At 67.3% G+C, this 53707-nt stretch carries 60 protein-coding genes and 2 pseudogenes; 34 read left to right on the forward strand and 28 right to left on the reverse strand.

Annotation, left to right across the window (positions count from 1 at the left end; translation table 11 throughout):
• Nucleotides 1-126: 126 nt before the first annotated feature.
• The 13 genes from M9978_RS20605 to flgB all read right to left on the reverse strand — a co-directional run bounded on the left by M9978_RS20605 (nt 127) and on the right by flgB (nt 10875).
• The gene (locus M9978_RS20605; protein ID WP_254296600.1) at nt 127-1029 is read right to left on the reverse strand and encodes a flagellar motor protein MotB; all 903 of its coding nucleotides are present in this window, start codon (nt 1027-1029) and stop codon (nt 127-129) included.
• Nucleotides 1030-1893 carry a flagellar motor stator protein MotA gene (gene motA / locus M9978_RS20610; RefSeq protein ID WP_254296602.1) on the reverse strand — a complete coding sequence of 288 codons (864 nt, stop codon included), beginning with the start codon at nt 1891-1893 and terminating at the stop codon, nt 1030-1032.
• A 230-nt stretch (nt 1894-2123) separates the two neighbouring features.
• Entirely contained in the window at nt 2124-3032 is a 909-nt protein-coding gene (locus tag M9978_RS20615; protein WP_254296605.1) for a flagellin N-terminal helical domain-containing protein, read from the reverse strand.
• A 5-nt stretch (nt 3033-3037) separates the two neighbouring features.
• On the reverse strand, nt 3038-4372 hold the full coding sequence (gene flgK, locus M9978_RS20620) for a flagellar hook-associated protein FlgK (RefSeq protein WP_254296607.1): 1335 nt from the start codon (nt 4370-4372) through the stop codon (nt 3038-3040).
• On the reverse strand, nt 4369-4722 hold the full coding sequence (locus M9978_RS20625) for a rod-binding protein (RefSeq protein ID WP_254296609.1): 354 nt from the start codon (nt 4720-4722) through the stop codon (nt 4369-4371). The genes flgK and M9978_RS20625 overlap by 4 nt, the downstream gene beginning before the upstream one ends.
• Nucleotides 4719-5813, reverse strand: coding sequence for a flagellar basal body P-ring protein FlgI (locus M9978_RS20630; RefSeq protein ID WP_254296611.1), 1095 nt, complete (start codon nt 5811-5813; stop codon nt 4719-4721). The genes M9978_RS20625 and M9978_RS20630 overlap by 4 nt, the downstream gene beginning before the upstream one ends.
• 12 nt (nt 5814-5825) lie before the next feature.
• Complete coding sequence (locus M9978_RS20635; protein WP_254296613.1) at nt 5826-6515, reverse strand: flagellar basal body L-ring protein FlgH; 690 nt, start codon at nt 6513-6515, stop codon at nt 5826-5828.
• Nucleotides 6516-6525: 10 nt separating this feature from the next.
• Entirely contained in the window at nt 6526-7314 is a 789-nt protein-coding gene (gene flgG, locus M9978_RS20640; protein ID WP_254296615.1) for a flagellar basal-body rod protein FlgG, read from the reverse strand.
• Between the two features lie 24 nt (nt 7315-7338).
• Nucleotides 7339-8082, reverse strand: a complete 744-nt coding sequence (gene flgF, locus M9978_RS20645; protein ID WP_254296618.1) for a flagellar basal-body rod protein FlgF — start codon at nt 8080-8082, stop codon at nt 7339-7341.
• A gap of 23 nt (nt 8083-8105) precedes the next feature.
• Complete coding sequence (locus tag M9978_RS20650; RefSeq protein ID WP_254296621.1) at nt 8106-9395, reverse strand: flagellar hook protein FlgE; 1290 nt, start codon at nt 9393-9395, stop codon at nt 8106-8108.
• Nucleotides 9396-9416: 21 nt separating this feature from the next.
• The gene (locus tag M9978_RS20655; RefSeq protein WP_254296624.1) at nt 9417-10106 is read right to left on the reverse strand and encodes a flagellar hook assembly protein FlgD; all 690 of its coding nucleotides are present in this window, start codon (nt 10104-10106) and stop codon (nt 9417-9419) included.
• The gene (flgC, locus tag M9978_RS20660) at nt 10106-10519 is read right to left on the reverse strand and encodes a flagellar basal body rod protein FlgC (RefSeq protein ID WP_254296627.1); all 414 of its coding nucleotides are present in this window, start codon (nt 10517-10519) and stop codon (nt 10106-10108) included. The genes M9978_RS20655 and flgC overlap by 1 nt, the downstream gene beginning before the upstream one ends.
• Nucleotides 10520-10521: 2 nt before the next feature.
• The gene (gene flgB / locus M9978_RS20665; RefSeq protein ID WP_254296630.1) at nt 10522-10875 is read right to left on the reverse strand and encodes a flagellar basal body rod protein FlgB; all 354 of its coding nucleotides are present in this window, start codon (nt 10873-10875) and stop codon (nt 10522-10524) included.
• Nucleotides 10876-11109: 234 nt separating this feature from the next.
• On the opposite strand from flgB, the gene M9978_RS20670 reads away from it, so the two are divergent.
• From M9978_RS20670 to M9978_RS20710, 9 genes are all read left to right on the forward strand, one after another.
• Entirely contained in the window at nt 11110-11796 is a 687-nt protein-coding gene (locus tag M9978_RS20670) for a motility protein A (protein ID WP_254296632.1), read from the forward strand.
• Nucleotides 11793-12299 carry a flagellar motor protein MotB gene (locus M9978_RS20675; RefSeq protein ID WP_254296634.1) on the forward strand — a complete coding sequence of 169 codons (507 nt, stop codon included), beginning with the start codon at nt 11793-11795 and terminating at the stop codon, nt 12297-12299. The genes M9978_RS20670 and M9978_RS20675 overlap by 4 nt, the downstream gene beginning before the upstream one ends.
• Before the next feature lie 13 nt (nt 12300-12312).
• Nucleotides 12313-12834 (forward strand): flagella basal body P-ring formation protein FlgA, encoded by a 522-nt coding sequence (locus M9978_RS20680; protein ID WP_254296636.1) that lies wholly within the window; start codon nt 12313-12315, stop codon nt 12832-12834.
• A gap of 66 nt (nt 12835-12900) precedes the next feature.
• Nucleotides 12901-13185, forward strand: coding sequence for a flagellar biosynthesis anti-sigma factor FlgM (flgM, locus tag M9978_RS20685; protein WP_254296638.1), 285 nt, complete (start codon nt 12901-12903; stop codon nt 13183-13185).
• Nucleotides 13172-13492, forward strand: coding sequence for a flagellar protein FlgN (locus M9978_RS20690; RefSeq protein ID WP_254296640.1), 321 nt, complete (start codon nt 13172-13174; stop codon nt 13490-13492). The genes flgM and M9978_RS20690 overlap by 14 nt, the downstream gene beginning before the upstream one ends.
• Nucleotides 13493-13666: 174 nt before the next feature.
• The gene (locus M9978_RS20695) at nt 13667-14545 is read left to right on the forward strand and encodes a lytic transglycosylase domain-containing protein (RefSeq protein WP_254296642.1); all 879 of its coding nucleotides are present in this window, start codon (nt 13667-13669) and stop codon (nt 14543-14545) included.
• Between the two features lie 20 nt (nt 14546-14565).
• Nucleotides 14566-16644, forward strand: coding sequence for a flagellar biosynthesis protein FlhA (gene flhA, locus M9978_RS20700; protein WP_254296645.1), 2079 nt, complete (start codon nt 14566-14568; stop codon nt 16642-16644).
• Nucleotides 16641-17384 carry a sigma-70 family RNA polymerase sigma factor gene (locus tag M9978_RS20705; protein ID WP_254296649.1) on the forward strand — a complete coding sequence of 248 codons (744 nt, stop codon included), beginning with the start codon at nt 16641-16643 and terminating at the stop codon, nt 17382-17384. Before flhA ends, M9978_RS20705 begins: the two co-directional genes overlap by 4 nt.
• Before the next feature lie 56 nt (nt 17385-17440).
• Nucleotides 17441-17794 carry a YbaN family protein gene (locus M9978_RS20710; RefSeq protein ID WP_254296657.1) on the forward strand — a complete coding sequence of 118 codons (354 nt, stop codon included), beginning with the start codon at nt 17441-17443 and terminating at the stop codon, nt 17792-17794.
• A 4-nt stretch (nt 17795-17798) separates the two neighbouring features.
• Here M9978_RS20710 and M9978_RS20715 read toward each other — a convergent pair whose 3' ends face one another.
• The 3 genes and pseudogenes from M9978_RS20715 to M9978_RS20725 form a co-directional block, all read right to left on the reverse strand.
• Nucleotides 17799-18995, reverse strand: a complete 1197-nt coding sequence (locus M9978_RS20715) for an alpha/beta hydrolase (protein WP_254296663.1) — start codon at nt 18993-18995, stop codon at nt 17799-17801.
• Nucleotides 18996-19234: 239 nt separating this feature from the next.
• A pseudogene (locus M9978_RS20720) lies at nt 19235-19489 on the reverse strand (flagellin); the annotation flags it as partial.
• Nucleotides 19490-20464: 975 nt separating this feature from the next.
• Nucleotides 20465-20950: pseudogene (locus tag M9978_RS20725) on the reverse strand (flagellin N-terminal helical domain-containing protein); the annotation flags it as partial.
• Between the two features lie 111 nt (nt 20951-21061).
• On the opposite strand from M9978_RS20725, the gene M9978_RS20730 reads away from it, so the two are divergent.
• Genes M9978_RS20730 through M9978_RS20815 form a run of 18 tightly spaced genes read left to right on the forward strand, consistent with a single transcriptional unit; the run spans nt 21062 to nt 36362 of the window.
• On the forward strand, nt 21062-22321 hold the full coding sequence (locus tag M9978_RS20730; RefSeq protein ID WP_254296665.1) for a sigma-54 interaction domain-containing protein: 1260 nt from the start codon (nt 21062-21064) through the stop codon (nt 22319-22321).
• Nucleotides 22318-22677 (forward strand): flagellar hook-basal body complex protein FliE, encoded by a 360-nt coding sequence (gene fliE, locus M9978_RS20735; protein ID WP_254296668.1) that lies wholly within the window; start codon nt 22318-22320, stop codon nt 22675-22677. The genes M9978_RS20730 and fliE overlap by 4 nt, the downstream gene beginning before the upstream one ends.
• A gap of 2 nt (nt 22678-22679) precedes the next feature.
• Nucleotides 22680-24335, forward strand: a complete 1656-nt coding sequence (fliF, locus tag M9978_RS20740) for a flagellar basal-body MS-ring/collar protein FliF (RefSeq protein ID WP_254296670.1) — start codon at nt 22680-22682, stop codon at nt 24333-24335.
• A 1-nt stretch (nt 24336) separates the two neighbouring features.
• A complete protein-coding gene (gene fliG, locus M9978_RS20745; RefSeq protein WP_254296672.1) occupies nt 24337-25347 on the forward strand; it encodes a flagellar motor switch protein FliG in 1011 nt (336 codons plus the stop codon).
• Nucleotides 25340-26050 carry a FliH/SctL family protein gene (locus M9978_RS20750; RefSeq protein ID WP_254296675.1) on the forward strand — a complete coding sequence of 237 codons (711 nt, stop codon included), beginning with the start codon at nt 25340-25342 and terminating at the stop codon, nt 26048-26050. Before fliG ends, M9978_RS20750 begins: the two co-directional genes overlap by 8 nt.
• Before the next feature lie 8 nt (nt 26051-26058).
• Nucleotides 26059-27387 (forward strand): FliI/YscN family ATPase, encoded by a 1329-nt coding sequence (locus M9978_RS20755; RefSeq protein ID WP_254296677.1) that lies wholly within the window; start codon nt 26059-26061, stop codon nt 27385-27387.
• A complete protein-coding gene (locus tag M9978_RS20760) occupies nt 27380-27805 on the forward strand; it encodes a hypothetical protein (RefSeq protein WP_254296680.1) in 426 nt (141 codons plus the stop codon). The genes M9978_RS20755 and M9978_RS20760 overlap by 8 nt, the downstream gene beginning before the upstream one ends.
• 48 nt (nt 27806-27853) lie before the next feature.
• On the forward strand, nt 27854-29335 hold the full coding sequence (locus M9978_RS20765; protein WP_254296682.1) for a flagellar hook-length control protein FliK: 1482 nt from the start codon (nt 27854-27856) through the stop codon (nt 29333-29335).
• Nucleotides 29336-29367: 32 nt separating this feature from the next.
• Nucleotides 29368-29976, forward strand: coding sequence for a flagellar basal body-associated FliL family protein (locus M9978_RS20770; protein ID WP_254296684.1), 609 nt, complete (start codon nt 29368-29370; stop codon nt 29974-29976).
• 24 nt (nt 29977-30000) lie between these two features.
• Nucleotides 30001-30930 carry a FliM/FliN family flagellar motor switch protein gene (locus M9978_RS20775; RefSeq protein ID WP_254296687.1) on the forward strand — a complete coding sequence of 310 codons (930 nt, stop codon included), beginning with the start codon at nt 30001-30003 and terminating at the stop codon, nt 30928-30930.
• On the forward strand, nt 30927-31217 hold the full coding sequence (gene fliN / locus M9978_RS20780; protein ID WP_254296691.1) for a flagellar motor switch protein FliN: 291 nt from the start codon (nt 30927-30929) through the stop codon (nt 31215-31217). The genes M9978_RS20775 and fliN overlap by 4 nt, the downstream gene beginning before the upstream one ends.
• 12 nt (nt 31218-31229) lie before the next feature.
• A complete protein-coding gene (locus tag M9978_RS20785) occupies nt 31230-31481 on the forward strand; it encodes a flagellar biosynthetic protein FliO (RefSeq protein ID WP_436977210.1) in 252 nt (83 codons plus the stop codon).
• The gene (gene fliP / locus M9978_RS20790) at nt 31478-32296 is read left to right on the forward strand and encodes a flagellar type III secretion system pore protein FliP (RefSeq protein WP_302054143.1); all 819 of its coding nucleotides are present in this window, start codon (nt 31478-31480) and stop codon (nt 32294-32296) included. Before M9978_RS20785 ends, fliP begins: the two co-directional genes overlap by 4 nt.
• A 4-nt stretch (nt 32297-32300) precedes the next feature.
• The gene (fliQ, locus tag M9978_RS20795) at nt 32301-32570 is read left to right on the forward strand and encodes a flagellar biosynthesis protein FliQ (protein WP_254296694.1); all 270 of its coding nucleotides are present in this window, start codon (nt 32301-32303) and stop codon (nt 32568-32570) included.
• A 3-nt stretch (nt 32571-32573) separates the two neighbouring features.
• Nucleotides 32574-33347: a flagellar biosynthetic protein FliR gene (fliR, locus tag M9978_RS20800; protein ID WP_254296696.1), complete on the forward strand. Its 774-nt coding sequence runs from the start codon at nt 32574-32576 to the stop codon at nt 33345-33347.
• Nucleotides 33347-34489 (forward strand): EscU/YscU/HrcU family type III secretion system export apparatus switch protein, encoded by a 1143-nt coding sequence (locus M9978_RS20805; protein WP_254296698.1) that lies wholly within the window; start codon nt 33347-33349, stop codon nt 34487-34489. Before fliR ends, M9978_RS20805 begins: the two co-directional genes overlap by 1 nt.
• Nucleotides 34490-34522: 33 nt before the next feature.
• A complete protein-coding gene (fliD, locus tag M9978_RS20810) occupies nt 34523-35959 on the forward strand; it encodes a flagellar filament capping protein FliD (protein ID WP_254296700.1) in 1437 nt (478 codons plus the stop codon).
• Nucleotides 35960-35963: 4 nt separating this feature from the next.
• Complete coding sequence (locus M9978_RS20815) at nt 35964-36362, forward strand: flagellar export chaperone FliS (protein ID WP_254296701.1); 399 nt, start codon at nt 35964-35966, stop codon at nt 36360-36362.
• On the opposite strand, the gene M9978_RS20820 is transcribed toward M9978_RS20815, so the two are convergent.
• The gene (locus M9978_RS20820) at nt 36359-37429 is read right to left on the reverse strand and encodes a CaiB/BaiF CoA transferase family protein (RefSeq protein WP_254296704.1); all 1071 of its coding nucleotides are present in this window, start codon (nt 37427-37429) and stop codon (nt 36359-36361) included. The two genes, M9978_RS20815 and M9978_RS20820, sit on opposite strands and share 4 nt — an antisense overlap.
• A gap of 121 nt (nt 37430-37550) precedes the next feature.
• On the opposite strand from M9978_RS20820, the gene M9978_RS20825 reads away from it, so the two are divergent.
• Nucleotides 37551-38147, forward strand: coding sequence for a response regulator (locus tag M9978_RS20825; protein WP_254296706.1), 597 nt, complete (start codon nt 37551-37553; stop codon nt 38145-38147).
• Here M9978_RS20825 and M9978_RS20830 read toward each other — a convergent pair.
• The 5 genes from M9978_RS20830 to argH are packed head-to-tail and all read right to left on the reverse strand — an operon-like array spanning nt 38125 to nt 42708.
• Nucleotides 38125-39075, reverse strand: a complete 951-nt coding sequence (locus tag M9978_RS20830) for a zinc transporter ZntB (RefSeq protein WP_254296710.1) — start codon at nt 39073-39075, stop codon at nt 38125-38127. The two genes, M9978_RS20825 and M9978_RS20830, sit on opposite strands and share 23 nt — an antisense overlap.
• A complete protein-coding gene (locus tag M9978_RS20835; RefSeq protein WP_254296714.1) occupies nt 39072-39827 on the reverse strand; it encodes a precorrin-2 dehydrogenase/sirohydrochlorin ferrochelatase family protein in 756 nt (251 codons plus the stop codon). The genes M9978_RS20830 and M9978_RS20835 overlap by 4 nt, the downstream gene beginning before the upstream one ends.
• Entirely contained in the window at nt 39824-41083 is a 1260-nt protein-coding gene (gene lysA / locus M9978_RS20840) for a diaminopimelate decarboxylase (RefSeq protein ID WP_254296716.1), read from the reverse strand. The genes M9978_RS20835 and lysA overlap by 4 nt, the downstream gene beginning before the upstream one ends.
• Before the next feature lie 17 nt (nt 41084-41100).
• On the reverse strand, nt 41101-41334 hold the full coding sequence (locus tag M9978_RS20845) for a lipoprotein (RefSeq protein ID WP_254296719.1): 234 nt from the start codon (nt 41332-41334) through the stop codon (nt 41101-41103).
• Nucleotides 41335-41337: 3 nt separating this feature from the next.
• Nucleotides 41338-42708 carry an argininosuccinate lyase gene (gene argH, locus M9978_RS20850; protein WP_254296723.1) on the reverse strand — a complete coding sequence of 457 codons (1371 nt, stop codon included), beginning with the start codon at nt 42706-42708 and terminating at the stop codon, nt 41338-41340.
• A gap of 118 nt (nt 42709-42826) precedes the next feature.
• Here argH and M9978_RS20855 point away from each other — a divergent pair, with 118 nt between their 5' ends.
• Nucleotides 42827-43318, forward strand: coding sequence for a TlpA family protein disulfide reductase (locus M9978_RS20855; RefSeq protein WP_254296725.1), 492 nt, complete (start codon nt 42827-42829; stop codon nt 43316-43318).
• Complete coding sequence (locus M9978_RS20860) at nt 43318-44244, forward strand: hypothetical protein (protein WP_254296728.1); 927 nt, start codon at nt 43318-43320, stop codon at nt 44242-44244. Before M9978_RS20855 ends, M9978_RS20860 begins: the two co-directional genes overlap by 1 nt.
• Here the strand turns inward: M9978_RS20860 and M9978_RS20865 are convergent.
• From M9978_RS20865 to M9978_RS20880, 4 genes are all read right to left on the reverse strand, one after another.
• On the reverse strand, nt 44237-45493 hold the full coding sequence (locus tag M9978_RS20865) for a tetratricopeptide repeat protein (protein WP_254296730.1): 1257 nt from the start codon (nt 45491-45493) through the stop codon (nt 44237-44239). The two genes, M9978_RS20860 and M9978_RS20865, sit on opposite strands and share 8 nt — an antisense overlap.
• 63 nt (nt 45494-45556) lie before the next feature.
• Complete coding sequence (locus M9978_RS20870) at nt 45557-46870, reverse strand: dihydrolipoamide acetyltransferase family protein (RefSeq protein WP_254296733.1); 1314 nt, start codon at nt 46868-46870, stop codon at nt 45557-45559.
• A 6-nt stretch (nt 46871-46876) separates the two neighbouring features.
• Nucleotides 46877-47881, reverse strand: coding sequence for an alpha-ketoacid dehydrogenase subunit beta (locus tag M9978_RS20875; protein WP_254296747.1), 1005 nt, complete (start codon nt 47879-47881; stop codon nt 46877-46879).
• A gap of 56 nt (nt 47882-47937) precedes the next feature.
• On the reverse strand, nt 47938-49224 hold the full coding sequence (locus M9978_RS20880; RefSeq protein ID WP_254296735.1) for a 3-methyl-2-oxobutanoate dehydrogenase (2-methylpropanoyl-transferring) subunit alpha: 1287 nt from the start codon (nt 49222-49224) through the stop codon (nt 47938-47940).
• A gap of 239 nt (nt 49225-49463) precedes the next feature.
• On the opposite strand from M9978_RS20880, the gene M9978_RS20885 reads away from it, so the two are divergent.
• The gene (locus M9978_RS20885) at nt 49464-50399 is read left to right on the forward strand and encodes a ribose-phosphate pyrophosphokinase (protein WP_254296737.1); all 936 of its coding nucleotides are present in this window, start codon (nt 49464-49466) and stop codon (nt 50397-50399) included.
• Here M9978_RS20885 and M9978_RS20890 read toward each other — a convergent pair.
• Both M9978_RS20890 and M9978_RS20895 read right to left on the reverse strand, forming a co-directional pair.
• Nucleotides 50396-51142, reverse strand: coding sequence for a sulfite exporter TauE/SafE family protein (locus M9978_RS20890; protein WP_254296749.1), 747 nt, complete (start codon nt 51140-51142; stop codon nt 50396-50398). The genes M9978_RS20885 and M9978_RS20890 overlap by 4 nt on opposite strands.
• Nucleotides 51139-51684 (reverse strand): sterol desaturase family protein, encoded by a 546-nt coding sequence (locus M9978_RS20895; RefSeq protein ID WP_254296739.1) that lies wholly within the window; start codon nt 51682-51684, stop codon nt 51139-51141. The genes M9978_RS20890 and M9978_RS20895 overlap by 4 nt, the downstream gene beginning before the upstream one ends.
• Between M9978_RS20895 and M9978_RS20900 the strand changes: the two genes are divergently transcribed.
• The 3 genes from M9978_RS20900 to M9978_RS20910 form a co-directional block, all read left to right on the forward strand.
• Nucleotides 51683-51988: a hypothetical protein gene (locus M9978_RS20900; RefSeq protein WP_254296741.1), complete on the forward strand. Its 306-nt coding sequence runs from the start codon at nt 51683-51685 to the stop codon at nt 51986-51988. The genes M9978_RS20895 and M9978_RS20900 overlap by 2 nt on opposite strands.
• 129 nt (nt 51989-52117) lie before the next feature.
• Nucleotides 52118-53317, forward strand: coding sequence for an ADP-forming succinate--CoA ligase subunit beta (gene sucC, locus M9978_RS20905; RefSeq protein WP_254296743.1), 1200 nt, complete (start codon nt 52118-52120; stop codon nt 53315-53317).
• A gap of 185 nt (nt 53318-53502) precedes the next feature.
• A partial coding sequence (locus M9978_RS20910) for an electron transfer flavoprotein subunit beta/FixA family protein (RefSeq protein ID WP_436977211.1) occupies nt 53503-53707 on the forward strand: 205 nt, incomplete at its 3' end.

The following is a 53707-nucleotide window of genomic DNA, read 5'->3' on the forward strand; positions in this document are numbered from 1 at the left end:
TGAGTCGCTCACGCGACTGGCGGTGCCGGCCCGCTCCCCCACCCCGCCACCCACTTCCGGGTATCTTTGATGGGTGGCGGGGTGGGGGAGCGGGCCGGCACCGCCCTTCAGCGCAGCTGAAGCAAACTATCGATCCAGCTTGCTCTTGCGGTACAGCAGCGTGATCGCCACGCGGCGGTTGCGCGGATCGGCGGGGTTGTTGACGATCAGTGGTTCGCGATCGGCGACGCCCTCGATCCGCTCGAAGCGCGATTCCGGCACGCCGGCACCGACCAGCCGGCGGCGCGTCTCTTCCGACCGCGCGCTCGACAGCATCCAGTTGTTCATGTTGGTCGGGTCGCCATAGCGCAGGCTGTCGGTGTGGCCGCGCACCATGATCGGGTTTTCCGAATCCGCGATCGACTGCGCAACCAGCGCCACCAGCTTCGCCGCATCGGGGACGAAGTTGGTCGTGCCGACCGCGAACATCGAATAGTCGGCGTCGTCCATCAGGTCGATCCGCATGCCCTCGCGCGTCGGCACGAAGCGCACCTGCTTGCCGAGCTTGGTGAGGCCGGGATTGGAGCGGATCTTCCCTTCGATCTCGGCCTTCATCTTGGCGAAGCCCTTGCGGTCCTCGACCGCCATTTCCTTGTTCTTGAGGCTGCCGATCTGGCCGGTGCCGACATTGTCGCCGCCGGTCGCACCCGCCGGAATGGTCATCGACCGCGTGCCGGTCTGCTTGGCCATGGTCGGGTAATTGTCCTTGCCCTGCAGCGCGTCGCCGCCGAGCAGGCCGTTCGAGCCGGCGCTGTTCTGCTTGAACTCGATCAGCGTGGGCGCGAAATAGTCGGCGAGCGCCTTGCGCTGCTTCTCGTTGGTCGCGCCGAGCAGCCACATCAGCAGGAAGAACGCCATCATCGCGGTCACGAAGTCGGCATAGGCCACCTTCCACGCACCGCCATGATGCCCCCCGCCGCCTTCGACGTAGATCTTCTTGACGATGATCTTGGGCGGCTGCTTCGCCGCATGTGGCGCCCGCGCCGTCATTTACCTACCGCGCAGGCCGTCGAACACTTCCGCGAAGCCGGGCTGGTTGTGGTGGGCGATGCCGGAGCGCGCCGCTTCGATCACCAGCGGCTGCGGGTGGCCGTGGAGCGAGGCGATGATGATCTGCTTGACGGTGTGATAGATCGCCGCATCGGCATCGATGATCTGCTTGAGACGGCCCGCGAGCGGACCGACGATGCCATAAGCGAGCAGCACGCCGAGGAAGGTGCCGACCAGCGCCGAGCCGATCATGCCGCCCAAGATCGCCGGCGGCTTGTCGATCGAGCCCATCGTCTTGACCACGCCGAGCACCGCCGCAACGATGCCGAGCGCAGGCAGCGCGTCGCCCAGCCCCTGCAGCGCGTGCTGCGGTTCCTCGACCTCGTGGTGATGCGTCTTGATCGCGTTGTCCATCACGTCCTCGACCGCGTGCACGTCGAGCGTGCCCGACGAGACGACCACCAGCCGCAGCGTGTCGCAGATCAGGTTCATCAGCGTGTGATCGGCGAGCAGCCGCGGATATTCGGCGAAGATCGCGGAGGATTTGGGGTCCTCGACATGCGGTTCGAGCGCGATCGGGCCATCGACGCGCAGCATCTTCATCAGCTTGCTGACGAGGAAGATGACGTCGAGATAGTCCTGCTTCTTGTATTTCGGGCCCTTGAGCACCTTCATGAAGCCGCTGCCGAGCGCCTTGAGCTCGCGCGCGCTATTGCCGATGATAAGTGCGCCGACCGCGGCGCCGCCGATGATCAGCATCTCGTGCGGGAGCGCGTGCATCACCGGGCCGAGCGCGCCGCCAGTGAAGGCGAAGCCGCCGAACACCATGGCGATCAGGACAACGAAACCGATTGCTACAAACATGACGTCGCTCGCTACCCCCCGGCGCTGGCGTTACCGTTAATTAGAAACGACCGCGCGAGCCGGACCTTGAGAGGAAAAGCGCTAGCATATGGTTAACGAGGGATTGTTTTGGCGACCGCTTGGTTGCGGCACCGGCCCGCTCCCCCACCCGGCCACCCAACGGCATCGTATTTTATGGGTGGCCGGGTGGGGGAGCGGGCCGGTGCCGCGCGCGCAAAGCGCGCCAATATCTAACGCAGATAATCGAACAGCGACATCGAGGTGAGCTTGGTGAAGCTCGCCTGAGTCGCCTGCAGGATGGTCAACGTCTTCTGCAGCTGGGCGATCGCCTCGCTGGTGTCGACATCCTCGATCCCCGAGCGGGTGGTTTCGCGCGCCACGTCGGCATCGATCAGCCGCTCGGCTTCGAGATCCATGCGGAACGCGCGCGCGCCGACCGAGGCGCGGGTCGTGTTGACCTGATCGAGCGCGGCATCGAGATCGTCCATCGCGGTCTCGATTCCGCCGTCTTCGGCGCCCGGCTGGAGCGCGGCGGCGAAGGCGGTGAGGATCGCGAACATGTCGGTCGCGCCGTTGGTGCCGGCGATCCCGCCGAACGCGCGCGCGCCGGTTTCGGTCGCGGTGATGCTGACGCCGTCGGCGACCGGGATCGGCGCGGCCTCGCCGGTGCCGACATAGGCGATCGAGCCAACGGCCTGCCGCGCATAAGCCACATCACCCGACGCGCCGCCGAACAGCGGATAGCCCCGCGAATCCTTTGCGTTCACCACGCCGAGAAGGTCGGCGATGATCGCCTCGACATCCTTGAGGATCGCGGCGCGGCCCTCGGCCGACACGGTGTCGCTGTTTGCCTGGATCGCGAACGCCTTGGCGCGCTGAAGCTGCGTCTCGACCGCGTCGAGTGCGCCCTCGGTATCGGCGAGCAGCGATTGCGCGGTCTTGATGTTGGCGTCGTAGGCGCCGTCGTCCGACGCGGCACGCTTGAGCCCGGCGAGCTGCTGCCACCCGCTCGCGCTGTCCGACGGCGCGAGGATCTTCGATCCGGTCGCGATCTGAGTCTGCAACGTGTCGGCCCGCTTGTTGAGGCTGGCCATCAACAGCGTCGGGCGCTCGAAGCTCTGGGCGGTGGTCACACGCATCGTCGTCACCGGATGTTGAACAGCGTCTCGAGCGTCTCGCGCGCCACCTGAATGACGCGGCTCGACGCCTGATAGGCTTGCTGGAAGCGGATCAGGTCGACCGCTTCTTCGTCGATATTGACGCCGCTCTCCGAATCGCGCGCCGCGATGGCGTTCGAACGGATCGTCGACTGAACCTCGGAGATCGCGCGGCGGCCGGCGAGTGCGCTGGCGTTACCGGTGGTCAGCGCGACCAGCCCGCTCTCATACGCACCGTCCTTGCGCAGCGTCGCGAGCGCGGTGAGGTTGCTGTTGTCGCGCGCGCCGGCACCGACCGCCGCGGCGGCGATGCCGCGCGGGTCGTTGAGCACCAGCTTGACGCTCGCGGCGCTGTCGCCCGAGAACATCGCCGCGCCGGCATTGCCGTCGAGGTCCGCGCCGCCCGCCTGGACGGCGTTGACGCCCTGCACGAACGCGGTCGCGATCGAATCGAGCTGGTCGCGCGCGTCGGCGATGCGCGCCGCACCTTCGGCCATGCCGGCGAGCGCACCGCCCGACGGCACCAGCGCCTGTGTGCCTTCGATGCCATAGACCGCGAATGACACGGCCCCGTCCGGCCCGCGCGCATAAGTCGCGACCGCCGCCTGATCGGCATGAACCAGCAGCGGGCCGCCCGCGCCGGCTTTGACGCTGGCGCGCCCGGCGGCGTCGAACTGCACGGACAGGTCGGTCAGCGCGCTCATCGATTCGAGCAACCGGTCGCGTTCGTCGAGCAAGGCGGCCTGGCCGCTGGTGCCCTGCGCGACGCGGCCGAGCGCGGCATTGACCTTGGCCAGCCCGGCGGACAGCGTGTTGAGCTGCCCGGTCGCGGCATCGGTCGAAGCGTCGAGATCGGCGAGCGCTCCGTCGAGCGCGGTGCCGGTCGCAGCGAAACTGTTGGCAAGGCTCGCGGCGGCCTGAAGCATCGTCGCGCGCGGCGCGCTCGCCGAGGGATCGGCGGCGAGCGCGGTGGCGGCGTTGAAGAACGCAGTGAGGCGCTCGTCGAGCTTGTTGCCGGTCAGCGCGCCCTCGATCCGGTCGAGCCACACCACGCCGGCTTCGCTGCGTGCGAGATCGGCGCCGGCCGCGCGCACATCGGCGCTGCGGATGTCGCTCGCGGTGCGCGTGATGCCGCCCACCGTGACGCCGAGTCCGTTTGCGACGGTGTTGTTGCCGTCGGTCGGGATGGCGACCTCGCGCAGCCCGGCGATGCGGCGCGTATATCCCGCGGTGCCGGCATTCGCGATATTCTCCGACGTCGTGGTCAGCGCGGTCTGATAGGCACGGACGCCGCTGGCGCCGATCGAAAGCAGGTCGCTCATTTGGGCTCACCTTCGTTCGGCACCGTCGCGGGCGCGGCTTCCGTCACGCTCCCGGCCTTGGCCAGGAACTCGGTCATCGCCTTGCCGATACCGATCGGCGCATGGCTCGCCATGTTCTGCGCGAGCTTGTCGTCCTGCATGTCGCGGAACTGGTCGAGCGCCTGGCTTTCGAAAAGGCTGTCGGCGAGCTTCGCCTTGCGCATCGAGGACAGCATCATCTTGGTGAAGATCGCCTCGAACCGCTCGCCCGCGGCCTGCAGATTGTCACGCGTCGCCAGCCGGGCGGTGTCGCTTGAGACACTGCCCGTCAGCTTGAGCGTCGCTGGCGAAGGCGCGCGAAAATCGGTCACAGCACGATGAGCTCCGCCTTCAGCGCGCCGGCCTGCTTGAGCGCCTCGAGGATGGCGACAAGGTCCGCCGGCGACGCGCCGATCGCGTTCACCGCCTTGACCACATCGGCCAGCCTCGGGCCTGCTTCCAGCAGGAACATCGGACGCTTCTCCTCCTCGACGCCAACCCCGCTCTTCTGCTCAACCGTGGTCTGACCCTGGCTGAACGGCATCGGCTGGCTGACGCGCTGGGATTCATCAATACGAACAGTCAGTTTACCATGTGTTACCGCCGCCGGGCTCACGCGCACGGCCGAGTTGATGACGACCGTACCGGTGCGCGCGTTAACAATTACCTTGGCCGGCGCCTCGGCGGCGTCGACGTTGAGATTCTCGATCTCGCTCATGATCTGCGCGCGGACATCTGCGCCTTCGCGCGCCTTCACCGCGACCGAGACGGCGTCCACCGCACGCGCGGTGCCAAAGCCGAAGCGGCCGTTGATCGCATCCGCGACGCGCTGCGCCGTGGTGAAATCGGCGCGGGCGAGGTTATAGACGAGGTTCGGCGCGGTGGCGAAGCCGGTCTCGACCGCGCGCTCGACCGTGGCCCCCTCGGGAATGCGGCCCGACGAAGGGATGTTGACGACGATCTTCGACCCGTCCTGCCCCTCGGCACCCAGGCCCCCGACGGCGAGGTTGCCCTGCGCCATCGCGTAGATCTGTCCGTCGGCGCCCATCAGCGGCGTCATCACCAGCGTGCCGCCGCGCAAGGACTTGGCCTTGCCCATCGACGAGACGGTGATGTCGAGCTTCTGGCCCGGCTTGGCGAAGGGCGGCAGCTCGGCGGTGATCATCACCACCGCCGCGTTCTTGAGCGCCGGGTTGACCCCCGGCGGGAGTGCCAGCCCGAAGCGGGCGGTGACGCCCTTCATCGACTGGACGGTATATTCGAGATTGTCGTCGCCCGTCCCCGGAAGCCCGACGACAATGCCGTAGCCGGTCAGCTGGTTGGTGCGGATACCCTGGAACGCGCCCAGATCCTTGATGCGTTCAGCCGAAGCGGGCTGGACGGCGAGGATGGCGGCGAGGCAGGTCATGAGGAAGCGGATCATGTCTCTAGTTCCTCAAAACGGGCTGACGGCCTGGAAGAAGCGGCTGAGCCACCCCTGCCGGCCGGCGCGGGCGACATCGCCCTTGCCAGTGTAAGCGATGCGGGCGTCGGCGACGCGGGTCGAGGCGATGCGGTTGCTCGCATCGATGTCGCTCGGCCGGACAATGCCCTTGATCTGGATGAACTCGTCGCCGCGGTTGAGCGTGACGCGCTTCTGGCCCTGAACCAGCATCGTGCCGTTCGGAAACACCTGCGCGACGGTCACGCTGATCTCGCCCGACAGCGCGTTCGACTGGTCGGCGGTGCCCGAACCCTTGAAGTTGCGCCCGCCTGAGAGCTTGAGCGCATTGGGATCGACGATCGCCAGCGGACCGACACTGGGCGGGGTGAGCGAGAAGCCGCCGCCACTGTCGAGCTGCGAGCCCGACGACTTCGACGCGCTGGTGCGCTCGGTCAGCACGATCGTCAGCGGATCCCCGACGCGGCGCGCGCGCGTGCCTTCGTAGAGCGCGGCATAGCCGTCGCCCGCCTGAAAGATCGAGCCGTTGGCCGGCGACACCGGCACCGGCGCGACCGGCAGCGCGACCGAATAGTCTTCCCTGGGCGCCTTCTTGCCGAACAGCTGCGCCCTGGCCGGCTGCGCCGTGAAGGCGAGCACGGCGGCGATCGCGGCGCCGGTCAGCAGGCCGATGGTGAACTTCATCGCGCGGCCCTCAAATGTTCTGATTGACATATTTGAGCATCTCGTCGGTCGCCGAGATCATCTTCGAATTGACCTCATAGGCGCGCTGAGTCTCGATCATGTCGACCAGCTCCTCGACCACGTTGACGTTCGAGCCTTCGAGCATGCCCTGACGGATGTTGCCGCGGCCGTCCTGTCCCGCGATGCCGAGATTGACCGCGCCGGACGCCGCCGTCTCGACCAGATAATTGTCGCCGATCGCCTGCAGCCCCGCCGTGTTGGGGAAGGCGGCGATCTGGATCTGGCCGACTTGCGTGGCTTCGGTCTGGCCGGGCACGGTCGCGCTGACGGTGCCGTCGCTGCCGACGGTGATCGCGGTCGCGCCCTCGGGCACGGTGATGCCGGGCATCACCTGATAGCCCTCGGTCGTCACCAGCTGGCCCTCCGCCGAGCGCGTGAAATTGCCGGCGCGGGTGTAGCCGAGCTGGCCGCCGGGCAGCTGCACCTGGAAATAGCCATTGCCGTCGAGCGCCATGTCGAGCGCGTTGCCGGTGGTCTGGAACGAGCCCTGCGTATCGATCCGCGCCGTGCCCTGAATGCGCACGCCGGTGCCGAGGTTGAGGCCGGTCGCGTAATTGGTCTCGGACGTGCTCGCCGAGCCGGGCGCGGTGACGACCTGATAGGCCAGCGCCTCGAAGCTCGCGCGGTCGCGCTTGAAGCCGGTCGTGTTGACGTTGGCGAGGTTGTTCGAGATCACCCTCATGCGCATGTCCTGAGCGTCGAGCCCGGTGCGCGCGATGTGCATTGCTGCTGAACCCATGGTCGTGGTCCTTCCTTAAATTTCTTAGCTGATGCGCATGAGCGACGCGGCGCTCTCGTCCATCTGCTTGGCGTCGCGCAGCAGATTGGCCTGCACCTCGTAGCTGCGCTGGTTCTCGATCATGTCGACCAGCGCCTGCGTCAGGTTCACGTTCGACTGTTCGAGCGACCCGGCCATCACCTTGCCGTCAAGGTCGGGCGGCAGCACGCCGCCGCCCTTGACATGGAGCAGATTGTCCAGCCCCTTGACGGTGTTGGTCCCCTGGTCGCTGACCAGCTTGAGCTTGTCGATCACGGTCGGCGGCTGGCTCGGATCCGCGCCGGGCGCGACGATCGAGATGCTGCCATCGTCGGCGATCATGATCTTGTCGTGCGGCGGCACGGTGATGGGGCCCCCCGACCCCATCACCGGGAAACCGTCGCCGGTTTCCAAGACGCCACTCGGCGCGATGCGAAGATCGCCACGCCGCGTGTAAGCTTCACTGCCATCGGCCGCCTGCACCGCGAGCCAGTTGTCGCCGGTGATGGCGACGTCGAGGCCGCGGTTGGTCTGGACGATCGCGCCGGCGCGACGGTCCATGTCGACCACCGTCTCGGCGCTGGGCTGGCGCGAGTCGAATCCGTCGCCCTTGACCATCAGCCGTTCGAAATTGACGCGGTCGGCGCGGAAGCCGATCGTCGAGGCGTTCGCGATGTTGTTCGCGATCGTCGCCTGCGCGTTCATCTGGCCCTTCAGGCCCGACAGCGCGGTGTAGACGAGCTTGTCCATCGTTTACGCCTCCCGATCCTGGCTTACGAACGGATGTTGAAGATCGTCTGCGAGATCTGGCTCGCGGTATCGAGCGCCTTGGCGTTCGCCTGGAAGTTGCGCTGCGCCGCGATCAGCCCGACCAGTTCCTCGGTAATGTCGACGTTCGAACGCTCGACCGCATTGGACATGAGGCCGCCGAAACCGTTGACGCCCGGCTCGCCCGCACGCGGCTCGCCCGACAGGCCGGTCGCGGCCCAGGTCGAGTTGCCGAGCTGGCGCAGGCCCGAGGGGTTGGAGAAGTTGGCGAGCGCCACCTTGCCCAGCGCCTGGCTGTCGCCGTTCGAGAAGCTGGCGCGGACGATGCCGTCCTCGCCCACCGTCACGCCGTCGAGCTGGCCGACCGCCTTGCCGTCCTGGCTGCGGCTGTTGACGCTGAACGGCGCGCCGAGCTGCGTGGTCGCACCGCCGAAATCGAGCGTCAGCGTCTGCTCAGTGGTGCTGGTGCCGACGGTGACCGGCGCGAAGGTCGTCGCCTCGGTCGGCGCGGTCAGCGCGCCATTGGCGTCGAAGGTCAGCGTCACCGGCTGCGGATCGGCGGCATCGGTGCCGAGCTGCTTGTCGCCGACGAACGAATAGACCGACCAGGTGCTGGGCGCGGTCGTCGTCTCGCGCACGAAATAGTTGGTCATCGTCAGCGGGTTGCCGCTGGCGTCATAGATCGTCGTCTGGGTCGAATTGTTGTAGGTGCCCGGATCGAAGCGATCGAACGCATAGGGCGTGTCGTCGGTGAAGCGCGACGCCGCCGACGGGACCGACGAATAGGCCGAGAGGTTCAGCGCGAGCTGCACATTCTCGGTCGCCTCGGGCACGCCGCTGGTCTGCGGCAGGCGCAGGTTGATCGTCGAATCGAGCCCGGTCGCAACCACCGCGCCCGAACCATCGACCGGATAGACCTGAAGGTACGAACCCTGCGAATCGGTGACATAGCGGTCGCTGTCGACCTGGAAGCTGCCGTTGCGCGTGAAGTTCACGCCGGCGGATTCGAGGCCCGGCTTGACCGCGAAGAAGCCGTCGCCGGTGATCGCGACGTCGAGCGCCGAGGCCGATTGCTGCATGCCGCCCTGACCGAACTGCTGGCGGATCGCCTTCACCACGGTGCCCGAGCCGATCATCTGGTTCGGGTTGAGCGACACGCTCGACGCGATGACGTCGGCGAACTCGGTGCGGCTCTTCTTGAAACCGTTGGTCGAGACGTTCGACAGGTTGTGCGAGATGGTCGACATGTCGGTCTGCGCCGCCTGAAGACCGGAGAGCGAGGTATAGAAGGACATCGGATATACTCCTGTGAGAACTCAGCCGATCTTGCGGATCGCGGTGGTGGAAACCTGACCGATGCCGGGCAGGGTGAGCAGCGGATTGCCGTCGGAGCCCATCGCGACCGAGGTCACGGGCGCCCAGACGAGCGGCTTGGCGGTGATTTGGTCGCCATCGGCGTTCTGCGCGGCGACGCGGATCGTGAACGGCCCGCTGCCGGCGGCCTCGCCGGTATCGGTGGTGCCGTCCCATTCGAAGTCCATCGGGCCGGCCTTGGCCGCGCCGAGCGAGACGCTCTTGAGGATCTCGCCGTTCGGCCCCTCGATCACGACATTCACTTCGGACGCATCGGCGCCGAGTTCGATCACGCCGCCGAGCGAACCGTCGGTGCGCGGATAGGCGACCGCGCCTTCGGTCAGCACGGTGCGCCCGACCCACGACACCATGTCCGCGGTCGAGGTCGCGCCGAGCTTGGCGGCGATCGCCTGCAGCGTGGTGTTCATCTCGCTGATCCCGGCGAGCGACGAGAATTGCGCCATCTGGGCGACCATCTGCGTGTTGTCGACCGGATCGAACGGGTCCTGGTTCTTCATCTGCGCGGTCATCAGCGTGAGGAAGTCCGACTGGTCCATCGCCGAACTCGACTCCTTGGTCGCCGTGTTCGCGCTGGCCGTGCTGGTCCGCTTGACGCCGAGATTGGCGAGCGTGGTGTCGAAGCTCGTCGCCATCAGCTGCGGCCCAGGTTGAGCGTCTGGGTGATCAGCGTCTTCGCCGTCTGCATCACCTCGACATTGTTCTGATAGGTGCGCGCGGTCTCCATCATGTCGACCAGTTCACGCGTCTCGTCGACCGCGCTTTCCCAGATGTTGCCGTCCTTGTCGGCCAGCGGATTGCCGGGGTCGTAGCGCATGGTCGGACCTTCGCCCGCCGCGACGACTCGTTCGACATCGACCGTGGCCATGCCGCTTGCTGCGTCGAAGGCGGTGCGGAACACCGGCTTCATCGTGCGATAGGCTTCGGCCTGGGTGGTCGCGACCTGGCCGACATTGGCGAGGTTCGATGCCGTGGTGTTCATCCGCACGAGCTGCGCCGACATGGCGCGGCCCGCGACCTGGAAGATGCTGAGCGGTTGGTCAGCCATGGTTATTCGCCCTTCAGCGCGCGGGTGAGGGTGGAGATGCGCCCGTTGAGGAATGCGAGCGTCGTCTGATAGGCGACGGCATTCTCGGCAAAGGCGGTCTGTTCGGTGCTGAGCTCGACGGTGTTGCCGTCGATGCTGGGCTGAAGCGGGATGCGGTATTTGACCGCGTTATCGATCGATCCCGCGCCTTGCACACCCTGCGTCTCGATCGCGTCGAGCGCCTCGCGGAAGTCGATGTCCTTGGCCTTGTAGCCGGGCGTCGAGGCGTTCGCGATGTTCGACGCGAGCACGCCCATGCGCTGCGAACGCACTGCGAGCGCTGCGCCATGCACCCCGAAAAGACTGTTGCTACCCATGCTATGCGTCCTCCGCACATTCGTTCGCAGCCATCCTAGCAATGGGCGTGCCAGTTTTGCGGGAGCAGGCCGAAATCGCATGAATTGCCGGGAAATACCGAGAGAGCGGCAAGATGTTGCCGGTCGGCGGCAAGGCTTTTGCCGGTCTTGCCGCTTTGCCGGCGGTTCTGGCTCGCGCTGCCCCTCGCATGAGGGCGCGGACGGATTTGGCCCGGCGCTTGCAAAGACTCGCGCATGAATATCGCCGTGCTTTCCGAACCTGCCGCCGCCGCGACGATCGCGCCGGGCATCTTTCTCGATCCGCTGGCGATCGGGATCGTGCTGGGCGGCACCGCCGCGAGCATCGTGCTGCGCAACCAGCTGCGCGACGTCGGCCGCTCGCTGGCGGCGCTCATCACGCTGTGGCGCAGGCCGTTCGACGCCGAGCCGCTGCTGATGCAGACCGCCGCGCTCGAACGCATTGCGAAACGCCATGGTGTGCTCTCGCTCGATCGTTCGGTGATCGACGATCCCGACATGGCCGCCGCGGTGCAGGCCGCGGTCGATGGCGCGAGCGCCGAGCAAGTCGCGGCAATCGTCACCGCGCGCATCGACACGCGCGCCGACCGTCACCGCGCCGCGATCGAGGTGTGGACCGGCGCTGCCGAAGCCGCGCCCGCCATGGGGCTGATCGGCACGATCTTCGGCCTCGTCCAGATGTTCGCGGCGATGACCGATCCCGACACGATCGGCGCGGCGATGGCCGTCGCGCTGCTCGCCACGCTTTACGGGGCGCTGGTCGCCAACCTCATCGCGATGCCCATCGCCGCGCGGCTCAAGCGTCTGGCGCGCACCGAAGCCGCCGAGCGCCAGCGCCTGATCGCGCCGCTCGCCGCGCTGGCCAGGCTCGAGCGAGCGCGCAAACGGGAGCTGGCGGCGTGAGCGCGGATATGTGGGACGACATCGCGCCGGGCCGGTCGGTGTGGCTGATCACGCTCGCCGACCTCGCGCTGCTGCTGGTCGGCTTCTTCACGCTGCTCCAGGCCAATCGCGAGCTCGACAAGCAGGAACTGCTCGCGGGCCTGCGCGCCGGGTTCGGAATCGAGGAAGTAGCGATCCCGCCCATGGCGGTTGCGTCGGCACGCGTCGATGGCTTCGCGCCCGGCAGCGCGGTTGCCGACACCTCGTCCGTCATCGCCTGGGCGCGCGACGCCGCCCGCGACCAGCGCACGCGCATCACCATCACCGGTTCGACCGAGGACCGCGGCGACTTCGACCCCGTCACCAACAGCGCCGCGATCCTCGCCGCCGACCGCGCACGCCATGTCGCCACGGCGCTGGTGCGCAGCGGCGCGGTCGATCCGCCGCGCATCGCCATCGTCATCGACCCTGGCAAGCGCCGGGCCGTCACCCTTTCCGTCGGCTTTGCCGGCGGCACGAATTGAAGCGGAGGCACTCATGATCGCCATTCTCCTTCCCGCCCTGCTGTCGGCAACCGCGCCGGCAGGCTTCCAGTCGACCGAAGCGCTCGACCGCAGGGTCGAGCAATTCGCCGGCGCGCCGATCGGCATCGAGGGCGGCGCACGCGCCGCGGTCGACAAGCGCCTCAAGCTCGCGCCCTGCGCCGATCCGCAGCTCTCGTGGCGCTCCGCCGCCGAGGATGCCGTGGTGATCCGTTGCCAGGGGCCGCAGCAATGGCGGCTGTTCGTGCCGGTGATCGCGCTGCCGCGGCCCGCTGTCGCCGCGCCCACGCGCATAGCCGCGCCCGCGCTGGTCAAGCCCGACATGGTGATCAAGCGCGGCGATCCGATTGTGGTCGAGGCCGGCGCCGCCGGCTTCTCGATCTCGCGCGAAGGCGTGGCGATGAGCGATGCTCCGACCGGCGCGCGCGTGAGCGTGAAGGTCGATGACAAGCGCCCGCCGATCGCGGCGATCGCGGTGTCGCCGGGCCGGGCGCGGCTTCCCGGCGCGGGCGAATAATTTTTTGCTAAAGCTTCCGCGCGAATAGTCGTTTGTGCGTATGTCCGCAGAAAAAGGGTCGCAGACATGGTGGATCCAGTCGGCTTCAAGCCTGCATCACTCGCCAACCGGCTGACGCCGGTCAGCCCGGCCGCGCCCGTCAGGGGGGCGGAGGCCGCAACGCAGGTTGCGCAGGCCAGCACCGCTTCGGCGCTGACCCAGAATGCCGCCGCCAGCGCCCCGGTCGATGCCGAGCGCGTCGCGCGGATCAAGAAGGCGATCGCCGACGGCAAGTTCCCGCTGGTCCCGTCGACCGTCGCGGACCGGCTGCTCGCGCTCAAGCTTCAGTGGAACCCGAATGACGCGGCGTGACGCCCTGGTCCGCGTGATCGACGCGCTGCACGCCGAGATCGACGCCTTGAAGACGAATGACGTCGCCGCGCTCGAGCGTGCGACGCGGGAGAAATTGGCGGGGATCGACGCGGTGGGGGCCGCGAACGACGACCAGCCAGACCTGTCGCCCGAACTCCGGGCGCTGGCCGAAGAGGCGCACCGCCTCAACGAGACCTGCCGCATCTATGTCAACCTGATGTCGGCCAATGTCCGGCGGCGGTTGCAGGCGCTGACCGGCAACAATTTGCCGTCCTACCGGCCCGGTGTTGCCGGAGCGTTTGCCTGATCGGCGTCGCTGACGCGACGCGCGGCTCCAGCCCGCTCCCCCACCCGGCCACCCAACGGCAGGGTATTCTATGGGTGGCCGGGTGGGAGAGCGGGCTGGAGCGGCCCTTCTAACAAAAACTGGCACGCCTCTTGCTGATTTCCCTTCACCTAGGGGAATAAGAGCAAGAGCCCGATGACTATACCTTCGATCGGAGCCAGGGCGAACGTCACGACGGCGATCGCAGCGGCCAGCCAGAAGACCGGCATCGACTTCAACTATCTGCTCGGCCAGGCGCAGGTTGAAAGCGGTATGCGCAGCAACGCGCGCGCCGCGACCTCGTCCGCCACCGGCCTCTATCAGTTCATCGAGCAAAGCTGGCTCGGCGTGGTCAAGGAGCATGGCGACAAGCACGGCCTTGGCTGGGCGTCGGACAGCATCCGCCAGACCAGCTCGGGCCGCTTCGTCGTCAGCGATCCCGCCGCACGCCAGGCGATCCTGTCGCTGCGCAACGATCCGCAGGCCGCCTCGCTGATGGCCGCCGAACATGCCAGCGACAACAAGGACGCGCTCGAAGCCTCGCTCGGCCGCGACGCGACCGGCACCGACCTCTATATGGCGCACTTCCTCGGCCTGGGCGGCGCGCGAAAATTCCTCAAGGCGATGGACGGTAACCCCGAGCGATCGGGCGCCGCGCTGTTCCCCGCCGCCGCGCGCGCCAACCGCAATATCTTCTATACCGCCAACGGCGCGCCGCGCTCGCTCGGCCAGATCTATGAGCGCTTCGCCGGCAAGCTCGACCAGGGCGCGGCAGCGGTCGGCGCCACCGGCCTCGCCTCGGGCAGCATCGGCGCGGGCGACGCCAAGTTCCAGCAGCTCGTCCAGTCGCTCGGCCCCGATGTCGAGGTCGTGCTCGGTAACGGGGCTGTCGGCCGCGACCAGAAATGGCTGACGACCCTCGACCAGCTGAAGAACACCACCGCCCGGCGCGACGACACCCGCGTCAATCCGCTGCGCCCGACGCCTGAGACCGCACGCCTCGCCTATATGATGCTCGCGAGCATGGGAGCCTGACCCCAGTGAATGCTACCGCAATGAAGGGGAACATCGTCCCCACGCTGAAGAGTTTCGCGCTGCCGGTCGCCATTTTGGTGCTGGTCGGCATGATGGTCGTGCCGGTGCCGACGATCCTGCTCGACACCTTCTTCATCATGAACATCATTATCAGCCTCGCGGTGCTGATGGTCGCGCTCAATGCGCAAAAGCCGCTCGATTTCTCGGCCTTCCCGACGGTGCTGCTATTCGCCACACTGTTCCGGCTCGGCCTCAACGTCGCCTCGACGCGCGTCGTGCTGGGGCATGGTCACGAGGGCGAGGCCGCCGCGGGCCATGTCATCGAGAGCTTCGGCACCTTCATGATCGGCGGCGACTATGTCGTCGGCCTGTTCGTGTTCGCGATCCTGATCATCATCAACCTGATCGTGGTGACCAAGGGTGCCGGCCGCGTGTCCGAAGTGGCCGCGCGCTTCACCCTCGACGCCTTGCCCGGCAAGCAGATGGCGATCGACGCCGATCTGAACGCCGGCCTGATCACCCCCGACGAAGCCAAGGCGCGCCGCGTCGAGGTCGGCACCGAAGCCGATTTCTACGGCGCGATGGACGGTTCGTCGAAATTCGTGAAGGGCGATGCGGTCGCCGGCCTGCTGATCCTGTTCATCAACGTCATCGGCGGCCTGATCCTCGGGCCGGTCAGCCATGGCATGACGATCGGCGAAGCGGCGCAGACCTATGTCCTGCTGGCGATCGGCGACGCGCTCGTCGCACAGATCCCGGCGCTGCTGCTGTCGATCGCCGCCGCCGCGATCGTCACCCGCGTCTCCGCCAACAAGGAACAGGGGCTGGCCGACCAGATCGGCAGCCAGTTCGGCAGCCACAAGACCTGGACCCCGGTCGCGGTGATCATCGGCCTGCTCGGGCTGCTGCCCGGCATGCCCGCCCTGATCATCCTGCCCGCCGCCGCCGGTTCAGGCTGGATGGCATGGAAAATGTACCAGACCAGCAAGCGCCCGCCCGCGCCCGAGCCGATCGACATCGCCGCCGAGCCCGCCGATCCTTCGCGCATCGGCTGGGACGAGGTCACCGACAACATGCAGGTGATGGTCGATATCGGCTATGGCCTGGTGCCGCTGATCGACGAGCGCCGCGGTGGCGCGCTGATGGGCCGCATCACCGGCGTGCGCCGCCAGCTGTCCAAGGATCTCGGCTTCGTCGTGCCGCAGGTGCGCGTGCGCGACGACATCAATCTCGACCCCTTCACCTATCGCATCGTCGTCGGCGGCGTCGTGATCGGCGAGGACAATGTCTCGCCCGACGAGATGCTCGCGCTCGACACCGGCCAGGCGGTCGGCAAGCTCAATGGCAAGAAGGCCAAGGATCCGACCTTCGGGCTCGACGCGGTGTGGATTTCGCCCGCCGACGCCGATGCCGCGACCGGCCAGGGCTGGCTGGTGGTCGATCCAGGCACCGTCATGGCGACGCATTTGAATCAGGCGCTGATCACCAACGCCTCCGACCTGCTCGGCCCGGACGAGGTGCAGGCGCTGCTCGACGGCCTGCGCGAGCGCGCGGCGCAGCTGGTCTCGGCGCTCTCGCCCAACCCGCTGCCGATAACGACGCTGACGCAAGTGCTGCGCGGACTGCTCGCCGAAAACATCCCGCTCAAGGAGTTCCGCCGCATCGCCGCCGCGATCGCGATGGCCGCGCAGCGCACGCTCGACGCCGACGAGATCATCGAACTGATCCGCCCGGAGCTCGGCCCGCTGATCATCCAGCGACTGTGCGGGGTGCGCGAGCCGCTGCGTGTGATGACGCTCGAAGGCCATCTCGAAGCATTGCTGGGACAAGCGGTCCGCTCGGACCCGGCCAAGCGCCACACCATCGAACCCGATCTCGGCCGCCGCATCGTCGATGCGCTCCAGCGCGCCGCCCAGCCGCTCGTGGCCGAGGCCAAGCCCTTCGCCCTTGTTGTCCAGCCTTCGATCCGCATCGCGATCCGCAAGCTGGTCCGCACCTGTCTGCCGGATACCCCCGTGATGAGCTTCTTCGAAGTGCCTGAGGACAAGTCGGTTGAAGTCGTCGCCGTGATCGGCGCACCCGAGGCGCTCGCCGCATGACCGCGATGCCGAAACACAACGAGTTTGCGCTCACCTATGGCCGCACCGGCGAGACCCGGCGCGACATGGACAGCCTCGTGCGCAAACACATGCCGCTGGTCCGCCGGCTGGCGTGGCACGTCCATGGCTCGATGAGTTCGCTGATCGATGTCGAGGACCTCGTCCAGATCGGCCTCGTCGCGCTGGTCGAGGCGGCGGCGAGCTTCGAGGATCGCGGCCTCGTCAGTTTCGACCAATATCTCCAGACCCGCGTGCGCGGCGCGATGATCGACGAGCTGCGGCGGCAGGCGACGATGACGCGCGGCGCGATGAAGCGGCGGCGCGCCTATAACGACGCCGTCACCACGCTAACCGACGAAAGCGGCAAACGGCCCGACGAGGCTGCGGTCGCGTCGAAACTGGGCGTCACGATCGACAAGTTGCGCAGCGACTTCGCGACCGCCGAGGCGGTGCGCTTCGATTCGATCGACGAGGTCTATTCGGACGAAGGCCCGTGGTTCATGTCCGACGAGCCCTCCGCGTTCGACGCGCTCGCCGATGCCGACCAGCGCGAGGCGCTGATCGCCGCGATCAGCGAACTGCCCGAGAAGGAGCAGCTCGTGATCCAGCTTTATTATGTCGAGGAACTCAATCTCGAGGAAATCGGCCAGGTGCTCGGCGTCGGCGGCGCGCGAGTCTGCCAGATCAAGAAGAGCGCGCACGACCGGCTGAAGAAGGGGCTGTTGCGGCGATTGGGCTGACCGCATCGCCGCATCTTTTTGCGAGACATTCGCAATTGCCGTGCTAGGCAAAAGCCGTGCGCCGCCATCTCTATCTAGCCGCCGGATTCGTCAGCCTGGGCCTCGCGGTGATCGGCGCGCTGCTGCCGGTGATGCCGACCACGGTGTTCGTGATCCTCGCCGCCTATTGCTTCACGCGCAGCTCGCCGGCGATGGAGCGGCGGCTGCTCGAACATCCCAAATTCGGTCCGCACATCATGCGCTGGCGCGAGCGCGGTGCGATCAGCCGCGCCGGCAAGAAGGCGGCGACTCTGGCCTTCGCGGTCAGCATCGCGGTCACCTTCGCTCTCACCGCGATGCCTTGGCCGCTCGTCTCGCTCGCGGCCGCGGTCATCGTCGGCGGCTGGATCTGGACCCGGCCGGAAGCCTAGCGCCTCAGCGCTTCGGCTTGAGTCCCCACACCATCTTTCCAAACGCCGCGGCGCTTTCGCGCGAAGCGCGGTCGGCTTCCTTAGTCACTCGCGTGTGCTGCATGAAGCCGTGCCGCAGCGAGGGATATTCGAGCTCGACGACTTTCACCCCGGCCTTGCGCAGCTTTGCGGCATAGACGCGGTCGGAATCGCGCAGCGGATCGAACCCGGCCGAGGCCATCACCGTCGGCGGCATCTTCTCGATCCCGTCGGCGAAGATCGGCGAGATTTCCGGCTGTGACAGATTCTGCCCCGGGAACACCGCGCGGTGGACATATTCGGTGAACGGCACGTCGAGCCCGAAGCCCTGCCAGAACAGTCGCGCCGAGGCATAGTCCTTGCGCATCTCGGGCACCGGCCGGTTATCGACCGCGGCATAATAAAGCAGCATGCACGACGGGCTGAACTTGCCGGCGTTGCGCGTGCGGTTGGTCACCACCGCCGACATGTTGCCGCCGGCGCTGTCGCCGCCGACGCAGATGCGCTTGCCGTCCCCGCCCAGACGCTTGGCATTGGCGACGGTCCAGTCGAACGCGTCCTCGCTGTCGTTCCACGAGCCGGGATAGGGGGCTTCGGGCGAGAGGCGGTAATCGACCGAGACGACGATCGCCTTCGAAATATCGGCGAGCAGCAGCATCGAGCGGTCGACCGCCTCGATATTGCCGATCACCCAGCCGCCGCCATGATAATAGACGAGCACCGGCAGCGGCCCCTTGGCCTTGGGGTGATAGATGCGCACGCGGATCGGCTGGCCGTCCCGCGCACGAACCTGCTCGTCGCGGACCGAGGCCATCGCCGGGCCGGGATTGGTCTGGCGGATCCATTCCTGATTGGCCTCGGCGCGGATTCCGGCGACGATCTTGGGATCGGCGAAATAGTCGTCGATGGTCTTTTGCTTGACGGCGGGATCGGGCGGCGGCGCAGCCTTCTTCTGCGCCGCGTCAGCCTTGTATCCCTGCTCGAGCCGATATTGCAGGCGAAGGTCGAGCGTCTGGCCGTCGAGCGTGATGCGCTTGCCGCCGACTTGTTCTAGGAACCAGCTGTCCGGCTTCGCCGCGGTGTCGATCACCGCCTGCTCCTTGGGATCGTTCGCGATCTGCGCGAGCGCGGCGCTGGCGACGGTCAGCGAAAGGGCGGCGAAAACAAGCGGGCGAATGGACATCAGGACTCCCCAACAGGCGATTGTCGCCTTGGTTGAGGAAGTCATGCCGGGTGCACAAGCGAAGCAACGGGTAACGGCCTGCCCGAAAAGGGGTTAGACCCGCTCGCGATGCCGGACCGCAAAAGGAAAAACCCCGGCAGCCTTGCGGCCACCGGGGCTTCCTCGCATTCCCTCCAATTACTCGGAGGGTGACCGGCCGTGGCGCCTGTCAGGGGGGTGACACCCCGACCGGCACACGCTTAGCGAAGCAGCGAGAGAACGTTCTGCTGCGACTGGTTGGCCTGCGCCAGCATCGCGGTCGATGCCTGGCTCAGGATCTGCGCCTTGGCCAGCGCCGTGGTCTCGGACGAGAAGTCCGCGTCCTCGATGCGGCTGCGCGCTTCGGTCAGGTTGGTGGCGTTGGTCGTCAGGCTGCTGACCACCGACTCGAGCCGGCTCTGGGCCGCACCCAGGCTGGCGCGGGTCGCTGCGACCGCATCGAGCGCGGTCTCGACCGTGTCGAGCGCCGTCGACGCTGCCGAACGCGAGCTGATCGAGAGGCCGACGACCGCCGGGGTCGTGGGCTCTTCGGCCGGCTCTTCCGGCGTCTCTTCCGCCGTCGGGACCCAGACCTTATCGCCTGCGGCCAGCTTGATCACGTCGCCGGCAGCCGGCGAGTCGAACGCGCTGATCTCGGCGGCGTTGTCGACGTCATCCTGCGTGACCGTGTAGAGGCCCGTCAGTTCGGCATCGCCGGTCGCGAGCGTCTTGAGCGCGCTCGTGCCGCTGTCCCAGATCTTGTCACCCGCCTTCAGCTGGACTTCGCGGCCCACGTCGATCGTGAACTCGGCGCCATTGTCGACGTCATCCTGCGTCACGGTATATTCGGTGTCGATCAGATCGTCACCGGTCGCAACGTCGGTCAGGACGCCATCCGGCTCCTCGATCACCGGCTCGTCCGACGACCAGATCTTGTCGCCAGCGGCGAGCTTGATCACGTCACCTTCGGCCGGCGAGTCGAACGCGCTGATTTCGGCCGCGTTGTCGACGTCGTCCTGGATCACGGTGTAGAGACCGGTCAGTTCGCTGTCGCCCGACGCCAGCGTCTTGAGCGCGCTCGTGCCGCTATCCCAGATCTTGTCGCCTTCCTTCAGCTGGACTTCACGACCCACGGCGATCGTGAACTCGGCGCTGTTGGTCACGTCGTCGGCCGTAACGGTGTACTCGGTGCCGATACGGGTATCGCCCGCCTCGAGCGTCTGAAGCGTCGCTTCAGCCGGCTCTTCCTCGCCCGGCGTTTCCTCGACCGCCTCGACCGGAGCCGCGATGGTCTTGCCGGTGATCGACTGCAGATCGAGCTTGGTGATCTTCAGATCGACCGTGCGGCCCGAGCTGGTGCCGATCTGGATCGACTTGGTGATGTCCTTGTCCGACGCGAACAGCTGGACGTTGTTGAACTTGGTGTTGCGCAGCACGTCATCGATCTGGGCAGCGAGCTCAGTGACTTCGGTCTGCATGTTGCCGCGGTCGGTATCCGAGTAGGTACCCGAAGCCGACTGGGTGGCGAGTTCCTTCATGCGCTGAAGCATGTTGGTCACTTCGCCCAGCGCGCCTTCGGCGGTCTGGGCCAGCGAGATGCCGTCGTTGGCGTTGCGGATCGCGACGCTCATCGACTTGATCTGGCTGGTCATGCGGCTCGCAATGGCGAGGCCGGCTGCATCGTCCTTGGCGCTGTTGATGCGCTTGCCGGTCGACAGACGCTCCATGGCGGTCTGCAGGCTCGACGACGCCAGCTTGGACGCGTTCGCGGCGCGAAGGCTCGCGATGTTCGTTCCGATAACAGTCATGTCTAGTCTCCGTTCAGTCCGGCGTCCTTGCCACCCCCCTGAATGCGAAGGAGCTCGATCCGCCACAGGGGTTGAACGGCAGGGTGCGGACGGCATTAAGCAAAAAAATCGAACGCCCCTCGCGCACATGCGTGAGGGCGTGCGCGGCAATCTGGAGCCGGAAAGGCACGATTTTGCCGGATGGTTTACCACTCGTTTACCATCAATCGTCCAACAGGAGGCTCCACAGGGGGTTTCCGAATGCAGACGATCTTTCCGTCAGCGGCTGTTCTTCGCCAAAACTATGCGCTGGTCTCGGCGCTGCGGGCGCAGGGCTTCACGATCGGCGCCGCCGACAAGGTGAAGCCGATGCCCGGCGATCTGTTCATGATCGTCGAGGGCGAGGCGCCGCCGGTGTCGGCGCGCACGCTGGTGCTGGCCGAAGGCCCGGTCGCGGCGGTCCCCTTCCATGACGGCAATCCCGCGCGCCTCTCCTACGGCACGGATGATGCGGCGGTGGCGAGCGGCTTTGCCAGCGCGATGCTGCGCGGCGCGCATGCCCCGGTCGCGGCTGACCCCGAGAGCCTCGCGCTCTATGCGCTCGCCGAGCGCGTCGCTGCGGCGGATATCACCGTGCTGATCAACGGCCCGACCGGCACCGGCAAGGAAGTGCTGGCCAAGGCGATTCACCTGGGTTCGACCCGCGCCAACGGCCCGTTCATCGCCGTGAACTGCGCGGCGCTGCCCGAGACGATGCTCGAGGCGCTGCTGTTCGGCCACCAGAAGGGCGCGTTCACCGGCGCCAATGCCGCGGGCGAGGGCTTTTTCCGCGCGGCCAATGGCGGCACCCTGCTGCTCGACGAAGTCGCCGAGATGCCGCTCGCGCTGCAAGCCAAATTGCTGCGCGCCTTGCAGGAGCGCGAAGTGGTGCCGATCGGCGCGACCGCTGCGGAAAAGATCGACGTCCGCGTCATCGCCTGCGCCAACCGCGATCTTCAGGGCGAAGTCGCCGAGGGCCGCTTCCGCGCCGATCTTTACTATCGCCTGTCGGTATTCCCGCTGTCGACCAAGCCGCTGGCCGAGCGCCCCGGCGACGTCGCCGCGCTCGCTTCGGCGATGGTGCTGCGCCATTCGGCCGGCCGCACGAAGCTGCCCTGGGTGACGCAGGAGGCGCTCGCCGTGCTGCAAAGCCATGACTGGCCGGGCAATGTCCGCGAGCTCGAAAATGTCATCCAGCGCGCGCTGCTGCTGTGCCCGGGCGATGCGATCACCGCCGATCACCTGATCTTCGACCGTGCCCCGGCGACCGCGATGGCGCCGGCCGAAGGCACGCTCAGCAACATTGTCCAGCTCAGCGAATTCGCGGCGATCCGCGAGACGCTGGCGCAGTGCGGCGGCAGCCGGATCGAAACCGCCAGGCGGCTCGGCATTTCGGAGCGCACGCTGCGCTACCGCCTCGCCAAGGCGCGCGAGCAGGGCGAAGACATCACCCGCCAGAATCTGGGGAGGATTAGCGCATGAGCGTCGGTGCTATCGGCGGAGCGGGCGGGATCGACCGCGTCATGCAGCTCCGCGCCCAGATCCTCGAACGCAACGAAGCGTTGCGCGGCGCGGCGACCAGCGGCGCTTCGGTGCCGGTGCAGCAACCGGCGGGTCCGGCGAGCTTCGCCGACACGCTGGAAACCGCGCTCAAACAGGTCAATGGCGCGCAGAACAACGCCAGCGAACTCTCCGCCGCATACGAACGCGGCGAGACGGTCGACATCGCCAAGGTGATGCTCGCCCGCCAGGAAGCTTCGGTCGGCTTCGAAGCGACGCTTCAAGTCCGCAACAAGCTGCTTACCGCCTATCGTGACATCATGAGCATGCCGGTCTGACCATGAGCAACGCCCTCACCGCCGCCGACACCCCCGCCGCCCCTGCGCTCGCAGGCCAGGCGAATCCGCTCCGCCAGATCGGCTCGATCCTGTCGCAGCCTGCGGTCAAGCGCAGCCTGCCACTGATCTTCATGCTCGGACTGATCGGCGCCGCCGCGCTCGCCTGGGCGATGTTGTCGACCCCGCCGCAGCGCGTGCTGTTCGCCAGCCTGCCCGAAAGCGACAAGGCCGCTGTCGCCGAAGCGCTGACGGCGGCGAACATTCCCAACACGATCGACAATGCCGGATCGATCACCGTGGGCGAAGACGATTTCCACAAGGCGCGGATGCTGCTCGCCGGGCAGGACCTGCCCAAGGCGGCGCCGGGCGGCTATGCGCTGCTCGACAACCTGCCGATGGGCGCGAGCCGTGCCGTCGAGGGCGAACGGCTGCGTCAGGCGCGCGAGACCGAACTGGCGCGTTCGATCAGCGAGATAGATACGGTTGCAGTCGCCCGCGTCCACCTCGCCACCCCTGAAGCGACCGTGTTCGTGCGCGACAAGGCCGAGCCTTCGGCCTCGGTCATCGTCACGCTCGAGCCGGGCCGCACGCTCTCCGATCCGCAGGTGCGCTCGATCGTCAACCTCGTCGCCTCGTCGGTCCCCGGGATGAAGCCCGAAGCGGTCACCATCGTCGATCAGGCCGGCGCGCTGCTCAGCAAGTCGGGCACCGACACCGCCGGCGACGCGCGCATCGACTTCCAGCGCCGCGTCGAGGACAAATACCGCCAGCAGCTGGTGCAGTTGCTCACGCCTTTGCTCGGCGCGGGCAACTTCACCGCCGAGGTGCAGGCCGATGTCGATCTCGACGAGAGTCAGGCGACGCGCGAGACGTTCGACAAGGCCAATGCCGTGATGCGCGCCGAACAGGGCAGCTGGACCGGCGCGCCGCGCGATACGGCCAGCGCACCCGGCGGCATCCCCGGCGCGCTCTCCAACGAAGCGCCCGCGCCTGCAACCGTCGCCACGCCGACGCCGGGCGAGACGCCTGCGGCTGGCGGGGCGGCTGCTGCCGCGACCGCCGCCGTGGCGGCCGGAATCAAGCAGACCGACAGCTTCGCGCGCAGCTATGACAATGCCAAGGAAATCTCGGTCACGCGCGCCGCGCCGGGCAACATCAAGCGCCTTTCGGTCGCCGTGCTGCTCAAGGAAGAGCCGGGCAAGCCGCGCGGCCAGGTCGAGATCCGTCAGATCGACGAGCTGGTCAAGGCGACGGTCGGCTTCAACGCCGCGCGCCAGGACACCGTCACCGTGGTCAGCCGCAAGTTCAGCGCCGCCGCCGATGCCAAGGACGAGGGGCTGCCCTTCTATGAAAGCGGCTGGTTCGCGATGATCCTGCGCAACGTCACCGCACTCGTGATCGCGCTGCTGGTGCTGTTCATGGGCGTCCGCCCGCTCGCCAAGGCGCTGCTCAAGAAGCGCGACGACAGCGGCCGCGGTGGCGCGCTGCCGATGGGTGGACCGGACGGCGTGCCGCTGCCCTCGCCGGTGAGCCCCGAAATGCTCGGCGCGGGCGGCGTGTCGCTCGGTGACCGCGTCGGCCTCGTGCGCGACTTCACCCGCGACAATCCCGCGCGCGCCGCGCTGGCCGTGCGCGACATGATCAAGACGGGGAATTGAGATGAACGCCCCCCGCAACTTCACCGGCGTCGAACGCGCCGCGGTGCTGATGATGATCGTCGGCGACGAGGAAGCCGCCGCGATCCTGCAGAAGCTCGATCCCGAAGAAGTTCGCGAGCTCGGCAGCGCGATGATGAGCGTCGCCGATGTCAGCGAATGGGAGATGGCGCAGGTCCTCGACGACTTCACCGGCCGCGCGCAGGAGCGCAGCGCGATCCAGTTCGATCCGCGGCCCAAGGTGCAGTCGGTCGTGACGCTGGCGCTGGGCGAGGAACGCGCGAGCACCATGCTCGCTCGTATCCTGCCGCCCGAACCCAATGAATCGATCTCGCAGCTCGCCTGGATGGATGCGACCGAGATCGCGTCGATGCTCGAGGAGGAGCATCCGCAGATCGCCGCCGTGCTGCTCGCGCATCTCGAACCCGAGACCGCCGGCAAGGTGCTGGAGATGCTGCCCGAGGCGATCCAGCCGCAAGTGCTGCGCCGCGTCGCCAGGCTCGGCCCGGTGACGCCCGAGGCGATCGCCACGCTGACCTCGCTGCTCGAACGCCACTCCGCCCAGCCGCGCAAGGCTGTCGGCGTTCAGATGGGCGGAACGCGCGAGGCCGCCAAGATCATGTCCGCGGTCCGCAAGATCACCGAGCAGAAGGTGATGCCGAAACTGGCGAAGCTCGACCGCGAAGTTGCCAGGGCGATCGAGGAGGCGATGTTCGTCTTCGACAACCTGCTCGAACTCGACGACAAGAATATGGGCACCCTGCTCCGTAACATCGAGAGCGACGTGCTGGTGCGCAGCCTCAAGGGCGTCGACGAGGAGGGCCGCAACCGCTTCCTCGCCTGCATGTCGAGCCGCGCCGCCGATACGATCCGCGACGAGATGGAAGCGCGCGGGCCAATGAAGATGGCCGAAGTGCTGGAGGCGCAGAAGGTGATGATCGCCATCGCGCGCCAGCTGGTGAAGGACGGCACCATCACCATGCCGGGCGGCGGCGGGGACGACGATTATGTCTGACTTCACGCCCGGTTTCTCCGCGCGCAATCCGGGTATCGCCGAGGCGCTGCAACGCGCGTTCGCGCCGCCCGAAAGCTTCGCCGCGCGCGAGATCGGCCGGCGCAACCCGCCGCCGGTCGAGCCGAAACATTTCAGCCCCGCCGAACCCGGCCACAAGCCGACCGAGGGCTGGGACCCGTTCGATCCGGCCCACGAGCCCTCTAAGGGCGAGTTCGTCGATCCGGTCGCTGCGGCGCGTGCCGCCGGCTATGCCGAAGGTCTCGCCGCCGCTCATGCCGAGGCCGAAGTCGCGGCGGCGCAGCAGGCCGCCTTGCTCCAGCAGGTCAGCGAAGCGCTGACCGCGGGCGCGCATTTCGACCGCGAGCGCATGGCCGGGCATCTGCGCCAGACCGTGCTTCATCTCGTCACCAAGATGGTCGGCGAATCGGGCGTCGCGCCCGACGTGCTCGCGCATCGCATCGAAGCCGCGATCGACATGCTCGCCGACAGCGCCGAATCGGCGATCCTGCGGATGCATCCCGACGATGTGGCGCTGGTCGAAGGGCATCTGCCCAAGACCGTCTTCCCCGTCGGCGACCCGCATGTCGCGCGCGGCGGCTTCGTCATCGAAAGCGCCTCGACCATCGTTGAGGACGGCCCCGACCTGTGGCTCGAACAACTCGCCCAGGCGATCGACCGCATTCCCATTCCGCCTGCCGTCTGAAAGCGTTCATGCTGAACAGCTTCACGTCCGAGTATCTCGATGGCTTGGCTTGTGGCGGCTTCACGCCGCGGCCCAAGGTGTCGGGACGGCTTTCCTCCTATGACGGCCTGCTGATGGAAGCGGTCGGGCTGTCATTGCCGGTGGGCACGGTCTGCGCGATCGGCACCGGCGAGAGCCGCGTCGATGCCGAGGTGATCGGCTTTCGCGGCGGCAAGACGCTGCTGATGAACCTCGGCGGTCCCGCCGCCTTGCTGCCGAACACGCCGGTGCGCCCCGTCGGCGCGCCGGGCGAGGCCGAAGTCGGCGCCGCCATGCTCGGCCGCGTGGTCGATGGCGCGGGCAAGCCGATCGACGGGCTCGGCCCGATCCGTGGCGCGGGCAAATGGCCGCTCGCCGGCAAGATCCAGTCGCCGCTCGACCGTGGCCGCGTGCTCCAGCCGCTCGATGTCGGCGTGCGCGCGATCAACGGTCTGCTCACGATCGGTCAGGGCCAGCGCGTCGGCATCATGGCGGGTTCGGGCGTCGGCAAATCGGTGCTGCTCGGTATGATGGTGCGCGCCGCCAAGGCCGACGTGATCGTCATCGGCCTGATCGGCGAGCGCTCGCGCGAAGTGTCCGACTTTCTCGAAACCAAGGTCGCGGGCGAGGCGCGGGGGCGCTCGGTCGTGGTCGCGGTCCCGGCCAACCATTCGCCAGTGCTGCGCATCCGCGGCGCGCTGCGCGCCACGGCCATCGCCGAAGCCTTTCGTGCCGAGGGCAAGAAGGTGCTGTTGATCATGGATTCGCTGACTCGCGTCGCGCATGCCGGGCGTGAGATCGGCCTGGCGCTGGGCGAACCGGCCTCGGCGCGCGGCTATCCGCCCTCGGCCATCGCGATGCTGCCGAGCCTGATCGAACGCGCCGGGACGGACGTCCACACCGGCGGCTCGATCACCGCGATCTACACCGTGCTGGCCGATGGCGACGACGGCAACGATCCTGTGGTCGACTCCGCCCGTTCGATCCTCGATGGGCATATCGTGCTGAGCCGGGCGCTCGCCGAACGCGGCGTTTACCCCGCGATCGATCTGGGCCCGTCTGTCAGCCGCGTGATGACCGACATTGCCGGCAAGGCGCATGTCAACGCCGCGCGCGTGCTGCGCCGCCACCTCGCCACTTACGAGGAAAATCGCGATCTGGTGCTGATGGGCGCCTATCGCGCGGGCGCCGACCCCGCGATCGATGCCGCCATCGCCTGCCATGATTCGGTGCTCGACTATATCCGCCAGGCTTATGACGACACGGTCAGCCTGGAGGATGCGGTGACCGAGCTGGTCGGCGTGTTCGGCGATGCCTGACAAACACCAGAAGAAGCTCGGGCGATTGCTCCGGGTACGTACCTTGCAGCTCGACATGGTCCGCGCCGGCGAAGTCGCCGCGCGAGAGAAGGTCGCCAACGAGGAAGCCCTGCGCGCGCGCATCGCGCAACTTGCCCAAGGCGTCGCGCCCTCGCCAGCCCCGGCGCCGGGCAGCGCCACTACGCTGATCGCCGCCGCGCATTATCGCGAGCGGCTGCACCAATCCGCCTTCGCCGCCGAACGCCGCGTCGCCGAGGCGCAGCGCGGCCTCGACACCGCACGCGCCGCGACGCAGGACGCCAAGCGCGACCAGACCGCGATCGAAAAGCTGATCGAACGCGCCGAGGCCAATGCCGCACGCAAGGCGATGCGCGCGCTCGAAGACATGCCGGCCACGATGAAGAAGCGGTTTTCCTAAAAACGGCACGATCCTTGCTGATTTGCCAGCAAAGGAGAATTCGCCGTCGTGCCCGACCTGCTCGCCAGCTTCCAGATCAACGCTTCGCTGCCGGGGCTCGTCCCCGCCGTGCCGCTGCGTGCCGCACCTGTGGCGCTGCCCGGCACCGCCGCGCCGCCCGCCGATTTCGGCGCCGCGCTCGGCGGATTGCTGATCCCGGGCACCGCGCCCAAGGCAAAGGGCGAGCGGCAACCCGATGCCGAACGCGGCAAGGATTTGCCGGTCGAGGACGATGCGACGCCGGACCCGGTGCTCGCCTGGCTGCCGATGGACGCCGCGCCGATGCCGCTGACGCCGGTCGTCGCGGCGCCGGAAGGCCAGTCCGCCGCTTTGACCGAACCCGCGGTTGGGCCTGCATCACTGCCGACAACGGCCGAGCCGACGCTGGAAACGGCGTCAGCGCCGGACACCACGGCAAAGTCCGGCGATCATCCCACCGTTCCCGGCCCGGCGCCGCAATCCGAGCCGGGCAAGCTGAAGCTGGCCCCGCAGGAACGGTCGGCCGAAGTCCATGCCATCATGCTCCCGGCTGCCGCGCGCGCCAAGACCGACGGCATGCCCGCGACCGGGGTTTCGAGCCTCGAGACCGAAGCGCCGGTGCCACGCCAGAACCCCGCCGCAACCGTGGTCGCCGCCGCACAGATGGCATCCGAGCAGGGATCCGCCCCGGTCGTCGCTGCCGCGCACGCGCTCCGCACCGCGGGGATCGAGCCGCCGACCCCACCGCCCGCCGGGCTGCCGCAACCAACACCGGTCGAAGCGCCAGTCACCAGCGACGCGTCCTTGACCCTCGAAACCTTGCGTTCCGCCCCGGAACTTGAACCCGATGCGGAGCCGGCAGCACCGCTGCCGCGCGGCCGGTTCGACGCAGCGCCTGCGCGCGAGGCCGCTCAGCCGGCCCCAGCCTTCGTGCCGCTGCCAGCCGCGCCGCCCGTCGCGAATGCCGGCATCGCCGCGCAAGTTTTTGCAGCGGCGATCACCACGGCAGCCACCGATCCTGCGCCGTTCGACGGGCTCAGCGAAGCCGTGATCCTGTTCAATGGCCAGGCCCGCACCGAACAGCAAACCACCGTCCAGGCGATGTCGGGCGCGTCACAAGCGCCGCTCGACATGACTCGCGACGACTGGACCGGCCAGATGATCGAGCGGATCGCCGCGTTGCGCGATTCGGCCGAGGCCGCCGATACGCGGATCAAGCTCGCGCCCGAAAATCTCGGCGCGCTCGAAGTTTCGATCCGCCGCGACGGCGACCGCATCCATGTCCACTTCACCGCCGACAATCCGGCGGCTCGCCAGCTGATCGCCGACGCCGCGCCGCGGCTCGCCGAACTTGCCGATGCGCGCGGGGTGAAGCTCGGCCAGACCAGTGTCGATGGCGGCAGCCAGCAGGGCGCTCAGCGCGACGCCCAGCAGCAACAGCAGCGGGGTCCCGGCCGCAACGCGTCCGTCGCGCACCGCGCCGAGCCCGTCAGCGATGACCGAATTGCCTGACTCAATCTATCCGAAATTTGGGGGAATGAACGATGAGTGACAAGGAAGCGCCCGACGCGCCCGAAGCCAAGAAGAAGGGCGGCAAGAAGAAGTGGCTGTTGATCGGCGTCAGCCTGCTCGTGCTGGTCGGCGGCGGCGTGGGCGGCGGGCTCTATGCCTCGAACGCCGGACTGATCGGCGGCGCCAAGGCCGAGGCCGGAGAAGCCGAGACCAGCGGTCCGCGGCTGGTGCCCAAGAGCGAGCAGGTGCGCGCCAGCGCGGCCGAAGGCGAAGGCAGCGGCGAGGGCGGCTCGCGGCCGCCGGCTGGCGCGGGCGGCGAGAAATATGCCTCGACCTATTATGCGATGGAAAAAGAGTTCACCTCGAACCTGCGCGAGAGCGTGCACTTCATCCAGGTCGGCATCGCGATCTCGACGCCCTACGACAACACCGTCATCGAGAATCTCAAGACGCACGAAATGGCCGTGCGCAGCCAGGTATTGCTGACACTGGGCGAAACCAGCGAGGACGATGTCTTCACCGCCGCCGGCAAGGAAAAACTGGCCAAGCGCCTCGCCGCCGCGATCAATGCCGTGCTCAAGCAAAAGGAAGGCTTTGGCGGCATCGGTAACGTTTACTTTACCAATTTCATTGTTCAGTGAGACATGGTTAACGCCCCTTCAGACTTGGCTCCCGAACGGCGCGAGCGTTCCCGGGCCGGTGCGGAACACGCACCGGCGCTGGGCGCTGCGGCGAACATCAATCCGTTCGGCGATCTGCACGCGTTGCAGCATCTCACCGCGCGGCTCGCCAAGTCGCTGAAGGCAAGCTTCGAGCCGCTGGTCGGCGAAGGCGCGCGCTGCTGGGCTGAGCCGCTCGCGGTGCAGCGCTTCGGCGACTACAAGAACGAGCGGCCCGCCGGCCTCACCGCCTGGCTGCAGCTCGGCATGGCGCCCGGCCGCGGCCGCGCGCTGATCGCGATCGAGGGCAAGTTCGCTTACGAGATTCTCGACCGCTTCTTCGGCGGCGATGGCGAAGCGCCGCATCCGCTGCCGACCGAGTTCACCGGCGCCGCCGACACGCTGCTCAAGCGCATTGCCGCCAGCATCGCCACACAGCTTGATCCCGCCTGGGAGTTGCTCGCCAACTTCCGCTTTAGCTGCGCCGAGAACACCGCGTCGATCGCCGTCGCGCCGGAAATCGACGCGAATGAGCCGATGGTGTTCACCCGCCTAGGTGTCGCCGCGGGCGATGCAAAGCCGCACTGGGTCGACATCCTCTATCCCGTCGCCGCGCTGAAACCGCACACGCCCAATCTCACCGCCAAGGTGATCGGCGGCGAGCCCGAGCCCGAGCCCGAATGGCGCAACGGCCTGACGCGCAACGCCATGGCGCTGCGCCTGCCGGTGCGTTCGGTGCTGGCCGAGCCGATGGTGCCGGTTTCGATGCTGATGGCGCTCAAGCTTGGCGACGTGATTCCGATCAGCTTCGGCCCCGACGTGCCGGTGATGGTCGCCCGCCAGAAAATCGGCTTCGGCACCGTCGGCACCGCCAACGGCCAGGCCGCGATCAAGATGACCCGTTTCGAACCCCTTCTCACCGAGGACGCACGATGAACGACATGACCGGAAGCTTTGCCGGAGACGCCGCGGTGGCCGCGAACTTCCACCTCCTGCAGGATGTGGACGTCAAGCTCACCGTCGAGATCGGCTCGACCACGCTGACGCTGCGCGAGTTGCTCGCGCTCGGCGAATCGAGCGTGATCGAGCTCGACCGCCAGGCCGACGAACTGCTTGACGTGTTCGTCAACGGCACGCTGATCGGCCGCGGTGAGGTCGTGACGGTCGGCGACAAGTTCGGCGTGCGCATGACCGAGCTGGTCGCGCCCGAAAAGCGGGGCTGATCCTCCGCCATGATGTGGTCCTACATCCTCAAGCTCGTCGTGCTGCTGCCGCTCGTCTGCGGCTTGCTGATCGGCTGCCTCTATCTCTGGCGCAAGCTCGAGGCACGGCTGCCTGGCAACCAGGGCGACCGCATGCTCAAGGTCAAGGAGACGATGATGGTCTCGGCCGGCACGCGCATCGCGGTGCTGGAAGTGGAGGGCAAGCGCATCCTCGTCTCGGTCAGCCGTAACGGCGTCGCATTGATCGACCGGATCGACGGATGAATCCCTGGCTCAAGCATTTCGCGCTGGTGATCGGCGCGCTGGCGCTCGCACTGTTCCTCGTCGCACCGGCCTTTGCGCAGGCCGCGGCGCCCGCGGTCCCGGTCGCAGCGCCGGCCCCCGCGCCGACGCCGGGCATGGGCGATGCGGTCGACCGCGCGCTCGGCGACCTTGGCGGCGGCGACGCGCCGCTTTCGCTGTCGCTGCAAGTCCTCATCATCATGGGGCTGCTCTCCGTCCTGCCCGGCATCCTGCTGATGATGACCAGCTTCACGCGGATCATCATCGTGCTCGCGATCCTGCGCCAGGCACTCGGGCTTCAGCAGACGCCGCCCAATCAGGTGCTGGTCGGCCTGTCGCTGTTCCTCAGCTTCTTCATCATGGCGCCGACGATCAACGAGATGAACGTCAATGCGATCAAGCCCTATGCCGAAGGCAAGATCGGCGCGACGCAGATGATCGAGAAGGCCGGCGAGCCGCTCCACGCCTTCATGCTCAAGCAGACCCGGGTCAAGGACATCACCATGTTCGCCGGCATCGCCAAGGCGCCGCCGATCGCCAAGCCGCAGGACACGCCCTTCTCGATCCTGCTCCCGGCCTTCGTCACCAGCGAGCTCAAGACCGCGTTCCAGATCGGCTTCCTGATCTTCCTGCCGTTCATCGTCATCGACCTGATCGTCGCGACCGTGCTGATGAGTCTCGGCATGATGATGATGTCGCCGACGATCATCGCGATGCCGTTCAAGCTGCTGCTGTTCGTGCTGGTCGATGGCTGGGCGCTGACGATGGGCAGCCTCGCTTCAAGTTTTGCGAGTTAGCGCGATGGACGCAGATTATTTCATGGGCGTCGCGCGCGAGGCGATGTGGATCCTCGCGCTGGCTTCGGCCCCGATCCTGATCCCGGCGTTGCTGTCGGGCCTGATCCTCGGCATGATCCAGGCCGCGACCTCGATCCAGGAACAGACTTTGTCGTTCGTCCCCAAGCTGATCGTCGTGGCGATCAGCCTGGTGATCTTCGGCGGCATGATCCTCGGGCTGCTCGGCGATTTCACCACCGGCATCTTCGAGCGCATTCCCGAGCTTGTGAAGTAGATCATGCTCGGCTTCGGCCTCTCGATCGAGCCGCAGCTCTGGGCGCTGGTCTTCACCATGGTGCGGGTGGGCGCCGCGTTCATCGCCGCGCCGGTGTTCGGCGCGGTGTCGGTGCCGCTCAACGTCCGCGTCGCGCTGACCGGCGCGATCGCAATCCTGTCGATGAACGCGGTGCCGATTCAGGCGCCGGGCGAGGTGTTCGCGCTCGCGACCTTCCTCGCCGTCGCCGCCGAAGCGCTGGTCGGCCTCGCGCTCGGCTTCGTCCTGCAGATCGCCTTCGCCGCGCCCTTGGTGGCGAGCGAAGTCATCGGCACCTCGATGGGCCTCAGCTTCGCCTCCGCCATCAACCCGCAAACCGGCGCATCGACGCCGGCGCTCGGCCAGTTCCTGACGATCCTGCTGACGCTGCTGTTCCTCGCCGTCGACGGCCATCTCGTGCTGGTCGAGCTGGTGGTGCGCTCCTATGAACTGCTCCCGCCCGGGCAAGCCTGGCTCGCCCCGGGCAAGCTCCAGAATATCGCGCTGTTCGGTGGTTATGCGTTTCTCGCCGGGCTGCTGCTCGCGCTGCCGGTCGGCTTCCTGCTGCTGTGCCTCAACATCATCGTCGGCATGATCTCGCGCTCGGCCCCCGCGCTCAACCTGTTCGCGATCGGCCTGCCCGCCAGCCTTGCCATGGGCGTGCTCGCCTTGCTGGTCGGCATGCCGGCGATGGGCGACTACATGCTCGTCATCATCCGCGAGGCGCTCGACGCCGCGCAAAGCCTGGTGCTCGGCTGATGAGTGAAAGCGCCGGCGAAAAGACAGAAGCCCCAACACCCAAGCGCCGGCAAAAGGCGCAGGAAGATGGCGACCTCCTCAAGTCCCGAGACTTCGGCGCGGCGCTGATCATCCTGCTCGGCTGTGGCTGGATGATCCTGATGGGGCCGCAGCTGCTCGGCGCGATCAAGGAAGTGATGACCGCCAGCTTCAGCTTCGGCCGCGGCGATATCGAGAGTTTTCAGCCGTGGAAGCCGCTCGCCACCGCCGGGTGGAAGCTCGCCCCGTCACTTGGCGCGCTGCTCGCCATCGCCTTTTTCGGCGCGATCGCCAGTCAGGCTGCGCTCGGCTCGCTGCATTTCAACGGCAAGCTGCTCGCGCCCAAAGGTAACCGAATCAACCCGGGCTCGGGCCTCAAACGCATCTTCGGCCCAACTGGCTGGATCGAGCTCGGCAAGTCGCTGCTAAAGGTCGTTCTGCTCGGCGGCATCGGCCTGTGGCTGTTGTGGGGCGCATCGGGGCAGACGATGGGGCTCGTCTCATCCAACCTGACCGAAGCCGTGCGCGCGCTCGGCGACACCTTCTCGACGCTCGTCCTCGTCATGGCCGGCGGGCTGCTGCTGATCGCGGGCATCGACCTGCCGATCCAGATCTTCCGCCACATGCAGCGGCTCAAGATGAGCATGCAGGAAATCAAGGACGAGCATAAGCAGACCGAAGGCTCGCCCGAGGCCAAGTCCGCGCAGCGCCAGCGCCAGCGCGAGCTCGCCAAGGGCGGCATGCGATCGAAGGTGCAGACCGCGCATGTCGTGCTCACCAACCCGACTCACTTCTCGGTCGCGCTGCGCTACGATCAGGGCAAGGATCAGGTGCCGGTGGTGGTCGCCAAGGGCCGCGGCGAGATCGCGCTGGCGATCCGCGAACTGGCCGACGAATTCGCGGTGCCGAGCGTCGAGCTGCCGCCGCTCGCCCGCGCGATCTACTTCACCAGCCGCGAGAATCAGGAGATTCGCGACGACCTCTACATGGCGGTCGCGACGGTCTTGGCGTTCGTGTTCGGCATCAACCGGCTGGCCGGTGGCCGCATGCCGAACATCGCGGTGCCGGAGACCGCGCTGTTCGACGAGAATGGCGTGCTTTCAGGCCTAAAGCCCGCGCGATGATGGCCGTTAACCGACATATAGGGGGACGCTCACGTGGCCGTTGAATCGATCGCAAAAACGCTCGGCGGCGGATCGGGCATCGACACGACCGCGCTCGTCCAGAGCCTGGTCGATGCGCAGTTCGAGACACGCAACGCAACGCTGACCCAGCGCGAGGAAACGCTGACCGCGCAGATCAGCGCCGCCTCGACGCACAAGAGCAACATCACCGGCTTTGCCGGCGCGCTGACGACGCTGTCGAAGAGCGGCACGCTGTCGACCCAGCCGACCAGCTCGAACCCCGGCATCGTCGCCGTGTCGCGCATCGCGGGCGCCGACCTCACCGCCCTCAACGCCAAGATCGAGGTGCGTCAGCTCGCCTCGACCCAGACCACCGCCTCGACCCCGCGCCCGAGCGCGACGACGGCGGTCGGCCGGGGCACGCTGACGCTGACCTTCGGCACGGCGACGGTCGCCAATGGCGCGATGACGGGCTTCACGCCGGGCAGCGGCACGCCGGTCAACGTCACCATCGACGCCAGCAATTCCAGCCTCGACGGTATCGCCAGCGCGATCAACGCGGCCAAGGCCGGCGTCACCGCCTCGGTGATGACCGATTCCGCGGGTTCGCGGCTCGTGCTTAAGGGCGCCAGCGGCGAGACGCGCGCCTTCACCCTGACCGCTACCGAGACGCCCGGTCATACCGGCCTCGCCGCGCTCAATGTCGGCATCGGCGCAAGCGGCACCACGATCGGCAGCGCCGCCGCCGACGCGATCGTCGCGGTCGACGGCGTGGCCTTGAAGCGCGACTCCAACACGATCTCGGACCTCGTGCCGGGGGTGAAGCTCGATCTCGTTTCGGCGCAGGCCGGCACGATCGTCAATCTCGGCAAGAATTCGCCCAGCACCTCGCTGGTTCAGGCCGCGCAGGACTTCGTCGACACCTATAACGAGGTGTTCGCCGCGCTGAACACCGACCTCGACCCGATCACCGGCGCACTGCGGCAGGACCTCGCCGCCAAGACGCTGAAGCGCCAGCTGCAGCAGCTCACGCTCACCCCGATCGCGTCAGGCAGCGACAATGTGCCGACGACGCTGGCGCAGATCGGCATTCAGACCAACCGCGACGGCACGCTCAGCCTCAACACCACCGCGCTCACCACCGCGCTGGTCAACTATCCCGAGCAGGTCGAGAAGATGTTCGCCGCCGCCAACGGCACCGCGACCACCGCCAACGGTCTCGCCGCCGCGCTCGGCTCGATCTCCGCCGCGGCCGCCAGCACCACCCGCGGCCTCGGCGCGAGCGTGCTCAACTATACGCGGGCGAAGACCGACATCAGCGAAGACCGCGCCGACGCGCTCGAAAAGGCCGAGGCGCTTCGCACGCGCATGACTCGCCAATTCGCGTCGATGGACGCCAAGGTCGCCGCTTACAAATCGACGATGACCTTCCTCGAGGGCCAGATCGACGCATGGAACAAGGCAGATTGAGACGATGAACAAGCCGATGCGTCTCAACACCAACGCTGCCGCAACCTACCGCTCGATCGATGCGGTCGGCCGCACCGCCGCGGCCGATCCGCACCAGCTGGTCGAGCTGATGTACAAGGAATGCGTTGCGGCCTTGCGCGCCGCCGCCTTCGCCGCCGAGAAGAAGCAGCCGACGGTCAAGAGCGAGCGCATCTCGCGCGCGACCGCGATCCTGTTCGCGCTGGAATCCAACCTCGATTTCGAGCGCGGCGGCGAGGTCTCGCGCACGCTCGCCACGCTCTATCACGGGCTGCGCGCGCAGATCATCCAGTCGAGCATCGGCAGCGATCCCCGGCCATTCCGCGCAGTCGCCGACGATCTCGAAGAAATCGCCGGGGCGTGGAGCCAGGCGCGCGCCGCCTAACCGGCCCAGCGCGCCAGAATCTCACTGACCGTCGCGATACGTGACGGCGGGGCCACCGCCGCCGCCGGCTCGAAGCGCGGCGCGGACGCCAATGCGCCGGGACCCGCGGCGACCGGGCGCCGCGCCATCGCATGCGGCTGTCGCGCCGCCTCCTCCAGCGTCAGCACCGGCGTCACACAGGCGCTGCCCTCGGCGAAGACATAGGCCCATTGCGCGCGCGTGCGGCCCGCGAACCGTTCGGCGAATTGCGCCGCCATTTGCGGCCAGTCGGCGCGGTCGAATTGCGCGCAGCTGCCGGGCGCGAAGCCGAGCCCGGTGCACAGCTTCTCGAACTGCACCGGATCGAGCGCGCCGACCGCGACATGCCCGCCATCGGCACAGGCATAGCTGCGATAGAAGGGTGCGCCGCCATCGACCAGATTGCTCTCGCGCCGGTCGATCCAGCGGCCCGAGGCGAAGAGGCTCTGCGTCAGTCCCATCATGGCGCTCACCCCGTCGAACGCCGCCGCATCGACCACCCGCCCCTCACCTGTCGCCTGCGCGCCGAGGATCGCCGACACCATGCCTAGCGCGAGGAACAGCCCTGCCCCGGCATGGTCGCCGAGCAGGTTGAGCGGCGGCACCGGATGGTCGGCGGCGCCGATCGCGTGCAGTGCGCCGGTCAGCGCGAGCACGTTGATGTCGCTGCCCGGGCGTCCGGCCAGTGGACCCGACTGGCCCCAATAGGTCGCCCGGCCATAGACCAGCCGCGGATTGAGCGCGCGCAGCGGTTCCGGCCCCAGCCCGAGCGCCTCCATCGATCCGGGGCGCAGCCCTTCGATCAGCCCATCGGCCTGAGTCGCCAGTTCGGCCACTTCGGCGATGGTGGCGGGGTGGCGAAAATCGAGTTCGATATCGTGACGGCCGCGATAGAGCGCCGGCACGACCTGGCTGGCGGTGGCGTCCGGCTCGAACACGCGCACGATCTCGCAGCCCAGCTCCGCCAGCAGCAGCGCGGCGAACGGCACCGATCCGATCGAATCGATCTCGACGATCCGCACGCCGGCCAGCGGTCCCGGTGCTCCCACGCGCTGCTCCCTGATTCGCGCCCCTGTTTCGGCCAAGCCGCGCGCCCGGGCAAGCCGCGCGCCATGCATGGTTGCGGCGTCGTTAACCGGAAAGTGACGCTCGCATGGCACACCATATGTCATGGGACCGAACTTCATCCCCAGTGCCGACGCGCGCCGACGCACCGTTCGCAGCGTGCTGATCGTCGATGACAGCCGCACCAACCTGCACGTCATGGGCCAGCGGCTCGGCGAAAAAGGTTATTTGGTGGTGCTGAGCGACAATGGCCGCGAGGCGCTCGACCTGATCGCGGGGCGCGGTTTCGACCTTGTTTTGCTCGATCGGGTGATGCCGGGGATTTCCGGTCTGGAAGTATTGACCACGATACGCGGCACGCCGGACACGATGGACCTGCCCGTGGTCATGATCACCGCGCAGAGCGACAGCGCCAGCGCGGTCGAAGCGCTGGCTTGCGGTGCCGACGATTATGTCGCCAAGCCGTTCGATTTCGACGTGCTGCTGGCGCGGATCGAGCGCACGCTCAACCGTGCCGCACGGCTGAGCGACCTCAAGCGCTCGGTTGCAGCGATGGACGCGCGCATCGCCGCGCGTGCGATCGAGCTGGGCGAGACGAAAACCGAGCTCGCCGTCACCCGCGCCGACCGCGCGCGGCTGGTGAGCTCGATTCAATCGCTCAATGCCGAGGTCGAGCGTCTCAGCGGAACCAGTGCCGCCTGACGAAGTAGAAGGTCACCGCCGCCGCCACTGCCAGACTGAAGCCCGTGATCACCCAGAATGATCCGGCGTGATGCGCGTAAGGTATCCCGTCGACATTCATTCCGAACAGACCGGTGATGAAGGTCAGCGGCAGGAACACCATCGCCGCGATCGCGATGATCAGCGAGCGCTGGTCGATCAGCTCGGCACGCAAATCGGTCAGCGTCTCGTGAATCAGCGCGGCGCGTTCGCGGATCGCCTCCAGCTCCTCGGCCATGCGCGCCGCACGGTCGGCGGCGCCGGCGATGTGCAGCCGGTCGTCGTCGTTGAGCCAGCGCACATGCAACGACGACAGGTTTTCGAGTGCGATGCGCTGTGGATAGAGGAACCGGCGATAGCCGATCGCGGTGCGGCGGGCGTGGTTGACCTTGCGCCGCAAATCGAAGGCATGGCGCGGATCGAGCTGCTCCTCGCACGCGTCGAGCGAATCGCCGAGTTCGGCAACTTCGGGGTCGAGCTGCGCGGTGATCGCGCCCGCCAGCGTCGCGATCAGGTCGCCCGCGTCGAGGATCGTGCCCGCCGCCATCGCCGCGCGCGTCACCTCGATCGCATCGAGCGGCAGCCGCGTGACCGAGATCACCCGGTCGCCATTGGCGAACAGCCGCACCGAGGCGAGCGGGTCCGACGCCTGCATCGCCGCCTGCGTCTTGCCGCGCAGATTGAGCACTGCCCCGCCATCGATCTGGTCACAGCGCGGCCGCGTCTCCAGCGCGGTCAGCGCATCGATCACGAAATGCTCGAGCCCCGCGGTGTCGCGCAGCCAGAGCTGGACATGATCGTCGCGGTTGGTGAGGTGAATCCACATAAAGCCGCGGCGCGCGCGCACCGCTTCCTCGGGCGTGGTCTCGCGCACCCCGCTGCGCGAGACGACAAAGGCAAATCCGCTCATTCGCCCATTTCAACATCGACGGTGAGGCCGGGCAAGCCCTGAGGCGCCGCGCTGCATTCGATCCGCTCAGCATCGGCACGCGCGCGGTCGAGGATCGCGCGCGGCACGCCGGGGCGGTGGGTCACGCGTTCGGCCTGCGCCAGCGCGCGCGCCTCGCGCAGGGTGAGGTCGTCGGGATCGGCCGAATGCAGCCGGATGCGGACCAGTCTGTTCGCGATTTCGCCTTCACCGCCCAGCCATCGTGCCACCGCATCGTCCGGTTGCGCCGTGAACGGGTCGAGCGGCCCGGCCAGCGCGGCACCGATCGCGTGCCGCCGTTCGCCGCTGTCGGGCCAACGCCGCCGGATCGCGTCGCGTGCCGCCGCGAGCGCATCGGCCAGCCGGCCGAGCGAAGCGGGCAGCATCGCCTCCAGCCGCTGCCGCAACGCCGCCGCCAGCCCAGCCGACGCGCCGCCGGTGCCGATCGCGATCGTTACCGGATCGCGCTCGACGATCGCGGGCAGCGTGAAATCGCACAGGTCGGGCCGGTCGGCGACATTCACGAGCACGCCGCGCGCCTTGAGCCGCGCCGCCACGGCGTCGGGCTCGTCATCGGCGACGATCGCCAGCCGCGCATCGCCAGCTTCGCCGACGATCACTGCCCCGGCGCGTTCGAGCAGCCGGCGCTTGGCCTCCGCCGACGCGCCTTCGCCCACCAGAATTACCGGCTGCCCATCGACGCGAACGAAGACGGGCAGACCGGAATTTTTCACCGCGCCCACTCGGGGACGCGTTCGGCGCCCATGATCGTCTCGGCCTGGATGCGGTCGGCGACCACCGCATACTTGTCGCCCGACACCAGCACTTCGGGCACCAGCGGGCGGCTGTTATAGGTCGACGCCATGGTCGCGCCATATGCGCCCGCGGTGCGGAAGATGGCGAGGTCGCCCGAGCGCACCACGTCGATCTCGCGCCCCATCGCGAAGGTGTCGCCGGTCTCGCACACCGGACCCGCGATATTGGCCACGAACTTCTCGCCGGTCGGCTCGACCGCCTCGAATTCGTGATAGGCGTCGTACAGCGCCGGCCGCGCAAGGTCGTTCATCGCAGCATCGACGATGACATAGGGATTGCCGCTGGCGGGCTTGACCCAGATCACCTCGGTCACCAGCACCCCGGCGTTGCCGCAGATGAAGCGCCCTGGCTCGAACATCAACGTCACGTCCCAGCCCTGCGTCACGCGCTTGACCATCGCGCCGAACTCTTCCGCCGACGAGACGGTCTCGCCCGGGCGATAGGGCACGCCCAACCCGCCGCCGAGATCGACATGGGTGATGTCATGCCCCGCCGCGCGCAGCTCCGCGACCAGCTCGCCGATCCGCTTGTACGCGGCCTCGAGCGGGTCGAGCGTCTTCAACTGGCTGCCGATATGGATCGCCACGCCGCGCAGGTTCAGGCCGGGCAGCTTGGACAGCCGGTCGAAGATGCCCAACGCCGAATCGATCGCCACGCCGAACTTGTTCTCGGCCTTGCCGGTCGAGATCTTGGCGTGCGTCCCCGCATCGACGTCGGGGTTCACCCGCAGCACCGCCGGCGCGATCTTGCCTTGGGCATGCGCCAGCTCAGCGAGGACGGCGCCTTCCTCCTCCAGCTCGATATTGAACTGGCCGATCCCCTCGTCGAGGCCGAGCTGAAGTTCGCGCCGCGTCTTGCCGACGCCTGAAAAGACGATGTCCTCCGGCTTCATTCCTGCCGCTAGCGCGCGCTTCAATTCGCCGCCCGACACGACATCGGCGCCATAGCCGTTGCGCGCCAGCACGCCGAGTACGGCGAGGTTGGGATTGGCCTTGATCGCAAAGGCGATGTGCACGCGCGGCAGATCGGCGAGCGCGGCCTTGAGCACCTGCGCATGGCGTTCGAGCGTCGCGGTCGAATAGACATAGACGGGCGTGCCGACGTCCGCGGCGATTTGCGGAATGGCGACGTCCTCGGCGTGCAACACGCCGTTCTTGCGGTTGAAATGATCCATCGATTGATCTTCTTTGATTATTGCGGCGGCAGCGTGAATTCGTCGCTGCGCCGTTCCTGCGAGCTGCGCAGCACTTCGTCGCTGCGCGTCGGACGGGTCTGGGGCGGCGCCTGCACCAAATCGGTGGGCGTCGGCGTGGCCACCGCCCCATAGGGTTTGGGCGGCAGCGATCCCCCGGCGGCCGGTTTCAGCTCGCCCTTGTTGCCGCAAGCCGCCAACAGGATCGCCGAAAAGACCACCAGAGTCCGCATTGATTACTCTCCTCTTGCGGCGCGCGCGGCCGCAATCGCTTCACGCACCCGCACCGGCGAGGTCCCGCCGAAACTCGTGCGGCTCGCTACCGACGCATCGACGGTGAGCACGCCGAACGCACGTTCGTCGATACGCTGGTCGATCGCGGTCAGATCGGCAAGCTCGAGCTGGTCGAGCCGCACGCCCTTGGCTTCCGCCGCGGCAACCGCTCGGCCGGTGATATGGTGCGCCTCGCGAAACGGGATGCCGCCCTCGCGCACCAGCCAGTCGGCAAGATCGGTCGCGGTTGCGAAGCCGCTCTCCGCCAGCCCGCGCATCCGGTCGGTGCGGAACTGCGCGCTCTCGATCATCCCGGTCATCGCCGCAATCGACAGCGCCAGCAAGTCGTGGGCCTCGAACACCGGCGGCTTGTCGTCCTGCATGTCCTTCGAATAGGCGAGCGGCAGCCCCTTCATCGTGATCATCAGCGCAATGAGGCAGCCGACGATCCGACCGCTATGCCCGCGCACCAGCTCGGCGGCGTCGGGATTGCGCTTTTGCGGCATGATCGAGCTGCCGGTCGACCATTGATCGCTCAATTTGACGAAGCCGAAGGGCTGGCTCGCCCAGATCACGAACTCTTCCGCCAGCCGCGAGAGATGCAGCGAGCATTGCGCCGCCGCCATCAGATAATCGAGCGCGAAGTCGCGGTCGCTGACTGCATCGAGCGAGTTGCGCGTCGGCCCGTCAAAGCCGAGCGCGCTCGCCGTCGCCGCACGATCCAGATCGAACCCCGTCCCCGCCAGCGCCGCCGAGCCGAGCGGGCACAGATTGCCGCGCTCGCGATTGTCGCCGAACCGCGACACGTCGCGCGCGATCATCTCGAAATAGGCCATCAGATGATGCCCCAACGTCACCGGCTGCGCGCTCTGCAGATGGGTGAAGCCCGGCATCACGCTGTCGGCATGTTCCTCCGCCCGCGCCAGCAGCGCGCCCTGCAACACGTCGAGCGCCGCCAGCACCTGATCGGTGGCATCGCGTACCCACAGCCGGAAATCGGTTGCGACCTGATCGTTGCGGCTGCGCGCGGTGTGCAGCCGCCCGGCGACCGGCCCGATCTTCTCGGCCAGCCGCGCCTCGGTCAGCATATGGATGTCTTCGAGCGCCATATCCTCCGGCACCCCGCCGCGCTCATAATCGGCGGCAACCTGATCCAGCCCGGCCGAAATCGTCGCAGCGTCGTCGGGCGAAACGATCCCCTGCTGGCCCAGCATCGCGACATGCGCCTTCGATCCGGCGATATCCTGGCGCCACATCCGCTTGTCGAACGGGATCGATGCGTTAATCTCGCGCATCACCGACGACGGGCCTTCGGCGAAGCGCCCGCCCCACATCGAATTGGAGCCTGTCTTGCGCTCGACGATCGCGCTTCTCCCTGCCTTGGCCCTGCTCGCCCTTGGAATCGCCGGCTGCGATAGGCCGAAGGACGCGGACGGGCAAGCAAACGCAACTGTGCCCACCGATAGCGACGCTGCGCCAGCGAACGAGACCGCGCCCACCCGGGCCGACAAGCTCGACCGCAGCCACAAGGGCGAGGCCGCGCCAGCGACGCCGTTCAAGGCGCCGGACGGCAAGACCGTCACGCTCGCCGACTTCAAGGGCAAGCCGCTGCTGCTCAACCTGTGGGCGACGTGGTGCGCGCCATGCGTGCGCGAAATGCCGACGCTCGACCGGGTGGCGGTGCGCGAATCGGGCAAGCTGCAGGTGCTGACGGTGAGCCAGGACCTGGAAGGCGCGGCCAAGGTCACGCCGTTCTTCGAGAAGGCGAAGTTCCAGGCGCTCAAGCCGTATCTCGATACCGATGTCGCGCTCTCGACCGGCTATGGCGTCAACCTACCGACGACAATTCTCTATGATTCGCAAGGCCGCGAAATATGGCGCGTGGCCGGCGACATGGAATGGGACGGCGCGACGGCGGCGGCATGGATCGCGGAGGCGAAGTAATGAGCGATGAGTTCGATCCCCCACTCCGCCCGGGCCGCCCGCTGCCGCTGATCGCGGTGCTGCTCGGCCTGGCTGTCCTCGCCAGCGCCGCGCTGATCCTGCCGCGCGTCGCGCCGCCGCTGCCGCTGGCCACGCTGGTAGGGGCCGGAGCGGCCGCCGGATTGCTGTTCTGGCTACTCGCGCTCGCCGCCGGACTGCGGCGTGGGCCGGGCTGGTGGACCGCTGCATCACTCGCGCTGCTGATCGGTGGCGGTGCGCTCGCCGGGCTCAATGCTTCGCGCATCGGCCATGCCGGGACGGCAGCCGACGCCAGCACCTTCGCCGAGCTCGAGCTGAATCCCGACGCCACGCCGATCCTGCCGAGCAATCCCGGCCGCGGCGCGATCTCGACGGCCTATGCCGAGCTGGTCCGCGCCGACGAGCGCGCGGTGAAAGCGCAGAATGCCGAAATCGCCAAGCTCAATCTCGGCACGCTCAACAGCCCCTATCTGCTCTCGCAAGCGCCCGCGGTCCTGAGCAACTGCCCGTCGATCGGCGCGCTCGCAAGCGCAGCTGAAAAGGCCGGCGCGGATCGTGCGACGCGCGTTGCAGCACTCGCCCGCGCCGCGCAAACCGCGAACCTCGCGGATGACGTGAAGCAGGCCATCGTCCTGATCGTCACACCGCCTGAAGGTGCCGCCGAGGCTTTGCTCAAGCAGGAGCGCGAGATGTGGCAGGCGACGCAATCGCTTTGCCAGCTTCTCGCCAAGCGCGGCTGGTCGAACGCCAATGGCTATTTCGGCTTCGGCAGCGCCACCGACAAGGCGGCGTTCGACGCGCTCAATCAGCGCCGCCTCGCGGTCGAGGGCGAGCGCAAACGCATCCGCGACGGCATCCGCAAGCGGTTCGAGGAAGGCCGCGAGAAAGTCCGCGCGGCGCTCAGCTAATCGCGCGGGGAGACGGAACCGATACGCGCCACGCGGTCTTCACCTGGCCGAAGAAGATCCGACGCCGGTCTGCCGCCTCACTGCCCGTTCCGGCAAGCCGAACGTCGCCAACGCGCGTGTCGAACCCTCGCCCGGCTTCACGGAACAGCGTTCTCGCATCGGCCGCCCGGTCCAGCCGCAACAGGCATCCCGCCAGCCAGATCGTGATCGCCAGACGCCGCGGATGATCGGCTGAAAGACGGGACCGGTATATGCGATAGGCGCTGCGCTGAAACGGCTCGCCTTCCGCGAACCGGCCCCGCTCGATCAGGAAGCTCCCGAGTCCGTGATAGACATTCGCCGTGGCGGTGGATGTCCGCGAGATCGCCAGTTGCAACTCCAGCGCGCGGCGATAGGCCCGTTCGGCGCGGGCCCAATCCGCCCGCGCTTCGGCAAGCGGCGCATCGAGCAGCACCAGCTGGACGATCAGCGCGGGATCGTCCGTGACATCGAGCGCGAGCGCTTCTTTCACCGCCTGTTCGGCGTCGTCATATCGCTTGAGCTTGAGCAGGGGGCCGAGCAGATTGACATAGGTTCGCCCGACAATGTTCGACTTGGTCTGCGGGTCAGCCCGCCGGATGGCCAGCGCCAGCCGGAATTCGATCGCCGCTTCCGCCCAGCGCTGCTGCCCGTCGAGAATCAGGGCGCGCAAATTGTGAATCGAGGCGATCCGCCCCGGCGTCGCGGCCGGCGAGCGCTGGAGCGCCAGCGCCGCGCGGGCGACCTCGCCCTCCGCCAGCAGGAACTTGCCCTGCGTGCGCAGATTTTCGGCCAGCAGCAGCCGATAAATGTCTTCGCGCGGATCGCCCGTCATCAGCGCGACGACGGCGCGCCAATAAGGCTCGGCATCGGCGCGGCGCTCGAGATCTTCCAGCTCTACCCCGATCTGCGCGAGCAATTGCCAATGCTCCTGGCGTGTGGCCCGCCCGGCTTCGGCGATCGCCAGCGCCTCTTTGAGATACTGGATTCCGGCATCGACCTGCCCCGCCCAGCGATGCGCGAAGAAATTTTGCCACAGCAGCGCGAAGCAGTCGTCACCCGCCTTCGCCTCTGCGCGGCAAAGGCGTAGCTCCGTCCGAGCGAGCGCCAGCGCCGCCTGAGGCTCGCGCCCGTTCATCGCGGCTGCCAGCGCCGCCGACGGCTGTCGCCGTTCGGCCGCAGCAGGAACCGCCGACAGCACGATCATGACAAGGCAGGCGAACAATCTCACGCCGCCAGCCTATCATCGCTGCCGCGGAAGCGAAAAGCGACGAAGCCGGTCAGGCGGCGGCGATCAATCCGCGAACAGCAGCACCGGCGTTTCGAGCAGCTTGCGCAGCGCCTGGACATAGCTCGCCGCGTCCCAGCCATCGACCACGCGGTGGTCGCAGCTGATCGACAGGTTCATCAGCTTGGCGCGCACGATGTCGTCGCCGCGGAACACCGGGCGCTCGACGATCTTGTTCGGGCCGATGATCGCCACCTCGGGCTTGTTGATCACCGGCGTCGTCGCGACGCCGCCGAGCGGGCCAAGCGAGGTGATGGTGATGGTCGAGCCCGACAGCTCCTCCGACTTCGCCTTGCCGGTGCGCGCGGCTTCGGCGAGGCGGGTGATCTCGCTCGCCAGCTGCCACACATTCATGTCCTGCGCGTCGCGCAGCACCGGGACCATCAGGCCCGCATCGGTCTGAGTCGCCATGCCCATGTGCACCCGGCCATGGCGCGTCACCACGCCGGCCTCGTCATCGTAGCGCGCGTTGAGCATCGGGAAGTCTGGCAGGGTGCGGCAGATCGCGACGATCACGAACGGTAACATCGTCAGCTTGGGCCGCGACCCGCGATTGGCGTTGAGGTCGCCACGCATCTCTTCCAGCGCGGTCACGTCGATCTCGTCGACATAGGTGAAGTGCGGGATGGTGCGCTTGGCCGCCGCCATATTCTCGGCGATGCGGCGGCGCATGCCGATGACCTTGACCGGCACATCCTCACGCGCCTGGCTGGCGTGCGGGGCGTGATAGCCCTGCCCGCTGCCATAGCGCAGGAAGGCGTCGAGATCGGCGTGGCGCACGCGGTCGCCGTCGGTCTTCACCTGTGCGAGATCCACGCCGAGGTCCTTGGCGCGCTGACGCACGGCAGGTGAGGCGAGGACCGTTGATTTCGGCGTAGCAACTTCCGTTTGGCTTGAGCTTGTCGAAGGCCCTGTCGCCGCGGGCGCGTCGCTTGCGGCGATAGACGCTTCGACAGGCTCAGGGCGAACGGGTTCCGGAGCCGACTCCGTGACTTCGTCCACCCCCGGCGTCTCCGCCTCGATCTGCGCCTCGACGTCCTCGCTCACCGGTGCGGCGTCGGATTCCTCGGCAACGTCGCCATCGACCTCGACCACCATCAGTCCGGAGCCGATCGGCACCATGTCGCCGACCTCGCCGGCCAGTTCGACGACCGTGCCGGACACCGGCGATTCCATCTCGACCGTCGCCTTGTCGGTCATCATGTCCGCGACCTGCTGGTCCTCCTCGACTCGATCGCCGACCTTGACGTGCCAGGCGACGATCTCGGCCTCGGCGATGCCTTCGCCGATGTCGGGCAAGCGAAACGTGAAGCGTGCCATTGCGGATCAGTCCTTGAGAAGTTTCTTGAGCGCCTGCCCGATGCGGACCGGCCCGGGAAAATACGCCCATTCGAGCGAGTGCGGATACGGCGTGTCGAAGCCGGTGACGCGTTCGACTGGCGCTTCGAGGTGATAGAAGCAGCGCTCCTGCACCAGGCTCACCAGTTCCGAGCCGAAGCCGCTGGTCCGCGTCGCCTCGTGCACCACCATGCAGCGCCCGGTCTTCTTGACCGACGCCTCGATCGTCTCGATGTCGAGCGGAACGAGCGTGCGCAGATCGATGATCTCGGCGTCGACGCCCATGTCCTCGACGGTCGACTGCACGACATGCACCATCGTGCCATAAGCGAGGATCGTCACCGCCTCGCCGGGCCGCACGATCGCCGCCTTGCCCAGCTCGATCCGGTAATAGCCTTCGGGCACCTCGCCGCCGGCATGGCCCGACCAGTTTTTCGACGGGCGGTCCCAATGGCCATCGAACGGGCCGTTATAGATGCGCTTGGGCTCGAAGAAGATGACCGGGTCATTGTCCTCGATCGACGCGATCAGCAGCCCCTTGGCGTCATAGGGGGTCGAGGGGATCACCGTCTTCACGCCCGATACGTGCGTGAAGATGCCTTCGGGCGACTGGCTGTGCGTCTGTCCGCCGAAGATGCCGCCGCCGAACGGCGAGCGCACCGTCAGCGGCGCGGTGAACTGCCCGGCCGAACGATAGCGCAGCCGCGCCGCCTCGCTGACCAGCTGGTCGAGCGCGGGATAGATATAGTCGGCGAACTGGATCTCGGGCACCGGGCGCAGGCCATAGGCGCCCATCCCGATCGCCACGCCGATGATGCCGCATTCGGTGATCGGCGTATCGAACACACGGGTCTTGCCGAACTTGGCCTGCAAGCCCGCGGTCGCGCGGAACACGCCGCCGAAATAGCCGACATCCTCGCCCATCACGATCACGCTGGGATCGCGCGCCATCATGACCTCCATGGCGGAATTGATCGCCTGGATCATGTTCATGCGGGTGTTGGCCCCGGCTTCGCTCACGCCAACTTCTTCGCTCACGATCGCCTCGCTCATTTCTTGCGCGCCCATGGACGGCCCGAGGCGGTTTCCTCGTCGAGCATCTGCTGGCGCTGCTCCTTGAGGTGCCAGGGCATTTCCTCGAACACGCCGTCGAACAGCGAATCGAGCGGCTGGTGCAGGCCGTGACCGAGGATGCCGTTCTTCTCGGCATTCTTCTGCGCGACCTTGACCAGCTCGGCGAGCTCGCGGTCCTGGGCGGCATGGCGTTCCTCGTCCCATTCGCCGATGGCGATGAGATGGTCCTTCAGCCGCGCGACCGGGTCGCCCAGCGGCCAGGCGGTGGGCTCGCCCGCGCTGCGATATTGCGTCGGGTCGTCCGACGTCGAATGGCCTTCGGCGCGATAGGTGAAATGCTCGATCAGCGTCGGCCCCTGATTGGTCCGCGCGCGCTCGGCCGCCCATGACGTCGCGGCATAGACCGCCAGCGCATCGTTGCCATCGACGCGCAAGCCCGCGATGCCATAGCCGATCGCGCGCGCGGCGAAGGTCGTCGCCTCGGCGCCGGCAAAGCCCGAGAAGCTCGAAATCGCCCACTGGTTGTTGACGATGTTGAAGATCACCGGCGCCTTGTACACGGTCGCGAAGGTCAGCGCGGAGTGGAAGTCGCCCTCCGCGGTCGAGCCCTCGCCGCACCAGGTCGCGGCGATGCGCGTGTCGCCCTTGGCGGCACTCGCCATCGCCCAGCCCACTGCCTGCGGATATTGCGTGGTGAGGTTGCCCGAGATCGAGAAGAAGCCGTCTTCCCTGGACGAATACATGATCGGCAACTGCTTGCCGTGCAGCTCGTCGGCGGTGTTCGAATAGATCTGGTTCATCATCCGTTCGAGCGCGTAACCGCGCGCGATCAGGATGCCCTGCTGGCGATAGCTCGGGAAGCACATGTCGTCGCGGCTCAGCGCATGAGTCGCCGAAACCGCCACCGCCTCTTCGCCCAGGCACTTCATGTAGAAGCTGGTCTTGCCCTGCCGCTGTGCGCGGAACATGCGCTCGTCGAACGCGCGCACCAGCGCCATGTCGCGCAGCATCTGCCGCAGCGTGTCGGGGGTCAGGCGCGGGTTCCACGGGCCGACCGCCTGCCCCGCGTCGTCGAGCACGCGCACCAGCGTATAGGCGAGCTCATGGAAGCTCGCCGGGTCGGCGGCGGTGTCGGGGCGGGGCTGGGCACCGGCGGGCGGCACTTCGACCGCGGCAAAGTCGACAGTGTCGCCGGGCCGGAACTTGGGTTCGGGTACATGCAGCGACAACGGTGGAAGATTGGGACGCGCGTCCACGGTCATGCTCTCTCCAGCCTCCAGATGCCTTCCGTGAATCGCTTCAACGCACGGAATAGTATTTCAGCTGCTTGTTATTATCTTTCAAGCAGCCTGTCTAGATAGGACAGCACCACTGTCCTGAACCGCATCGACTCCGTGCGGAACAGCACAGCCTTCGCCTCATAAACCAAACGCCTCTTTTCGCGAACCGCTCCGCCTCCTAAGGGGACGCTTTGGATTCAGCGCTGGGGAGCGGCACACACATGAAACTGATGGCCGGCAATTCGAACCTGCCGCTCGCCCAGGCGATCGCGAGCTATCTCGAAATCCCGCTGACCCAGGCCAATGTGCGCCGTTTCGCCGACGAGGAAATCTTCGTCGAGATCCTCGAAAATGTCCGCGGCGAGGACGTGTTCCTGCTCCAGTCGACCAGCTTCCCGGTCAACGACAACCTTATGGAATTGCTGATCATGATCGATGCGCTCAAGCGCGCATCGGCCAAGCGGATCACCGCCGTGCTCCCCTATTTCGGCTATGCCCGGCAGGACCGCAAGCCCGGCCCGCGCACCCCGATCTCGGCCAAGCTGGTCGCCAATCTGATCACCAAGGCGGGCGCCGACCGCGTGCTCTCGGTCGACCTCCATGCCGGCCAGATCCAGGGCTTTTTCGACATCCCGACCGACAATCTGTTCGGCGCCCCGGTCATGAGCGAGGACATCAAGGCTCGCTTTTCCGACAAGAACCTCATGGTCGTTTCGCCCGATGTCGGCGGCGTGGTGCGCGCGCGCGCGCTGGCCAAGCGGCTCGACAACGCGCCGCTGGCGATCGTCGACAAGCGCCGCGAGCGCGCCGGCGAATCGGAAGTGATGAACATCATCGGCGATGTCGCAGGCCGTTTCTGCATCCTGATCGATGACATCGTCGATTCGGCCGGCACCTTGTGCAACGCCGCCGCCGCGCTGCGCGAGGCAGGGGCCGAGGACGTCGTCGCCTATTGCACCCATGGCGTGCTGTCGGGCGGCGCGGTGGCGCGAGTCGATGGCTCTTCGCTCAAGGAGCTGGTGATCACCGATTCGATCGGCAATCACGATGTGGTCGGCCAGGCGCAGAAGATCCGCCACCTGACGATCGCACCGCTGCTCGCCGAAGCGATGCGCCGCATCGCGGACGAGAGCTCGGTATCGAGTTTGTTCGACTAGGCTGCGGCTTTCCAGATCAGCACAGCGCCCACCGCAATCATCAGCCAGTAGATCGCGACGTAGAAGCGCTCGGGCGACACCCGCCGGACCAGCCACACCCCGGCAAAGGTCGAGAGAATCGCCACCGGCAGCAACGCCGCCGCGGTCAGCAGATTCTCGCGGGTGAATTGCCCGAGCGCGAGATAGGCCGGCACCTTGATCCAGTTGACCAGCGCGAAATAGACCGCGGTCGTCCCCACCAGCATGTCGCGGGCCAGCCGGCGCGGGAGCACCCACAGCTGCCATGGCGGCTGCCCGGCATGCGCGATCTGGCTGGTGAAGCCCGAAGCGACGCCGAACAGCGCGCCGACCCAGCCGGGCGAGTTCGAGGCTTCGGGCTGCGCGTGCTTGTCGCGCCACAACCGATAGGCACCGAACAGCATCGAGATCGCACCGACCGCCGCGAGCACCCAGTCCGCCGGCACGCTCGCCGCGAACACATAGCCCAGCACGATCCCGATCACTGCGCCCGCCAGCGTCCAACCCAGCACGAACCCGTCGACGCTGCGCCGGAACGCCCATACGCCGACCACATCCTGCACGATCAGGATCGGCAGCAAAATCGCCGCCGCGCGCACCGGATCGGTGGCAAAGGCGACCATCGGCAATGACAGCGCGCCCAACCCGGCGAACCCGCCCTTGGACAGGCCGAGCAGGATCACCGCCGGCACCGCCAGCGCATAAAAGAGCGGGTCCCCGATCAGCTGCGCGGCCCGGCTGGTGCCCGCACGCCGGCATTGCCGCCGGCATTGAGCTGCGCCTTGAGCCGCTCCGGCGCGGGCGCCCACAGGAAGCCGAAGCTCACCGTGCCATCTTTGGTCTCGACCGCATGGTGCAGCCGGTGCGCCTGGATGATGCGCTTCATATAGGCCGAGCGCGGCACATAGCGGTGCCCCACCCGGCGATGCACGATCACGTCATGGAACCCGAAATAGATCGCGCCATAACCCGCGATCCCCGCGCCGATCCAGACGAAGCCCGGCCACCAGCCGAGCTGCACCCCGCCGAGCAGCAGCACGATCGACGGCACGGCGAAGATCACCGCATAGAGGTCGTTGAGCTCCCAATTGCCCGTGCGCGGCTCGTGGTGACTCCTGTGCAGGAACCAGCCCGGCCCATGCATCACCCAGCGATGTGCGGCATAGGCCACGCCCTCCATGAAGGCGATCGTCGCGATGAACAGCAGGATGCCGCCAAAAATAGAACTGATTGCCGGATTCATGCGCGCGATATAGCGACGCGCCATGCGAAGCGCACCCTTCCTTGTCGCCGGCCTGCTGGCCCTGTCCGCCTGCGCCGTGCCCGAGGCGAAACTGCGCACCGGCCTTGTCAATGCCGGCCTCGCCCCGCCGCTGGCGGCCTGTATGGCCGGGCGGATGGTCGATCGCCTGTCGCTCGCACAGCTGATGCGGATCGCCGATCTGCCCAAGGCGCGCCGCGCCGAGTCGGTGGACCAATTGCTCCGCCGTATCCGCGCGCTGGGCGATCCCGAGATCGTCGCCGTTGCAACCAGCTCCGCCGCGCTTTGCGCCACTGGGCTCAGCCCATAACGTATTCCAATCCATCGAAGAAATGTCTTTATTGCGACTGCGTCTTAGTATCGATCATTCGGGATTTGCTTCCGTTGAAACGCTGTGCTTTAGGCGGCGCAAATTTGCTGCAACGCAAAGGATCTGCGCATGAACATTCACGAATATCAGGCCAAGGAACTGCTGGCGAAGTTCGGTGCGCCGATCGCGGCCGGCCACGCCGCCTTCACTGTCGAGGAAGCCGTCGAAGCGGCGAAGCAGCTGCCGGGGCCGCTCTACGTCGTGAAGTCGCAAATCCATGCCGGCGGCCGCGGCAAGGGCAAGTTCAAGGAACTCGGCCCCGACGCCAAGGGCGGCGTCCGTCTCGCTTTCAGCCTCGATGAAGTGAAGGCGCACGCGACCGACATGCTCGGCAACACGCTGGTGACGATCCAGACCGGCGACGCCGGCAAGCAGGTCAACCGCCTCTACGTCACCGACGGCGCCGACATCGCCAGGGAATTCTACCTCGCGCTCCTCGTCGATCGCGCCAGCAGCCAGGTCGCGTTCGTCGTCTCGACCGAAGGCGGCATGGACATCGAGGAAGTCGCGCATTCGACGCCGGAGAAGATCAAGACCTTCTCGGTCGATCCGGCGACCGGCTTCATGCCGCATCACGGCCGCACCGTCGCCGCCGCGCTCGGCCTGTCGGGCGATCAGGCGAAGCAGGCCGCGAAAGTGGCCAAGTCGCTCTACGACGCGTTCCTCGCCACCGACGCCGAGCAGATCGAGATCAACCCGCTCGCGCTGACCGAGCAGGGCAACCTCCTCGTCCTCGACGCCAAGGTCGGCTTCGACGGCAATGCGCTGTTCCGTCACAAGGACTTGCTGGCGCTGCGTGACGAGACCGAGGAAGACCCGGCCGAGCTCGAAGCGTCGAAGTACGACCTCGCTTACATCAAGCTCGACGGCGATATCGGCTGCATGGTCAACGGCGCCGGCCTCGCCATGGCGACGATGGACATCATCAAGCTCAACGGCATGTTCCCGGCCAACTTCCTCGATGTCGGCGGTGGCGCCAACAAGGAGAAAGTGACCGCGGCGTTCAAGATCATCCTCGCCGATCCTGCGGTGAAGGGCATTCTCGTCAACATCTTTGGCGGGATCATGAAGTGCGACATCATCGCCGCCGGCATCGTCGCCGCGGCGAAGGAAGTGAATCTGTCGGTCCCGCTGGTCGTCCGCCTCGAGGGCACCAATGTCGAGGAAGGCAAGGCCATCCTCGCCAATTCCGGCCTGGCGATCGTCCCGGCGAACGATCTCGGCGACGCGGCAAAGAAGATCGTCGCGGAGGTCAAGCAGGCTGCTTGATCCCCGGCCAATCGACGCCCATTGAGAAGGGGCCGGGGGCGCAGCTTTCCGGCCCCTTTTTGCGTTTTTGACAGCTCCGTGATGGCTGACAGCCGCTGCCATACCGGACTTGCGAAAACAAACCGGGTCCTACAAAGGGCTCGCGGACTCGAAATTGCAAAACGACGCGACAAGCGGAGGACACAATGAAGGTGCTGGTGCCGGTCAAGCGGGTGCTTGACTATAATGTGAAGCCGCGGGTGAAGGCGGACGGGACGGGTGTGGATCTGGCGAACGTCAAGATGAGCATGAACCCGTTCGACGAGATTGCGGTCGAGGAAGCGATCCGCCTGAAGGAAAAGGGCGTGGCGACCGAGATCATCGTGGTCTCGATCGGCGAGCAGAAGGCGC

It is taken from the genome of Sphingomonas tagetis (assembly GCF_024211275.1).
GTDB classification, from domain to species: Bacteria; Pseudomonadota; Alphaproteobacteria; order Sphingomonadales; family Sphingomonadaceae; genus Sphingomonas; species Sphingomonas tagetis.

Excerpts from the sequence above, each read along its gene's own strand:
- M9978_RS20605 (WP_254296600.1), bottom strand. The coding sequence starts at position 1,029 with ATGACGGCGCGGGCGCCACATGCGGCGAAGCAGCCGCCCAAGATCATC.
- motA (WP_254296602.1), bottom strand. The coding sequence starts at position 1,893 with ATGTTTGTAGCAATCGGTTTCGTTGTCCTGATCGCCATGGTGTTCGGC.
- M9978_RS20615 (WP_254296605.1), bottom strand. The coding sequence starts at position 3,032 with ATGCGTGTGACCACCGCCCAGAGCTTCGAGCGCCCGACGCTGTTGATG.
- flgK (WP_254296607.1), bottom strand. The coding sequence starts at position 4,372 with ATGAGCGACCTGCTTTCGATCGGCGCCAGCGGCGTCCGTGCCTATCAG.
- M9978_RS20630 (WP_254296611.1), bottom strand. The coding sequence starts at position 5,813 with ATGATCCGCTTCCTCATGACCTGCCTCGCCGCCATCCTCGCCGTCCAG.
- M9978_RS20635 (WP_254296613.1), bottom strand. The coding sequence starts at position 6,515 with ATGAAGTTCACCATCGGCCTGCTGACCGGCGCCGCGATCGCCGCCGTG.
- flgG (WP_254296615.1), bottom strand. The coding sequence starts at position 7,314 with ATGGGTTCAGCAGCAATGCACATCGCGCGCACCGGGCTCGACGCTCAG.
- flgF (WP_254296618.1), bottom strand. The coding sequence starts at position 8,082 with ATGGACAAGCTCGTCTACACCGCGCTGTCGGGCCTGAAGGGCCAGATG.
- M9978_RS20650 (WP_254296621.1), bottom strand. The coding sequence starts at position 9,395 with ATGTCCTTCTATACCTCGCTCTCCGGTCTTCAGGCGGCGCAGACCGAC.
- M9978_RS20655 (WP_254296624.1), bottom strand. The coding sequence starts at position 10,106 with ATGGCGACGAGCTTCGACACCACGCTCGCCAATCTCGGCGTCAAGCGG.
- flgC (WP_254296627.1), bottom strand. The coding sequence starts at position 10,519 with ATGGCTGACCAACCGCTCAGCATCTTCCAGGTCGCGGGCCGCGCCATG.
- flgB (WP_254296630.1), bottom strand. The coding sequence starts at position 10,875 with ATGGGTAGCAACAGTCTTTTCGGGGTGCATGGCGCAGCGCTCGCAGTG.
- M9978_RS20670 (WP_254296632.1), top strand. The coding sequence starts at position 11,110 with ATGAATATCGCCGTGCTTTCCGAACCTGCCGCCGCCGCGACGATCGCG.
- M9978_RS20680 (WP_254296636.1), top strand. The coding sequence starts at position 12,313 with ATGATCGCCATTCTCCTTCCCGCCCTGCTGTCGGCAACCGCGCCGGCA.
- flgM (WP_254296638.1), top strand. The coding sequence starts at position 12,901 with ATGGTGGATCCAGTCGGCTTCAAGCCTGCATCACTCGCCAACCGGCTG.
- M9978_RS20690 (WP_254296640.1), top strand. The coding sequence starts at position 13,172 with ATGACGCGGCGTGACGCCCTGGTCCGCGTGATCGACGCGCTGCACGCC.
- M9978_RS20695 (WP_254296642.1), top strand. The coding sequence starts at position 13,667 with ATGACTATACCTTCGATCGGAGCCAGGGCGAACGTCACGACGGCGATC.
- flhA (WP_254296645.1), top strand. The coding sequence starts at position 14,566 with ATGAAGGGGAACATCGTCCCCACGCTGAAGAGTTTCGCGCTGCCGGTC.
- M9978_RS20705 (WP_254296649.1), top strand. The coding sequence starts at position 16,641 with ATGACCGCGATGCCGAAACACAACGAGTTTGCGCTCACCTATGGCCGC.
- M9978_RS20715 (WP_254296663.1), bottom strand. The coding sequence starts at position 18,995 with ATGTCCATTCGCCCGCTTGTTTTCGCCGCCCTTTCGCTGACCGTCGCC.
- M9978_RS20730 (WP_254296665.1), top strand. The coding sequence starts at position 21,062 with ATGCAGACGATCTTTCCGTCAGCGGCTGTTCTTCGCCAAAACTATGCG.
- fliE (WP_254296668.1), top strand. The coding sequence starts at position 22,318 with ATGAGCGTCGGTGCTATCGGCGGAGCGGGCGGGATCGACCGCGTCATG.
- fliF (WP_254296670.1), top strand. The coding sequence starts at position 22,680 with ATGAGCAACGCCCTCACCGCCGCCGACACCCCCGCCGCCCCTGCGCTC.
- fliG (WP_254296672.1), top strand. The coding sequence starts at position 24,337 with ATGAACGCCCCCCGCAACTTCACCGGCGTCGAACGCGCCGCGGTGCTG.
- M9978_RS20750 (WP_254296675.1), top strand. The coding sequence starts at position 25,340 with ATGTCTGACTTCACGCCCGGTTTCTCCGCGCGCAATCCGGGTATCGCC.
- M9978_RS20755 (WP_254296677.1), top strand. The coding sequence starts at position 26,059 with ATGCTGAACAGCTTCACGTCCGAGTATCTCGATGGCTTGGCTTGTGGC.
- M9978_RS20760 (WP_254296680.1), top strand. The coding sequence starts at position 27,380 with ATGCCTGACAAACACCAGAAGAAGCTCGGGCGATTGCTCCGGGTACGT.
- M9978_RS20770 (WP_254296684.1), top strand. The coding sequence starts at position 29,368 with ATGAGTGACAAGGAAGCGCCCGACGCGCCCGAAGCCAAGAAGAAGGGC.
- fliN (WP_254296691.1), top strand. The coding sequence starts at position 30,927 with ATGAACGACATGACCGGAAGCTTTGCCGGAGACGCCGCGGTGGCCGCG.
- M9978_RS20785 (WP_436977210.1), top strand. The coding sequence starts at position 31,230 with ATGTGGTCCTACATCCTCAAGCTCGTCGTGCTGCTGCCGCTCGTCTGC.
- fliP (WP_302054143.1), top strand. The coding sequence starts at position 31,478 with ATGAATCCCTGGCTCAAGCATTTCGCGCTGGTGATCGGCGCGCTGGCG.
- fliQ (WP_254296694.1), top strand. The coding sequence starts at position 32,301 with ATGGACGCAGATTATTTCATGGGCGTCGCGCGCGAGGCGATGTGGATC.
- fliR (WP_254296696.1), top strand. The coding sequence starts at position 32,574 with ATGCTCGGCTTCGGCCTCTCGATCGAGCCGCAGCTCTGGGCGCTGGTC.
- M9978_RS20805 (WP_254296698.1), top strand. The coding sequence starts at position 33,347 with ATGAGTGAAAGCGCCGGCGAAAAGACAGAAGCCCCAACACCCAAGCGC.
- M9978_RS20815 (WP_254296701.1), top strand. The coding sequence starts at position 35,964 with ATGAACAAGCCGATGCGTCTCAACACCAACGCTGCCGCAACCTACCGC.
- M9978_RS20825 (WP_254296706.1), top strand. The coding sequence starts at position 37,551 with ATGGGACCGAACTTCATCCCCAGTGCCGACGCGCGCCGACGCACCGTT.
- M9978_RS20830 (WP_254296710.1), bottom strand. The coding sequence starts at position 39,075 with ATGAGCGGATTTGCCTTTGTCGTCTCGCGCAGCGGGGTGCGCGAGACC.
- lysA (WP_254296716.1), bottom strand. The coding sequence starts at position 41,083 with ATGGATCATTTCAACCGCAAGAACGGCGTGTTGCACGCCGAGGACGTC.
- M9978_RS20845 (WP_254296719.1), bottom strand. The coding sequence starts at position 41,334 with ATGCGGACTCTGGTGGTCTTTTCGGCGATCCTGTTGGCGGCTTGCGGC.
- argH (WP_254296723.1), bottom strand. The coding sequence starts at position 42,708 with ATGTGGGGCGGGCGCTTCGCCGAAGGCCCGTCGTCGGTGATGCGCGAG.
- M9978_RS20860 (WP_254296728.1), top strand. The coding sequence starts at position 43,318 with ATGAGCGATGAGTTCGATCCCCCACTCCGCCCGGGCCGCCCGCTGCCG.
- M9978_RS20870 (WP_254296733.1), bottom strand. The coding sequence starts at position 46,870 with ATGGCACGCTTCACGTTTCGCTTGCCCGACATCGGCGAAGGCATCGCC.
- M9978_RS20875 (WP_254296747.1), bottom strand. The coding sequence starts at position 47,881 with ATGAACATGATCCAGGCGATCAATTCCGCCATGGAGGTCATGATGGCG.
- M9978_RS20880 (WP_254296735.1), bottom strand. The coding sequence starts at position 49,224 with ATGACCGTGGACGCGCGTCCCAATCTTCCACCGTTGTCGCTGCATGTA.
- M9978_RS20885 (WP_254296737.1), top strand. The coding sequence starts at position 49,464 with ATGAAACTGATGGCCGGCAATTCGAACCTGCCGCTCGCCCAGGCGATC.
- M9978_RS20900 (WP_254296741.1), top strand. The coding sequence starts at position 51,683 with ATGCGAAGCGCACCCTTCCTTGTCGCCGGCCTGCTGGCCCTGTCCGCC.
- M9978_RS20895 (WP_254296739.1), bottom strand. The coding sequence starts at position 51,684 with ATGGCGCGTCGCTATATCGCGCGCATGAATCCGGCAATCAGTTCTATT.
- sucC (WP_254296743.1), top strand. The coding sequence starts at position 52,118 with ATGAACATTCACGAATATCAGGCCAAGGAACTGCTGGCGAAGTTCGGT.